We start from the raw sequence: 55953 nt of genomic DNA, 5'->3' as shown, positions 1-55953 counted from the left end.
GAGCTCGTTCCGCTCGCGCGCTGCGCGGACGGCCGCGAGCGTCACGGCGAGAGCGGTCGGCGGAAGGGTCTCGAGCAGCTCCGCCGCCGCTCGCGCGTCCGGCTCGGCCCGATCCCGCAACCGTCCGATGATCTCGGCGACCGAATCGGCGGCGAAGGCGTCGTCGATCCAGGGCCGGGCGGCCTCGAGGCGAGCGGGCCCGGCGGTCTCGTCGAACAGGAGGACGAGCTCGGTCGCGGTCTGCGGATCGGCGCGGCTGACGAGAGCGTCGCGCAGATCGTCGAGCCGCTCGGAGGGAACGAGGTGGTCGGCGAAACCGGCGTAGATCGCGTCGGCGGCGTCCATCGACTCGCCGGTCAGGGCGAGGAACTCCCCCACACGACCCGGCGCGCGGGCGAGCAGCAGGCTCCCGCCGACGTCGGGGGTGAACCCGATGCGGACTTCGGGCATCGCGAGGCGCGACCGTTCGGTCACCACGCGCACCGCCGCATGGCCGGCGAGCCCGATGCCGCCTCCCATCGTCACGCCGTCGGCGAAGACGACAACGGGCTTCGGATACGCGGCGATGCGCGCGTTGAGCGCATACTCGGCACGGAAGAAGTGGGCCGTCTCGGCCACATCGCCCGCGACGATCTGGTCGTACAGGCCGCGGACGTCGCCGCCTGCGCACAGCCCGCGCTCCCCTGCACCGTCGAGCAGCACGGCATCCACACTCGGGTCGTGCTCCCACGCGTCGAGCGCGGCGGCGAGGTTCTCGATCATGCCGAGATCGAGGGCGTTGATGGCTCGCGGGCGGTCGAGCGTGAGGTGTCCCAGCGCACGATCGACACGGGCCCGGACACGCGAATCGGATGCTGCGGCGTCGGTCACCCTCGCCACGCTACCGCCCGGAGTTCGCGGTGAACGCGGCGTGTCGGGCAGGATGGGAGCCGAACCACCCGGCGAGAGGGGGCGCGATGGCGGACGGACAGGTGCTGGAGTTCACCGACGTGGCCAAACGTTTCGGCCCCGTCGCGGCGGTCGACGGTCTGACGGCGCGGGTCGAACCCGGCGCGGTCACCGGCTTCCTCGGGCCCAACGGCGCCGGCAAGACCACGACGCTGCGTATGCTCCTGGGCCTCATCGCCCCGACGTCGGGCTCGGCGACGATCGGCGGGCAGCGCTACCGCGATCTGAAGCACCCGCTGCAGACCGTCGGCGCCGTTCTCGAGTCGTCGAGCTTCCACCCCGGCCGATCGGCGGCGGCGCACCTGCGGGTCTACGCGCACGCCGCCGGGATCCCCGCGTCCCGCGTCGATGACGCCCTCGGCATCGTCGGTCTCGGCGACGTCGCCGGGCGGAAGGTCGGCGGGTTCTCGCTCGGGATGCGGCAGCGCCTCGGCCTCGCCTACGCACTGCTGGGCGACCCCGGCGTCCTGGTCCTCGACGAGCCGACGAACGGACTCGACCCCGAGGGCATCCGCTGGATCCGCCGCTTCCTCCGAGACCTCGCCGCCGAGGGACGCACCGTTCTGGTCTCGTCGCACCTGCTCGCGGAGGTGCAGCAGTCGGTCGACTCGCTCATGATCATCACGCGCGGCCGCCTCGTCTACCAGGGCGGCATCGAGCACGTCGTGCCGCAGGACGAGATCGCGACCGTCGTCGACGCCGAAGACCGCGAGGCGCTCCGCCGCGCCATCTCGGCCGCCGGCTTCGAAAGCGACGAGCGTCGCACCGGCCTCGCCGTGCGCGGAGCCGACGCCCCGACGGTCGGACGCATCGCCGCCGACGCCGGCATCGCCCTGACCGCGCTGCAACGGAAGGGCCCGGCGTTCGAAGAGGTCTTCCTCGAACTGGTGAGCGGCGCGCGCGTGCACCCGTCGGCCGCCACCGGGGAGGAGACGCGATGAACCTCGTGAACGCGACCCGATCGGAACTGACGAAGCAGTTCTCCACCTCGGTCTGGTGGGTGCTCCTGATCGTGCTCATCCTGTACATCGGCGGAACGGCCGGGGGCATGGCCGCCGTCTTCGCGGCCGGCGAGAACGGTTCCCTCCCCGGCACCACGTCGTTGCCGACCGGGCTCGGCGACCGACTGCCGAGCCTCATCTACGGGCTCGCGACCGCCATGGGATACGTCTTCCCGCTCGTCGTGGGCTCGCTGCTGGTGACCGGCGAGTACCGCCACAAGACCCTGACACCGACCTTCCTGGCCACGCCCCGGCGCGGCGTCGCGCTGGCCGCCAAGATGATCGCCGGCGTCGTGATGGGTCTCGTGTTCGGCGTCGCCGCCGTCGGGTCGACGGTCGCCGCGGGCGGGGGGATGCTGGCGCTGTTCGGCGTCGACCCGCAGCTCGGACGCCCTGAGACCTGGGCGTTTCTCGGACGGATGCTGCTCGCCCTCGTGCTCTGGGTGCTCGTGGGCATCGCGCTCGGCACCCTCATCCGCAACCAGATCGCCGCCGTCGTCGGCATCCTCGCCTTCACCCAGTTCGTCGAGCCGATCGCCCGCGTGGGAGCGAGCATGGTCGACGGGCTGGCCGACGTCGTGCGCTTCCTTCCGGGCGCCGCCTCGGATGCGCTCGCGGGCGACAGCATCTACGCGGCCATGGGCGGCAGCGCCGGTCAGCCGCTGGAGTGGTGGGCGGGCGGGCTCGTGCTCGCGGCCTACGCGGTCGTGTTCGCTGTGATCGGCTACGCCGTGTCGTGGCGGCGCGACGTCGCCTGATCGACCAGGTCCGCGACGTCTGCGGGCTCGTTCTCAACCTCGAGGCGCAGGGCTCGCACGAGCGCGACCCCGTGCCGGGTCGTCAGGATCAGCCGCTGGAACTCGTCGTCGCCCTCGAGATCGACCACGACCGACGGCCGGCGACGCCGGACGAGCACGAAGTCGGTGCCGCCGGCCGACTCGAAGGAACCTGCCGCGATGACCGCGGGCACCAGAAGCCCCGGGCGCGGCACGCCGCGCAGCCACGACCACGCGTCATCCGTCAGCTGGACGCGCGCGATGTTCTCCCGTGACACCAGGACATTCCGCTGACGGAATGCCGCGGCACGCTCGGTCGCCGACAGCACCACTTCGAGCTGAGCGGAGTCGAGCAGAAGCGTCACCATGCATCTCAGTCTGCCAGTCGGACGCTCACGAAATGCTCACAGACCGGCAACGATCGCCGCCACGATCACGTCACGACGCGGGAGCGTCGGATGCCGGCGATGGCTGGCGTGCGATCGCATCGATGAGCGACGAGATCGTCGTCTCGGCCGCGACCACGTCGACGGCGAGACCGAGCTTGCGCGCGTCTCGCGCGGTTCGGGGACCGATCGCCGCGATCAGGGTCGAGGCGGGAAGGTCGGGGAACTGCTCGCTGACCTGCTCGGCGACGGAGCCGCTGGTCACGAGCACGGCGTTGATGCGCCCGCTCGCGACATCGGCGGCAATGCGCTCGGTCACCGGGACGCCGACGGTCCGGTAGGCCACGACGCTGCGGACATCGTGACCAGCTTCGACGAGCATCCGGGTGAGGACGGGTTTGGCCACCTCGCTGCGCAGCGCGAGGACGCGCGTGGGCTCGGCCTCGATGGCAAGGATCTGCTCGGCCAGCCCCGCCGCCGAATCGTCTTCGTCCGGCACGAGATCGACGCGGTACCCGACGGCGGTCAGCGCGGCGGCCGTGGTCTCGCCCACGGCGGCGACGCGGGTGTGCGCCGGGATCTCCGCCCGGTAGGCGTAGAGCACGTCGACGGTCGTCGCGCTGGTCAGAGTGATCCAGTCGAAGGCTCCCGCCGCGAGCTCGGCGAGTGCCCCCTCGAGGTCGGCGACATCGGTCGTGGGCGCGAAATTGACGAGCGGCGCGATGACCGGCGTAGCGCCCTGCGAACGCAGGAGAGCCGCGACCTGGTCTCCCCACGGGCCTCCGCGCGGCACGAGCACGCGCCACCCCCGAAGGGGCTTCTGCGGCTCGGGGCCGGGCTCGACATGCATATGGTGGCTCTCGTGAGGCGCCACCGCCCCCGGAAGAGCGGCCGACGCACGTTCCTTCTCCGGGCGGTGCAGGCCCGGATGCGCAACATCGGCAGCATTCGCTCCATCGCCGCTGCCTCGTTGTCCGAGCATACTCCGCTGCGGACGCGAGGCGGCGGCGGGAGGTATCGATCCGGACTCGGTTGGCCGAGAACGGCTCGCCTCCCGCCCGCTGGGCGGACCCGACGGGGTCAGCGCGCGATCAGTCGGGCGATGCCCCAGACCACGGCGCCCACCGCGACGGCGACGCCGACCGCTGCCGCGGTGGCCCCGGCGGGGTTGCGCTGCGCGTATGCGCGCGCCTCGCGGCTGGCGCGGTCGGTGGCGATGACGGCGCGCTTGGGGAGGTTCGCCTTGTGCTCGATCGCGGCGAGTGCGGCCTTCAGCTCGGCGCGCGCCTTCTCGACCGGATCGGTGATGCCCAGCGGTACGGCGGTGTCGGGGAGCTCAGAACTCATCGGCCACTTCCTTCACGATCTTGGCGTCGGTGGAGATCGCCTGGGCGGGGTTCTGGCGCGAGCTCAGGCGCTTGAAGCGCAGGAGGCCCAGCACCGCGAACACGGCGGCGATCACGAGCAGGATCCCGATCACGATGAGCGACGCCGCCCAGGCGGGCAGCCACGACGACAGTCCGATGATCGCGAAGGCGCCGATGGCCGGGATCGTCCAGAAGAGGAAGAAGAGCGCGACGATGAACCAGACGCCGCCGAGGCCGGCATCCTTTCCCGTCTTCTTGGCCCAGGCCTTCGCCGAGTCGATCTCGGCGACGACGAGGTTGCGGACCAGCTCGGGGATCTCGCCGATCAGGGTGAACAGGCTGTCGTCGGCGCGGTCGCGGAATCCGCGGGGCGTGCTCATCTCAGCTGTCCGCCACGGCGCTCGCGTCGGCGACCTTGCGTGCGTCGCGTTCAGCGGCCTTGCGCACGTCACCGGCGGCCTTCTCGCCCTCGGAGACGGCCGCGTCGAGCTTCTCGCCGGGAGTGCCGCTCTTGCTCGCGGCCTTCACGACCTTCTTCGCGCTGTCCCAGACGACGCTGGGCACGGCGAGGGCGGCTGACTTGCCGAGCTCGGTGACCTTGCCCACCTGCTTCTGCACGGGATCGAGCTCCCAGACCTGCTGGGCCTTCTCTTTGATCTGCTCGTAGCGCTGACGCCCGGCGCGTGCCCCGAGCACGTAGCCCGCGGCGAGTCCGACGGCGATGCCAATCTTGCCCCTCATGGGGTCTCCTCACGTTCGACGTTGCTGCGTGGTCCCAGGCTATCGCCGTATGCCGCCTCAGGTATCCACTCCCGTAACCGGGCGGAGCCGACTATCATGCCGGATCGACCCCGCGCCACAGCACCGCGTGGCGCGCCGCGTCGGCCTCGGCGATCGCGTCGGCGGCGACCCGCTCGAGACTGTTCCCCGACAGCCACCCGCCCACGAGCGCGAGCCCCGGAACCGAGCGCGCGCGGGACCGGATGCTCTGGACCGCCTCGTCATGACCGAGCAACGACGCCGGTGCCGCGCGGGAGTAGGTGATGCGCGCCGAGGCGCGGACGGCATCCGCCGGGATCGCTGCTCCGCTCAGCTCGGATGCCGCGATGCGCGCGGTCTCGACGACATCCGCATCGGGCGCGTCGGTGTAGGGAACGGTCACCCGGAGGATGTGCTCGCCCTCGGGCAGCGCCGCGCCGATCCAGGGCCACGTCCGCGAGATCGGACGCACGGTGACCGGCTCTGCCCCGGGGCCGATGACGAGTGACCCGCGACCGGGCAGGTCGACTCCGGCGATGCGCAGCAGCACGACATCCAACGGCTGCGGGCGCGGCTCGGCGCTCTCGGGAAGCTCGACGTGCGGGGCGAGCAGCCGTCGAGCGGTGTCTTCGTCTGCCGCGACGATCAGCAGGTCGGCAGGCACGGGCTCTTCGACGCCTTCGGCACGCACGAGCCAGGTGGCGCGCTCGCGACGGATCTCCGTCACGGCCGCGCCGGTGCGGATGTCGACGTCGAAGTCCCGCAGGCGAGCGTCGAGGGCATCGATCAGGCGGAATAGCCCGCCGCGCGGAGCCTGACGACGGGGTGAACCGGCGCGCAGGGTCTGCGCGACCGCGCCGCTGAGCGAGCCGGTCCGGGTGAGCGCGGGGTTGAGCGACGGTGCGGCGGCGTCGACGTCGATGAACTCGGGTGCGACGCCGTGTACGGCGAGCACGTAGGGCGCCACGAGGCGGTCGCGCACGCGCTCGCCCATGCGCGACGACACGAGCTCGCCCAGGCTGCGGCGACGCCCGACGGTCAGGGGCGGGCGAACGCGGTCGAGATAGGCCCGCCAGGCACCCTGGGTCTCGATGTGCCGCCGCACGTCCTCCGCCCACGGATTGGCGGGGATGCCGAGCACGGTCTCGGCAGGTGCCGGCGCGGGCCCGTTCGGGCCGGCACCGAGCCAGAGCTCGTCGTCGCGGGCGGTCTCGAGGTCGCCGGTCAGCCCGACCTCGTCGATCAGGGTCGCGAGGGTCTTCGCCGACGCCGGCAGGCCGTCGGCCGCGGCATCCACCGTCAGGTCGCCCAGCGCCGCGCGGTCGAGCGAGCCGCCGAGATGCGGCCCGGCCTCGATCAGCGTGACCCGCAGGCCGAGTCGCGCGCACTCCAGAGCCGCAACGACACCCGCCATTCCGCCGCCGACCACGACGACCCGGGTGTCGTGGGCGTGCGTCACGAGATCCGTCATCCCCCCATCCTGCCGTCTCGCCGATGAGAACATGGGGAGCATGAGCCTGCACATCACCGACGACGACGCCGCCGATCAGCTGCTGACCGAGAACCCGCTCGCGCTGCTGATCGGGATGCTGCTCGACCAGCAGATCGCCATGGAGACGGCGTTCACGGGCCCGCTGAAGATCCGCGAGCGCGCGGGGTCGGTCGACGCGGCGACGATCGCGGGATACGGCCCCGAGGAGTTCGTCGAGGTCTTCCGCCAGACGCCCGCCGTGCACCGGTTCCCCGGGTCGATGGCAGGCCGCGTGCAGACGCTCTGCCAGACGATCGTGGACGACTGGGGTGGCGACGCCTCGGCGATCTGGACCTCCGGCGACCCGGATGGACCCACCGTCCTGAAGCGGCTCAAGGCGCTTCCCGGCTTCGGCGAGCAGAAGGCGAAGATCTTCCTCGCGCTCCTGGGCAAGCAGTACGGCTTCGCGGGCAGCGGATGGCGCGAGGCGGCGGGCTCCTACGGCGACGAGGGCTCCTTCCGCTCGGTGGCCGACATCGTCTCGCCCGAGTCGCTGACGAAGGTGCGCGAGTACAAGCGCGCGGCGAAAGCCGCTGCGAAGGAGGCTGCGAGCTCCTGATCATCAGGGGTTTTCGAAAAGGCTGGCGGAACGCGGCGGATATGTTTGAGTAGTCGACAATCCGTTCCCCCGGTCTGCGCAAAGGAGCGCTCGAACCATGCGAATTCGTCGACCCCGAATACTGGCAGTCGCGGCGACCGCGGCCCTCGCCGCACCGCTGCTCGCCGCAACGGGAGCCGCCGCGGCCCCCACGGCCGCCGCCCCCGTCATCGCCAACGATTTCTCGACCCCCTCACTCGGCGACGGGCTGACGCAGAGCGGCGGCGACGGCTCGACCCTCGGCTACGCCGACGGAGCCCTCGTCGTACGGGACCGCGACGCCGACTACGTCGGCATCCAGACCGCGGCGGGCGTCCTCGAGCCCGAGACCGAATACACCGTCAGCGCGCGCCTGCGTCTCGCCGCCGGCACGCCCGACACGCAGGCGCGCTGGGTCGGCGTCCCCGGATACGCCTGGATCGGCAACACGACCATCACGGCCGACGACTGGACGACCGTCACGGGGACCTGGACGTCGCCGGCCACCACCGACGACGTGCGGCTGTACCTCGGCACGGGCGACATCGCCGGAACGGCCGCGTACACCTACCTCGTCGACGACGTCACCGTCACGGCGACGTCCGGCGATCCGGGCACGGATCCCGGAACCGGCCCGCAGACCCCCGGCACCGTTCTGATCGAGAGCGCGTTCGACGACGGCGCCCTCGGCGCCTGGCAGCCCCGGGTCGGGTCGAGCGGTGCGGGCCCGACCGTCCAGGTCGTGCCGGGCGGAGCCGACGAGTCGTCGCACGCGGCACTCGTCAGCGACCGGACGCACGAGGGCGACGGCATCCTGCTGGACGTCACCGACACCCTCCTCGCGGGGCAGACCTACGCATTCTCGGCGGCCCTCCGCTTCGCGCCCGGCGCGGACCCCGGGCAGGGTCTCACCGTCTCGATGCGCACCGACGACGGCGGCACGGTCACCTACACCAACCTCCTGCAGGCCGAGAGCGTCTCGGCGACCGGATGGACGACCGTCGCCGGCGACATCACCGTCCCCGGTTACGACGCGGCCGCCGAGCTCTACATCGAGGCCCGGTACAACTCCGGCAACACCTCGCCGTTCCTCGTCGATCAGGTCCGGGTCACGGTGCCCGAGGCCGGCGAGGGCGACCTCGATCTCACGCCGCTGAAGAACACGACCGACTTCCCCGTCGGCGTCGCGATCGATCAGCGCGAGACCGGCGGTGCGGCATCCGACCTGCTCCGGCACCACTTCGACCAGATCACGCCCGAGAACCACATGAAGGTCGAGGCCTGGTACGACGACCAGCAGCGGTTCCAGCGCCACCCGCAGGCCACCGCGCTGCTCGACTACGCGGCCGCGAACGACCTGCGCCTCTACGGACACGTCCTGCTGTGGCACGCGCAGACCCCCGACTGGTTCTTCCAGGATGCGTCGGGGCGCGAGCTCGCCGACTCGGAAGCCGACAAGCAGCTGCTGCGCGACCGGCTCGCGACCCACATCGACGACGTCGCCCGATCGATCGCCGACGACTACGGCCTCTTCGGATCCGAGACCAATCCCCTCGTCGCGTGGGACGTCGTCAACGAGGTCATCTCCGATCAGGCGACGCCCGACGGCCTGCGGACCAGCCGGTGGCACGACGTCCTCGGCGAGGAGTTCATCCACCTCGCCTTCCGGCTCGCCGACCAGGCGTTCAACGTCGACTACGCCACCCCGGGCTCGGACCGCCCCGTGAAGCTGTTCATCAACGACTACAACACCGAGCAGGACGCCAAGGGCACGCAGTACGAGGCCCTCGTCCGGCGGATGCTGGATGCCGGGACGCCGCTCGACGGGGTGGGCCACCAGTTCCACGTCTCGATCAACACCCCCGTCAGCGCTCTCGAGAGCACGCTCGACCGGTTCGCCGGTCTCGGCCTCATGCAGGCCGTCACCGAGCTCGACGTCACGGTCAACCCCGCCACCGCCGCGAACCTCGCGCGCCAGGGGTACTACTACCGCGACGCGTTCGACGTGTTCCGCGACTACCACGCCGGGGCACCGGCATCCGAGGGGCTCTACTCGGTCACCGTCTGGGGTCTCACCGACGCGCGTTCGTGGCGCTCGGAGCAGGCGCCGCTGCTGTTCGCGGGCGACCTGAGCGCGAAGTCGGCGTTCTACGGCGCGATCGGCCAGGACGACGGCCTGCCGCCGCTCGTGACGACCGCGGATGTGTTCCGCGGCGACGTCGACCTCGACGGGGCGATCGTCGACTCCCCCGCGTGGCGCAACCTGCCCGAGCATCCGCTCACCGGCGACGCCGGCGGCTTCCAGACGCGCTGGAGCGACGACCATCTCACAGTGCTGGTCCGCTCGAACGCGCGGCCCGAGCGGATCGAGTTCACCTACGGCGACGACCAGGCCGTCTTCGCCGCCGGCGGCACGCTCGCTGGCCGGACCGTCGAGGCCGAGGGCGCGTTCTACTCCGTCGTCCGGCTGCCGCACGAGGCGCCCACCGCGGGCGCGACAGCCGCGTTCGATGTGCGCGTCTTCAGTGCGGACGGCCTCGCCGGATCATGGAACTCCGCGGGCGCGACGGGTCAGCTGACCTTCTACGAGGAGCTGTCGTACCTCGAGATCCCCCGCGCCGAGGCGATCACGGTCGACGCGGTCGTGGACGACGCGTGGGCTGCCGCGCCGCGGATCGAGACCGCCAAGCGCGTCGAGGGCGACGCCGCCGGGGCGAGAGCGACGGTCCGCACGCTCTGGCGCGACAACGTGCTCTACGCGCTGTTCGAGGTCGTCGACCCCGAGATCGACACCGCGAACAGCGACCCCTGGAACCGCGACGGCGTCGAGATCTTCCTCGACCTCGGAAACACGAAGAACGGCGCGTACGGTCCCAACGACACGCAGATCCGCATCACCGTCGACGGCGACGTCACCTTCGGCACCGGCAACGAGGCGCTCCAGCGGTCACGACTGCTCGAGAGCGCGACCGCCCGCACCGCCGACGGGTACATCGTCGAGGCGGCGATCGACCTCGTCGGCCAGTCCGGCGGGCAGAGCGACGTTCCGCTCGGCGGCGCCGGCACCTTCCAGGGCTTCGACGCGCAGGTGAACGACGCCCGCGGCGGGTCGCGCTTCGCCGTGCACACGTGGGCCGAGCCGACCGGAACGGGCTACCAGACCACCTCGCGGTGGGGCGTCCTGCACCTCGTCGAGTCGGTGACCACGCCCGGCGAACCGGGCGAACCCGCCGCGTGGGCGACGATCGACGTCGGCGACGGCCGTGTCGCCCAGGGCGGATCGCTGCCCGTGCGGGTCTCGGGCCTCGAGCCGCAGCAGCAGATCGGCGCCACGCTCTACAGCGATCCGATCGTCGTCAGCGGCATCCCCGCGGCCGACGCGTCGGGCGAGGTGCGCTTCGCCGTCGCCATCCCCCGCGACCTCGAGCTCGGCGAGCACACGCTCGTGATCACCTCACCCGGGTTGGACGACATCCGTGTGGCCGTGACGGTCGTGAGCGCGGTCGGCGGCGCGGGCGGCAGCGGCGGCGCGGGCGGCACGGCCAGTGCGGGCAGCAGCCTCAGCGCGACCGGCGGCGAACTGCCGTGGGGCGCAGCACTCGCGGCCGCGGTCCTCCTGACCGCCGGCGGCCTGTTCCTCGCGCTCCGTCGTCGCCGGACCCCCTGACCCGCGGTTTCGACCTCGGGCACGAACGTCGGAGAAAAGCGCGAACCTCGGAGTCCATCACAGGATGGCTCCGAGGTTCGCGACGTTCTCCGCCCGCAGGTGCGTCAGGCGCCGCGCAGGCGCTCGGCGAGGTAGCCCTCGAGCGCGTCGAGGGCGATGCGCTCCTGGGCCATCGAGTCGCGGTCGCGCACCGTGACGGCGCGGTCATCGAGCGAGTCGAAGTCGACGGTGACGCAGAACGGCGTGCCGACCTCGTCCTGACGCCGGTAGCGGCGCCCGATCGCGCCGGCGTCGTCGAAGTCGATGTTCCAGCCGCGGCCCCGGAGGGTGTCGGCGACCTCGCGCGCCAGCGGCGACAGGCGCTCGTTGCGGCTGAGCGGCAGCACCGCCACCTTCACGGGAGCCAGGCGCGGGTCGAGGCGCAGCACGGTGCGGGTGTCGACGCCGCCCTTCGCGTTCGGCACCTCTTCCTCGTCGTAGGCGTCGACGAGGAAGGCCATCATCGCGCGCGTCAGACCGAACGACGGCTCGATGACGTACGGCGTGTACTTCTCGCCGGAGGCCTGGTCGAAGTAGGTCAGCGACTGACCGGATGCCTCGGAGTGGCTGCCCAGGTCGTAGTCGGTGCGGTTCGCGACGCCCATGAGCTCGCCCCACTCCTTGCCCGGGAATCCGAAGCGGTACTCGACGTCGATCGTGCCGGCGGAGTAGTGGGCGCGGTCGTCCTCGGGAACGTCGAAGCGCCGCATGTTGTCGGCGTCGATGCCGAGCTCGATGAACCAGTTCCAGCACGCCTCGACCCAGTGCTCGAACCACTGCTGCGCCTCGGCGGGCGGCGTGAAGAACTCGATCTCCATCTGCTCGAACTCGCGCGTGCGGAAGATGAAGTTGCCCGGCGTGATCTCGTTGCGGAACGCCTTGCCGACCTGGCCGATGCCGAACGGCGGCTTCTTGCGGCTCGCGGTCAGAACGTTCGAGAAGTTCACGAAGATGCCCTGAGCGGTCTCGGGGCGCAGGAAGTACAGGCCGGTCTCGTCGTCGACGACGCCGAGGTAGGTCTTCACCAGGCCCGAGAACGACTTGGGCTCGGTGTACTGACCCTTCGTGCCGCAGTTCGGGCACGGGACATCGGCCAGACCGTTCTCGGCCGTGCGGCCCTTGCGCGCCTCGAAGTCCTCGATGAGGGTGTCCTCGCGGAAGCGCTTGTGGCACTGCAGGCACTCGACCAGGGGGTCGGTGAAGGTCGCGACGTGGCCGGAGGCCTCCCAGACGCGCTTGGGCAGGATGATCGATGAGTCGAGGCCGACCATGTCGCCGCGACCGCGGACGAACGTCTGCCACCACTGACGGCGGATGTTCTCCTTGAGTTCGGTGCCGAGGGGGCCGTAGTCCCACGCGGAGCGCGAACCGCCGTAGATCTCCCCCGCCTGGAAGACGAACCCGCGGTGACGGGCGAGGGCGATGACTTTGTCGAGGCGGGACTGCTCGGCCACAGGTGGCTCCTCATGGTCGTTTTCGGGATGCGCCAGCGGCGCGGATGCCGCAGACAACGGCATCCTCGATTCTAGTCGCGCCGCGCAGGCCGACCCCGATACGGTCGAAGCACACATCGTTACGCACGGGAAAGGTCAGCATGGAAGCTCTATTCGCCGGAGGCGCGCTCGTGATCGGCGGCATCGCCGTGATCGCCGTCATCATCCTTCTCATCTTCCTGCTGGTCATGGTGCGGGCCTGGTACAAGGTCGCCAAGGCCGACCAGGCGCTCGTCGTCGTCGGTCGCAACCAGAAGAACGCGGCGGGAGACTCCTCGCGCATCTCGGTCATCACTGGAGGCGGCGCCCTCGTCAACCCGCTGACCCAGCGCGCCGAGATGATCTCGCTGCGTGCACGTCAAATCAAGATGGAGCCCACGGCTCAGGCATCCAACGGCGTCACCGTCATGGTCGCGGGCGTCGCGCTCGTGAAGATCGGCTCGGACCCGGAGTTCGTCCGTCGCGCCGCCGAGCGCTTCCTGTCGCAGGACGGCGCGATCGAGCAGTTCACGACCGAGCAGCTCGAGGGCGCGCTCCGCGGCGTCGTCGCGACGCTGACCGTCGAGCAGCTGATGAAGGACCGCCAGAAGCTGTCGGACCAGATCGCCGAGGGCATCAAGAGCGACCTGCTGGCCCAGGGCCTCATCCTCGACTCGTTCCAGATCCAGGGCATCACCGACAAGAACGGCTACATCGACGCCCTCGGCGCGACCGAGGTCGAGCGCGTGCGCCGCGAGGCCGAGGTCGCCCGCATCAACGCGGCCCGCGAGGTCAAGGCGCGTCAGCTCGCCACCGACGAGGCGAACCTGATCGAGCAGACCGCGTACGACAAGAACTCCGCCGCCGCCTCCGCCGAGGTCGGTCGCGCCCGTGCCGAGGCGGAGCAGGCCGAGGCCCTCGCCCGGGCACAGCGCGAGCAGGACGTGCTGCTGCAGGCCGCCGAGAACCGGCAGGCCCAGCTCGACGCCGACATCAAGAAGGTCGCCGACGCCTCGCTCTACGAGCGCCAGCGCAAGGCCGACGCCGACGCGTACGCCGAGGTCAAGGCCGCTGAGGCCCGCGCCCAGATCGCCGCCCAGGAGGCCGAGGCCACGCGTCTGCGGGCTCAGGCCGAGGCCGACGCCGTGCGCCTGGCGGGTGAGGCCCGCGCCGAGGCGATCGAGGCCGAGGCCGCCGCCATCGCCCAGAACCAGGAGGCCCTGCTCGCGCAGCGTGCGATCGAGGCCCTCGTGCCGCTGATGACCGAGTTCGCCCGCGGCTTCGACAAGGTCGGTTCCATCACGGTGCTCGGCGGCGACGGCGCGTCGAGCCACATCGCCTCCGAGAGCGCGTCGAGCATGCGCGCCACCTTCGACGCGGTGCAGGCGACGACCGGCATCGACCTGCGTCAGATCATCCAGGGCCAGGCAACCGGCCGCGGTGTCGCCCAGGGTCTGCGGGAGGACGACGCCGCCGCGGCTGCTCCGGCTGCGGCCCCGGCGGAGTGACCCTGCGCTGACTCCTCAGATCCGACGACGCCCCGTCTCACCTCCCGTGTGACGACGGGGCGCCGTCGGTTTCGGGCGCCCGGGTCCGAGGAGTTACCGCGCGCCCTTGTCAACCGGGTGCGCCGCCACGCCGTCCGTTCGTAGCGTCAGGGCATGACCTTCACTCCTCGCCGTGCCATCGTGACCGCTTCCGACTCGGGGATCGGCCGCGCGACCGCCCTCGCCCTCGCCGACGCCGGAATGGACGTCGGGGTCACCTGGCACTCCGATGAGGAGGGCGCGAACGAGACCGCCGAGGGTGTCCGGGCCCGGGGCCGCAAGGCCGTCGTCGCGCAGTTCGACGCGACCGAGTTCGAGAAGGTCCCCGGTGTCATCGAGCAGCTCGCCGCAGACCTCGGCGGCCTCGACGTCTTCGTCAACAACGCCGGCGGGGGCACCGGGGGGCCCGTGCTCGACCTCGACCTCGACGGCTGGCGCACGGTCGTCGCGCTCAACCTCGACGGCGCGTTCCTCGGGATGCAGACCGCCGCGAAGCTCATGGCGGATGCCGGCGACGGCGGCCGCATCATCGCGGTGACGAGCGTCCACGGCTCGCAGCCGCGCGTGGGCTCGGCCGCCTACGTCGCCTCGAAGCACGGGCTCGAGGGCCTCGTGAAGACGATGGCGCAGGAGCTCGGCCCCCGTGACATCACCGTCAACTCCGTCGCCCCGGGCGAGATCGCGACGCCCATCAACGACATGGAGGGCGACGAGGCCGAGAAGACCCACCGTCCCGGCATCCCGATCCCGCGCCCCGGCAAGCCCGAGGAGATCGCAGCCGTGGTGGCCTTCCTCGCCTCGCCGGCCTCGTCGTACGTCACCGGCGCAACGTGGGTCGTCGACGGCGGGATGCTGCAGATGGGCCCGCAGGCCGGCTCGCACATGGAGTCCGACGACTGGCGCGACGCCGGCGCCGAGTAGCCCGCGCCACCCCGACGCACACCCCGAGGTCCCACTTGGGCCGGTTACTCAGAGCTGATACCCGGCCGGAGTGGGACCTCGCTCGGTTGCGGCTGCGATTGCGGGTGCAGGCGCAGGTCAGGTCAGTCAGGGCCGGACGAGGAGGTAGCCGCGCTGGTCGTCGAAGCCGCCGACGGAGAGCCCGGCCGCGAAGTGCTCGAGGAACTGCGCGCGCACGCGGTCGCGCCAGGCGTCGGCTTCGGCCGGGGACGCGGCGCGGATGGCATGGATGTCGTCGGGCACCTCGATCGTCGCGACGATCCGGTCGTCGGACGGACGCTCCTGCGGCGGCGCGGCGAGCGGCCACGTCACCATGAGGCGGTCGGTGACCTCGCCGCGGTTGATGCCGTCGTCCATGAGGCCGTACTGGTCGACGAGGTAGTCGCTGATGCGGGCTCCGAGCACCTGCAGGTTGAAGTGCGCGTTGCGCGCGAACAGCGGGTCGAAGGTCCACGTGATCGTGCCGACCTCGCGGGCGAAGGCCCACGCCCGCTGATGCTGCTTGAGCACGCGTCCGAGCCCCTGCTGCTGGTACTCCGGCAGCACACCGGTCACGTGCGAGTGCATCGACCGCGCTCCGGGCTCGGCGAAGAACGCCACCGACGCGCCGACGACCCGGTCGCCGTCGAAGAGGCCGACCACGTAGTTGCCCGAGTAGGCCAGCGCGCGCATGAGGTTCGTGGGCACCGAATCGCGGTCGCCGCCCCACACCTCGCGCAGCACCGCGGCGCCGGCGAAGATGTCGGCGACGGTCTCGAGGGGGCGGATGTCGATCCCCGCGGGCACGTCGGCTGGGATCGGGGGAACGCTCTCGCTCATGAGCCCACCCTACGCCGCCGCGGATAGCCTGAAGGGATGGCATCGGGCGACGACCAACGACGAAGACTCACCCGGATGCCGCGGCAGGGCGCGATCGTCGCCGTGCTGGCCATCGCGGGACTGGCCTCCTCGTTCATGTTCACGCTCGTCGTCCCGATCCAGTCGAAGCTGCCGGAGCTGCTCGACGCGAGCCGCGAGGACACGGCGTGGGTCGTCACCGCCACGCTGCTCGCCGCGGCGGTCTTCACCCCGATCGCGGGGCGGCTCGGCGACATGTACGGCAAGCGCCGCATCGTGCTCGTGCTGCTCGTCCTGCTCATCGTCGGGTCGATCATCGCGGCGCTGTCGACCGACATCGTCGGCGTCATCGTCGGGCGTGCCCTGCAGGGCGCGGTGACGGGCGTCGTGCCGCTCGGGATCTCGATCATGCGCGACGTGCTGCACGAGAACCGCGTCGACGCGGCGATCGCGCTGATGTCGGCGACCCTCGGCGTCGGCGGTGCCGTCGGCATGCCCGTGAGCGCGCTCATCACCGAGACGAGCGACTGGCACGTGCTGTTCTGGATGTCGGCGGGCCTGGGCGCGGTCGTCCTCGTGCTTGTCGTGCTCATCGTTCCGCCGAGCGTGCTGCGAACCCCCGGCCGATTCGACCTCATCGGGGCGATCGGCCTCGCGATCGGCCTGACCGGCGTGCTCCTCGCCGTCTCGCGCGGGAACACGTGGGGCTGGGCGTCGGCGGCGACCCTCGCCTGCGGCCTCGGCGGCATCCTCGTGCTGCTGGTGTGGGGGTGGTTCGAGCTGCGCATCGCCGACCCGCTGCTCGACCTGCGCGTCGCCGCCCGGCCCGCGGTGCTGCTGACGAACCTCGCCTCGATCGCCATCGGCTTCTCGCTCTTCGCCTCGAACGTGTCGTATCCGCAGATGCTCGAGCTTCCCGAAGCGGTCGGCGGCTTCGGGCTGACGCTGCTGCAGGCGAGCCTCATCGTCATGCCGGCGGGCCTGGTGATGATGGTGCTCTCGCCGTTCTCGGGGCGCCTGGCGCGCACCGTCGGTCCCCGCCTGCTGCTCGTCCTCGGCTCGATCGCCCTGATCCTCGCCTACGGCTTCTCCCTCGTGTGGGCCTCCGAGGTCTGGCATCTGCTCGCGGCGAATCTCCTCATCGGCGTGGGCATCGGCTTCGGCTACGCCGGCATGCCGATGCTCATCATGCGCTCGGTGCCCCCGACCGAGACCGGCGCATCGAACGGGCTCAACGCCCTGTTCCGCTCGCTCGGGACGAGCACCGCCGCGGCACTGATCGGCGCCGTGCTCGCCGCGTTCTCCCTCGAGCGCGACGGCGTGGCCGTGCCGGCACCTGCGGCATTCCAGGTGTCGTTCGCCCTCGGCCTGGGCGCCGCCGTGATCGCCCTCGCCGTCGCGCTGTGCATACCGCAACGCCGTGATCCGCACGAGGCGCACCCCTCCTTGCCCTGAGCGGCGTATCGTCGGCATCCATGAGCCACGAGGACGCAGCCACCACCGCATCCCGCGATCATTCCTCCGACGACAGCAGGAACGACCGCCGCTTCTTCGGGCAGCCGTGGGCGCTCACGCACATCTTCGGCGTCGAGCTGTGGGAGCGGTTCAGCTTCTACGGCATGCAGATCGTCCTGGTCTACTACCTCTACTTCTCGGTCTCGGACGGCGGGGCGGGATTGCCCGAGGCCACGGCCGTCGGCATCGTCGGCGCCTACGGCGGAGCGGTCTATCTCTCGACGATCCTCGGAGCATGGATCGCCGATCGCCTGCTGGGCTCCGAGCGCGTGCTCTTCTTCAGCGCGATCATCATCGTCGCGGGCCACGTCGCGCTCGCGGTGCTCCCGGGGCTGCTCTCGGTCGCGGTCGGGCTCGTGCTCGTAGCCCTCGGCTCGGGCGGGTTGAAGGCGAACGCCACGGCGGTCGTCGGATCCCTCTACTCCGAGCACGACCCCCGCCGCGACGCCGGATTCTCGCTGTTCTACCTCGGCATCAACCTCGGCGCCTTCGCGGGGCCGCTCCTGACGGGCTTCCTGCGCACGAGCCTCGGGTTCCACTGGGCGTTCGGCGCCGCGGCGGTCGGCATGACCATCGGCCTGATCCAGTACGCCATCGGACGCCGGTCGCTGCCCGAGGCCGCGCGTCGCGTTCCCAACCCGCTCCCCCGGTCGCGTTACCCGCTGGTCATCGGCATCGCCGTGGCGGCGATCGCGGCCATCGCGCTCCTGATCGCCCTCGGAGTCATCCGGGCCGACAACCTGTCGCTCGTCGTCGTCATCGTCGTCATCGCCGCGACGATCGCCTACTTCACCGTGATCATCTCGAGCTCGCGGATCACCTCGACCGAGCGGTCGCGCGTGTACGGCTTCATCCCGCTGTTCATCGTCAGCGTCGCCTTCTGGTCGCTGTACCAGCAGCAGTTCACCGTCATCCCGATCTACGCCGAGAAGCGGCTGGACCGCAACATCTTCGGGTGGGAGATGCCGCCGGACTGGGTCAACTCCATCAACCCCGTTTTCATCATCATCCTCTCGGGGGTCTTCGCGGCTCTGTGGACGAAGCTCGGAAGGCGTCAGCCCTCGACACCGATCAAGTTCGGCGCGGGCGTCATCGTCATGGGACTGGCGTTCCTGCTCTTCCTGCCGTTCGCCTCGGACGGCCCCTCGGCGACACCGCTGCTCGCCATCGTCGGCATCCTGTTCGTGTTCACCGTCGCCGAGCTGCTGATCTCGCCCGTCGGTCTGTCGGCTGCGACAAAGCTCGCACCGGCGAGGTTCCAGACGCAGATGGTCGCGCTGTTCTTCCTCTCGGTCTCGCTGGGAACGGCGATCTCGGGACTGCTCGCGCCTTTCTACGACCCCGAGAACGAGGTGCCCTACTTCTCGATCCTCGCCGCCATCGCGATCGTCCTCGGCCTCGCCCTCGCCGCGGCCCGAAAGCCCGTGCTCGCACTCATGCGCGACGTGCGCTGACACACGCGGGAGAATGGAGGCATGTCCTCCTCCGCAGTGCGCCGCTCGAACCCCACCGCCTGGGCCGCCTTCTGGGTCGGCCTCCTCGGGCTCATCCTCATGCCGATCCCGCTGTTCATCGGCTTCGTCCTCGGCGGGGGCCTCTCGCTCGTGGCCGCTGTGCTCGTCGTGATCGCGCTTCTGAAGGGCCTCGCCCGCAGCGGGTCGGGCATCGCCCCGGTCGTCTTCGCCGGCATCTTCGTGCTGCTGACGTGGGGCGGGATCTCGGTCGGCGGCGGCATCGTCTGGTGAACGCCCGCGCGGGCGGCATCGTCACACGATGACGGCCGGATGCCGGGCCATCGCGGACCCGGCGCTAGAGTCGCGGCGCACCCGATGAGAAAGCGACGCTCATGACCGAGATCACCACGACCACCGCCGGCAGCCTCCCCCGCACGCAGGCCCTCATCGACGCGAACCGCGCGCGCACCTTCGCCGACGACGGTTTCACCCTGCAGTCCAGCCCCGAGTTCACCGAGCTGACCGCGCAGGCGGTGGCCGACGTGGTCGCACGCCAGCGCGAGGCGGGCGTGACCCAGGTCGGCGACGGCGAGTTCGGCAAGGCGATGTCGAACGCGGTCGACTACGGCGCGTGGTGGTCGTACTCGTTCCAGCGGGCGAGCGGCCTGTCGCTGACCGAGGTCAACGCGTTCAACGAGCCGCCCGTGCGCTCCGAGCCGGGCCGCATCCGCCTCACCTCGTTCCTCGATCGCCGCGACCGGCAGCTCTTCCCCGCCGTCTACGCCGACGCCGTCGAAGCGGGAGCGACCGCGACGGCGTTCCCCACGACGACCGGGCCGATCGCCTACCGCGGGCACGCGGCCGTGGCATCCGACATCGCCAATCTGAAGGCGACGCTGCGCGACGGCGAGCAGGGCTTCCTCACCGCGATCGCCCCCGGCTCGGCCTCACGCGTGCGCAACGAGTACTACGCCACCGACGAGGAGCACATCTTCGCGTGGGCCGACGCCCTGCGCGAGGAGTACAAGGCGATCACCGACGCGGGTCTCATCGTCCAGCTCGACGACCCCTCGCTCGCCGAGAACTTCGACCAGATCAACCCGGAGCCCGCGATCGCCGACTACCAGGCGTTCACCCGCATCCGCGTCGAGGCCATCAACCACGCGATCGCCGGGCTGCCGAAGGAGCTCGTGCGGCTGCACGTCTGCTGGGGCTCGTGGCACGGTCCGCACACGACCGACGTCGCTCTCGCCGACATCCTGCCCGTCGTCCTCGAGGCGAACGTCGGATCGATCTCGTTCGAGGCCGGCAACGTCCGCCACGAGCACGAGTCGGGCGTGTGGGCGCAGACGTCGGTGCCCGACGACCTCGTGCTCGTGCCCGGCGTCGTCAGCCACGCGACCAACGTCGTCGAGCACCCCGAGCTCGTCGCGCAGCGCATCGAGCGCTTCGCGAGCATCGTCGGGCCCGACCGCGTGATCGCCTCGACCGACTGCGGCCTCGGCGGCCGCATCCATCCCGACATCGCGTGGGCCAAGCTCGCCTCCCTCGGCGAGGGCGCCCGGATCGCCGCATCGCGCGTCTGACTCTTCCTCGCCGCGGGCGGCCGTTCCGCGATGCAAGGGATCATCGACGACATCCCGGGGAGCGGCATCCGCCAGCGGGGTGTCGACCACGATCCATTGCATCCGCGACCGCGGGTGCTCAGCCGATTCGACTACCGTGAAAGATCGCAGGACACCGCGAGAGGGAGCCATGACCGACACACAGCCGCAGATCTTCGAGCCCGAGGGCCGCGCCATCCCCTACGTCGAGGATGCCGGCAGCGAGCCGGTCCTGGTGCTGATCCCCGGGTACAGCAACGTCGCCGCCCTCGGCACCCTCGCGCACGTGCTGGCCGAGGAGGACTTCCGCATCCTGCGCGTGGGCTACCGCACGGCGCAGACCGAGGGCGTCACGCTGCACGACCTGGCACAGGATGTCGTCGACGTCATGGACCACGTCGGACTCGGCGATGCCTGGGTCGGCGGCCACGCCTTCGGCGGCGCCGTCGCACGCACCGTGTCGACCGACCACACCGACCGCGTCGACGGCGTGCTGCTGCTCGGCGCGGAGGGCGACGAACCCCGCACCGACCTCGAGCCCCTGCAGGCGGCAGCCGCGGCGGCCGTGTCGCTCGACGAATGGCGCGCGCTCGCCCCGACGGTCCCCGTCATGCTCATCCAGGGTGCCGACGACGACGTGCTGCCGCCCGCGAACGGCGAGCGCCTCCAGGCCGCCGCTCCCGGCCTCGTCAGCCTCGTGACCCTCGAAGGCGGCGGGCACCTCTTCCCGGCGACCCACGCCGGCGAGGCCGCGTTCGTCATCGAGGACTACCTCGACGTCGACTGACCCTCCTTTCCCCGTCTCCCCCGTCGACTCGCCAAGAAACGCGGATGCCGCACCCCGCGGACCCGCAGAATCCGGCGAGTCGACGGGAGTGACGTGCCGAGAGGGCCCGTCGGACAGGGCAGAATCGAAGGATGATCGACTCTGCGCTCCACCCCGCCCACGCCTGCCTCATCGTGCACGGGCAGGACCAGCCGGGCATCATCGCCGCCCTGTCGGCGATGGTCACCCGCGTGGGTGGCAACATCGTCGCGTTCGACCAGTACTCCGATGACCCGACCGGCGGCGCCTACTTCTGCCGCGTCGTGTTCCACCGGCCGAACTTCGCGGTCGACCGTCCGTCGATCGAAGCCGAGATCGGCGAGACGCTCGCCGGGTTCGATCTGCAGTGGTCGCTGACCGACCAGTCGGTGCCCAAGCGCATGGCGATCCTGTCGTCGAAGCAGGACCACTGCCTGCTCGACCTGCTGTGGCGCCACCGCCGCGGCGATCTCCCCGTGACGGTGCCGATGGTCGTGTCCAACCACACCACGTCGGCCGAGGACGTCCGCTCGTTCAACGTCCCCTTCTTCCACGTCCCCTCGACGCCCGGCCCCGACAAGTCGGCGTCCGAAGCCGAGATCCTGAAGCTGCTCGTCGGCAACGTCGACTTCGTCGTCCTCGCCCGCTACATGCAGATCCTGTCGTCGGACTTCCTCGAGAAGCTAGGCGTGCCCGTCATCAACATCCACCACTCGTTCCTCCCCGCCTTCATCGGCGCCGAGCCCTACAAGAAGGCCAAGGAACGCGGCGTCAAGCTCATCGGGGCGACGAGCCACTACGTCACCACCGACCTCGACGAGGGGCCAATCATCGAGCAGGACACGATCCGCGTGACCCACGCCGACACTGCGGCCGAGCTCGCCCGCCGCGGCGCTGACGTCGAGCGCCAGGTGCTCTCGCGCGCGGTGCTGTGGCACGCGCAGGACCGCGTCATCCGACACGGCAACCACACGATCGTCTTCTGACCGCGGGCGGGGTCTCAACCCGCGGGCGGGGTCTCGGCTCCCGGACGGAGCCTCAGCTCGCGGGCTGCACCGGCTCGAAGTCGTCGACGCCCGTCTTTCCCGTCGGCGACAGGAAGATGCGCGTCGTGTCACCGGGGTCGGCGGGGTCGAACACCAGCGGACGCGTGTCGCCGACCGCCGGCACCTCGCGCGGCGCGATGAGCACCATGGTCGTGACCCAGCGATCCGTGCCGACGGCGTCGGTGAACTTCGCCACCAGCGATGCGGCCATCCGCGACGCGTCGTGCGCGGGCAGGGGCGCCTCGACGATCTCCGCCTCGACGCGCGAGCCCGAGCCCAGAAGACGCGAGATGACCGCGTTGTTGCGGCGACGCGTCGCGAGGGCGCGCACCCGCGCGATGTAGCTGAGCACCGCGAGAAGCGCGAGAAGACCGGGGAGCCACCACTGTCCGGCGTACAGAATCCACTCGCCGACACCCCACGGCTCGTTCTGTCCGAACGTCGGGTCGACGGCGACGCCGATCGCGTCGGGCGCGATCCACATCGTCGTCGCCACCCACGTGCCGATGGCCAGCCCGGCCAGGATGATCGTGAGCGGGCCGATCGCCGCATAGCCCTTCTCGCGTGCGCTGAACCGGTGGTTCCACTTGCCGTACTGTCCGATGCAGACGAGAAGCAGAAGGATGCCGACGGGCAGGCCCCATCCGCGGACGGCAACCGGGATGCCGGTGTCCCACGTGCCGAAGACGCTGTTGATGTTCACGGTCCGGAGCTGGTCGAAGATGCCGCCGATCGCGAACCCGATGACACCCGCGGCGGCGACGGACAGGATTCCCCAGATCAGGCTCGCGACCAGCGCGGAGGTGGCCCCCCGATACTTGGCTTGCTCACGACGTGCAGCTTCTCGGGGGTCCAGCAAACTCACTCCCCCAGGCTAACGCTCCCCGCGCCGGGGCTCAGGACACGGGCTGCTGCAGGTCGATGACCCATCGGTCGCCGTCATAGGGCGTCTGCAGATACACCTCGCGGCACGCGCCGTCGGATCGCAGCCCGCGCCGCTCCGCCTCGGCGACCAGCGCCTGCCACGCGCTCTGGATGCCGGCCAGATCGGGCGCCTCGTAGCGAAGGGTGAGCGCCCGCGGTTCGGCCGCGACGACCGCGCGCTCGAGGCCGTCGGGCACCGGCGCCTCGCCGATCTGCTCGGCCGCGGCGACGACCATGCCGTCGCCTGTCGTCGTGTAGACGGCGACGCCGGGTCCGACCCGCTGCGCACCGGCGGACTCGATACGGTCGTTCACGCGCTGGAACATGACGCTGATCTCGTCTTCGATCTGCGCCATCTCGTCGATGCGGACCGACAGCTGGGTCAGAGTCAGCTCGGGCAGTGCGGTCTCGATGAATGTGGACACGGGTATCTCCTTCTCGATCGATCGGAGCCTCGCCTCGACCTCGTGCAGCCGCTGTACGTCCGCTGCGATCTGGCCGCTCAGCTCAGCCCTCCGCTCCCGCAGGAGCGCGGCCACCGATGCCGACGACATACCGTCGTCGAGCAGCCGGCCGACCTGTTCGAGGGTGAAGCCGAGGTCCTTCAGCGCGATCAGCCGGTTGGCCCGATCGAGCTGCGACGCGGAGTACGAGCGGTAGCTCGAGGCCGGATCGACGCGATGCGGACGCAACAGGCCGAGCTGGTCGTAATGGCGCAGCATCCGCACCGATACGCCGGCCAGCCGGGCGAACTCTCCGATACTCAACATGGTGATCCCACTCGACAGCCTGACACGGTGTGAGAGTCAAGCGCACGGCCGGATCACATCAGAAGACGTACTCCATGAGGTCGAACCCGAACGCGCGGAACGCCTCGTGAGCGCGCAGACGATCGCTCATCGACAGGTCGTCGAACCCGACCAGCAACGCGTACGCCACCCCGGCGCGGGGGCCGGCGAGCACGCCGGCCTCGGCGCGGATGCCGTCGGCCCGACCGGTCTTGTTGACGAACAGCAGCTCGTGCTTGTCGTCGTCGTGCGCGAAGGGATCGAGTCCTGTCACCGAGCCGACGAGCGACAGGTCGTGGTTCAGACTCAGCCACTCGGACACCTGGGCGCTCACCCCGGGCGAGACGACGTCGGTGTTGACCAGTGCCGCGAACATGGCGGCGAGCTCGCGCGCCGTGCCGAGAGCGTAGTGCGGCGCATCGTCGGGCCCGCGGGTGTCGCGGAACCGGTCGAGCAGCGCCGTGCGCGGCATCCCGAGGCTTCCGATCCGCGCCCGCACGGCATCGAGGCCGACCCGCTCGAGCAGGGCGTTGGCGGCGAGCGCGTCGCCGGTCGAGGCGGCCAGCACCGCGAGATCGCCGAGCGGCAGGGCGGGCGCCGCGAGATGGCGCCAGAGCCCCGCGACCGCGACGTCGCCGACGGTCGACCGATCGACGATCTCGAGCGGATCGAGGGTCCCGGCCTCGAAGCGCGTCGCCACCTCGATCAGCAACGGGACGATGCCCAGGCCCGCGACCGGCAGCGTGACGAAGTCGTCGCCCGCGAGCACGGGCGTACCGCGGTCGAGGTCGCTGACCCGCACCGACACCCGCGCCCCGGATGCCGCCAGGGCGTCGAGCGCCTTCTCGGTCGACGCGAACCCTCGCCGCGGCACGCCGGAGCGACGGCGCGGGCGCGCGCCGGTGCGTCGCTCCGCGCGCGAGCGGGCGGTCCCGGGGGAGGATTCGGATCCATCCACCGTCATGTTCTCGTCTCCGTCGGAGTCAGTTCGAGCGATTCGGTTCGAGTGATCACCAGATCGTGACGCGGCGCTCGGGCGCGAGCCACAGCTCGTCTCCCTCGGTCACGCCGAATGCGTCGTAGAACGCATCGATGTTACGGACGATCTGGTTGCATCGGAATTCGTTCGGGGCGTGCGGGTCGATCGTGAGCAGCCGGATCGTCTCGGCGTCGCGCCCCTTCTGCTGCCAGATCTGTCCCCAGCTGAGCAGCAGCCGCTGCACACCCGTGAAGCCGTCGATCACGGGACCGTCGGGCGCCTCGGCCAGCTCTTCCGGCGACATCGTGGCGGCGAGGTGCAGCCGGTACGCCTTCAGCGCGATGCCGAGGCCGCCCAGGTCGCCGATGTTCTCGCCGATGGTGAGCGCGCCGTTGACGGCGTGCTCCTCGCCGAGTCCCCGCGGCACGAGCGCGTTGTACTGGTCGATCAGTGCCCCCGTGCGCTCCTCGAAGGCGGCGCGGTCGGCGTCGGTCCACCAGTCGTTGAGCGCGCCGGTGCCGTCGTAGGCGCTGCCCTGGTCGTCGAATCCGTGCCCGATCTCGTGGCCGATGACCGCGCCGATGCCGCCGTAGTTCGCCGCGGCGTCGCGCTCGGACGAGAAGAACGGCAGCTGCAGGATGGCCGCGGGGAAGACGATCTCGTTCATCAGCGGGTTGTAGTAGGCGTTGACCGTCTGCGGCGTCATGTGCCACTCGTCACGGTCGATCGGCTGGCCGAGCTTGGCGAGCTGACGCTCGTACTCCCACTCGGTCGAGCGCAGGACGTTGCCCAGGAGGTCGGTGGGATCGATCTCGAGCGCGGAGTAGTCCTTCCAGCGGTCGGGGTAGCCGATCTTCGGCGTGAAGGCCGCGAGCTTCTCGAGCGCACGCTCGCGTGTGGCCGGCGTCATCCACTCGAGGCCCGTGATCGACTGCCGGTAGGCCTCGATGAGGTTGTCGACCAGGGCGTCCATCTCGACCTTGGCCTGGGGCGGGAAATGCCGCTCGACGTAGATCTCGCCGACCGCTTCACCGAGAGCCGCCTGCACGATGCTGACCCCCCGCTTCCAGCGCTCGCGGTTCACGGGCACGCCGGTGAGCTGGGTGCCGTAGAAGGCGAAGTTGTCGGCGACGAACGCGTCGGGCAGGAACGGCGCCGACGCACGGACGACCTGCAGCCGCAGCCAGGCCTTCCAATCGTCGAGGTGCTCGTCGGTCAGCAGCGTGCCCAGACCGGAGAGGAAGCTCGGCTGGTTGACGTTGATCTCGGCGAAGCCGTCGCGGTGCCGGGGCGCGAGACCCTCGAGCCACGGGTCGAGGTCGACGCCCGCGAGGGTTCGCACCTCGTCCCACGTGTGCAGGTTGTAGGTCGCCACCGCGTCGCGGTTGCGGACGTTGTCCCAGTGGTGCGTGGCGAGCTCGGTCTCGAGCCGCACGATGCGGTCGGCCTGGTCCGCGGCATCGCCGACGCCGGCGAGCTCGAGCATGCGCTCGGCGTAGCCGCGGAACGCGGTGCGCGTGGCGTCGAAGCCGTCGAGGCGGTAGTAGCTCTCGTCGGGAAGCGACAGCCCGCCCTGGACGAAGAAGACGACATAGCGCTCGGGGTTGCCCGGGTCGGGCTCGATGAACGTGCCGATCATGCCGCCGATGCCCTCGCGCTCGAGCTCACCGACGGTGCTCAGCAGCGCCGTGATCGAGTCGACCGCGTCGACCCGCGCCAGCTGCGGGCGCAGCGGCTCGGCGCCGAGCTCGTCGATACGGGCCGTGTCCATGAAGCTCGTGAACAGGTCGCCGATCTTGCGCTGCACCGTGCCCGGCTCGGCCGACGTCGCGTCGTCGATGATCGCGCGGACGTCGCTCTCGGCCTGTTCGGCGATGACGTGGAACGAGCCCCACCGCGCCTTGTCGTCGGGGATCTCGGTGCGCTCGAGCCAGCTGCCGTTGACGTGCCGGAACAGATCGTCCTGCGGTCGGATCTCGGGGCTCAGCTCGGCGATGTCGATTCCGGAGGGGAGGACGGGGTCGGTCATGGCACCCATGCTAGGCCGACCGGACGACACGAACTTCCGAGGGCGTTCAGCGTTCTGTGGTGGTACATCCCTCGGCAACCGGGATGCCGGCGAAACGGTCCCTGGTCCAGTCGAACAGCTCGTCGATGAGGGGCGACGGGCGCTCGACGACGCCCGCATGCTCGAATCCCGCGTACGTGCGGAAATCGACGTCCTGGCCCGCCGCGCACATCCGGTCGACGAAGGCGGCCTGGGTCTGCACGGGGATGACGCTGTCGGCTCCGCCGTGCGCCAGCAGCACGGGCGCGGTGGAACGAAGCGGAGCCGTGTTCTCGCGCAGATGGCGACCGAGCACCCCGGATGCCGGCGACCGCGAGAACAGCGCGGGATCCCGGCTCATCCCGAGCGCCGCGGCCACCGACAGCACGATCGTCGGGTCGGACAGGCACCGCTCCGACATCTGCCGCAGCACCGTCTCGGCGCCGGGACGCACATAGTCGCGATACTCGATCTCGGGGTAGATCGCCGAGAACGAGGCGAAGGCGTAAGAGGCGAAGATGCTCCCGCCGGTGACGCTGGAGATGCCCTGCACGAGAGCCGCCGGGTCGCTCGCCGGGGCGAGGGCGGCGACGCCCCGCACCCAGACCTCGGGGGCGTACTCCCGGGCGACGGCGCCCGTCCACAGCGCGGCAGCACCGCCCTGCGAGTGCCCCCAGACGACGGTCCGCGCACCGAGATCGGCCTCCTCGAGCTCGCGAGCCGCGCGCACGGCGTCGAGCGAGGCGTGCGCGCTCGGCAGGCCGACGAGGTACGGGTGCGGACCCTCGGTCCCGAGCCCGATGTAGTCGGTGCCGACGACGGCCCATCCCTCTTTGATGGCTCGCGGCAGCATGTAGAACGCCCCCGCCCACAGTCCGCGCGGCTGCAGCGACGGGGCGCAGTGCTGAGCGAACCCGGTGGTGCCGTGATTCCAGTCGATCACCGGCCACTGCCCGTCTCCCTCGCGCGGCACCGCCACGATGGCGCTCGCGACGCGGACCTCCCCCTCGACTCCCGTCGTGGTGTAGAGGATGCGCCATCCCTGGGCGCTCGCCGGGATGCCCGCCTCGAACGGCTCGGCGCGTACGAGTCGTCCAGGCTCGTCGGGCAGGTCGCGCGGTGCCGCGTAGAAGTCGTCGACGACGGTCGAACCGTCGCGCAGCGGCGCGGTCACGATCGTCGTGGTGACGGCGAGCGCGACGGAGGCGATCGCAACCACGGTGCGACCCCATCGCCGGCGCGGGCGCCCGTCGGCCCCCAGCCGTTCGGCCGCCCGGTCGTCGCGGCGACGGCGCAACCGCGTCCAGAGGTCGACGACGCCGCTCATGATCAACCGTGCTCCGAAGACGACGGCGGTCACGAGCAGGGTGATGTCGGGCCAGAACAGTGCGAGCGCGCCGAAGATGACCCCCGATGCGCCGAATGCCGCATCGGCGATGCGCGCGTCCCACGTGCGCCCGCGTCCGAACGCGGCGATGACGCCGAGGACGCCGCCGCCGAGAAGAAGGATGCCGACGACGATCGCGACCACGCGGACCGTCAGTCCCGGCGCGAGGAGGACGATCGCGCCGCCGACCAGCCAGGCGACGCCGGTCGCCGTGCGCCAGCGCGGCCGATGCGCCTCCCCCTCACGTCCGGTGAGCTCGAGCAGTCCCGTCAGGGCCATGCCGCCGCCGATCAGCCAGGCGAGGACGTCGAGAGCGGTCGTGGGCCGGATGACGATGACGACGCCGAGCACGACGGCCGCCGCGGCGACGACGACGCGGACCCACGTCGGCAGCCGCGCGTGCAGGCGCGCGATCGCCAGGCGTTTGAGCAGCCGCATCCCCGTCCTTCCCCTCCGGTCGATGATCAACGCTAGTCGGGGATGCGGTGCTGCTCCGCGCGCTCGACAGCGACCGGGCCCGCGTGCAAGGCCGGCCCGGCGGCGGTCCGCCCCTAGGCTCGTCTCATGGCGCCCACGCTCAACCGCGAGATCCTGCGGCTGGCCGTTCCCGCGCTCGGGGCCCTCATCGCGGAGCCGATGTTCCTCATCGTCGACGCCGCCCTCATCGGCCACCTCGGCGTCGTGCCGCTCGCGGCCCTGGGCATCGCGGGTGCGGTGCTGCAGACGATCGTGGGCCTGATGGTGTTCCTCGCGTATGCGACGACGCCGGCGGTGGCGCGCCGCTTCGGGGCGGGCGACTCCACGAGCGCCGTGAGCGCGGGGATCGACGGTCTGTGGCTCGCGCTCGGCCTCGGCGCCGTGCTCGCGGCGGCCGGCTCGCTCGCGACCCCGCTGCTGGTGGGTCTGTTCGGCGCCGGGGAGGCCGTCTCGACGGATGCCGAGACCTACCTGCGGCTGTCGATGTGGGGGCTTCCGGCGATGCTCGTCGTCTTCGCGGCGACCGGGCTGCTGCGCGGGATGCAGGACACCGTCACCCCGCTGTGGATCGCCGGCCTCGGGTTCGGCGCGAACGCTCTGCTGAACGTCCTGTTCATCTACGGCTTCGGATGGGGAATCGCCGGATCGGCCATGGGCACCGTCATCGCCCAGTGGGGCATGGTCGGTGCCTACGCCGTCGTGATCGGCCGTCTCGCCCGCCGGCATTCGGCGTCGCTCCGGCCCCGCGCCGACGGCATGCGCGGGTCGGCGCGTCTGGGCGGCTGGCTGTTCCTGCGCACGGTGTCGCTGCGGGCCGCGCTGCTCGCGACCGTCGCGGTCGCGACGGGACTGGGAACGAACGAACTCGCCGGCTGGCAGGTCGCCTTCACGATCTTCTCGACCGCGGCCTTCGCGCTCGACGCCCTCGCGATCGCCGCGCAGGCCCTGATCGGACGCGGGCTCGGTGCCGGCGACGAGACGTTCGTCAAGCGCGTGCTCGGGCGGACCGTCGCCTTGGGCGCGTGGTTCGGAGTGCTCGTGGGCGGGCTGATCGCGGCGACGTCGGGCGTCATCGGGCTGCTGTTCACCGGCGATCCCGCGGTCGCCGCGCTCGTGCAGCCGGCTCTGCTCGTCCTCGCGATCGCCCAGCCCGTGTGCGGCGTCGTCTTCGTCCTCGACGGCGTTCTGATGGGCGCCGGAGATGCGCGCTACCTCGCCATCGCCGGCGGGCTCAACCTCGTGCCCTTCATCCCCGCTCTCCTGATCATCGGTGCGCTGCATCCGGACGGCGCGGCGGGCCTCGCGTGGCTCGCGGCGGCGTTCTTCGGTGTGTACATGATCGCTCGGCTGCTCACCCTCGGCTGGCGCGTGCGCCGGGGCGCATGGTTGCGCATCGCCGTCTGAACGGCGGCCCGGGCGAAACTGTGATCGGGTCGAAACCTCGCTCACGTGCGAACCTCAGCCTCGGCCCGTACCGTGGCCCCATGCCGAAGCTCACCTCTGTTTCCGCCGCCGGCATCGCCGTGCTCGCGGTCGGGATGCTCGCTTGCGGCTGCGCGGAACGGACTCCGCCGGTCGAGGTCGCGACCCCGTCCGATGACGCGCGCACGCTTCCCCGACCCACCGCGGATGACGCCCAGCGCTGGGCCGACACCGTCATCCCCGAGAACGCGCTCGGCGGAGCCTCGTGGACTCAGCGCGAGGCGGGTGTCCTCGATCCGGGCGGAGAGCCGATCATCGCGGTCACGGCGGGCGAGGCTCCCGCCATCGTGACGATCGCCTGCGTCACCGGCTCCGGCAGTCAGCTGACCTACACCGTGACGGCGAACGGCGAGACGCTCGACAGCGGTGAGGCGACCTGTGCGGCGGTCGACGAGAACGCCCAGGCGCACAGCATCCGCGACGTGCCCGCCGACGCCACGGTCGAGCTCAGCGCCTCGGCGACGGGGCTGTTCGTCTACGCCGTCACGCCCGACCGTCACCCCGAGCGGTGATCTCCGGTCGATGCGGGCTCACCGAGCCCAGCGCCGGCACCACTCGTACATGACGACGGCACCCGCCGCCGAGGCGTTGATCGATCGCGTCGAGCCGTACTGCGTGATCTCGACGACGACGGATGCCGCGGCCACGGCCTCGGCCGAAAGCCCCGGGCCTTCCTGGCCGAACATCAGCACGGCACGCTCGGGCAGGTCGACCCGGTCGACCGGAACCGACCCCGGGACGTTGTCCACCGCGACGATCGGGAGGTCGTTCTCGCGCGCCCACGTGGCGAAGGAGGCGACATCCTCGTGGTGGCGGACGTGCTGGTAGCGGTCGGTGACCATCGCGCCGCGGCGGTTCCAGCGCCGGCGTCCGACGATATGCACCTCCGCCGCACCGAACGCGTTGGCGCTGCGAACGATCGAGCCGATGTTCATGTCGTGCTGCCAGTTCTCGATCGCGACGTGGAAAGGATGCCGATGCTCGTCGAGATCGGCCACGATCGCCTCGAGCCGCCAGTAGCGGTACCGGTCCACGACGTTGCGCCGGTCGCCGTCGGCGAGCAGCTGCGGGTCGTAGCGGGGGTCGTCGGGCCATGCGTCCGGGCCGCCCGGCCACGGTCCCACGCCCACCGGCAGCTGCGGTTCCGCGTCGGCGGGGTCGGGGCGGGTCACCGGGACAGGCTATCCCGCCCCCGCGGATAATCTGGAGTGTGCCCTCCCCCGCCGTCGACGACTACCTGAAGACGATCTACCACCACACCGAGTGGCAGTCGGCGCCGATCACCCCGTCGCAGCTCGCGGCCATGCTCGGGCTCGCACCGTCGACGGTCACCGAGATGGTGCGCAAGCTCGCCGCACAGGACCTCGTGTCGCATCGCCCCTACGGACCGGTGACGCTGACCGAGACGGGCCGCCGGCGGGCGGCATCCATCATCCGGCGTCACCGGCTCATCGAGACGTGGCTCGTGCGCGAGTTCGGGTACGCCTGGGACGAGGTGCACGACGAGGCCGAGGTGCTCGAGCACACCATCAGCGACCGTCTGCTCGCGGGCATCGCGGAGCGGCTGGGCGATCCGCGATTCGATCCGCACGGCGACGCGATCCCCGACGCCGACGGCGAGGTCCATCGCGAGCCGTTCGTGCTGCTCGCCGAAGCCGCGATCGGCCACGAGGGCCGCATCCTCCGCGTGAGCGACCGCGACCCGGCGCTCCTGCGGGCGCTCGAGGAACGCGGCATCGACGTCGGTCACACCCTGATCGTCAGCGGACGAGACAGCGTTCAGCTCGACGGCGGCGGTTCCGCCGTGCTGCCGCCCGGCGCCGCCGCGGCCATCTGGATCACCGCCTGAGCGCGATCAGCTCTTCGCGCGCGTCCGGCTCGCCTTCAGATACGGCCACGGCGTGCGGGTCGTGTGCTCGCAGTACGACCACAGGCGCGCGGCGATCTCGGGATCGCGCGTGATCGCCGCGGGCGTCGCGACGCGCGGCTCGCCCCGCACCACGCCGGAGGGTCCGTAGAACTCGCCGCCCGCGGCATCCGGATCGACGAGCGCGCGCACGAGCGGCCAGGCCCCGCGCTCCTTCGACTGGGTCACGGCGACCTGGAGGTTGTCGGTGAAGCGCGTCATGCGCGTGGGCTCGTTGATCCCCGCGATGCCGCGGGTGCGCCCGCTCGTGGAGTACCCGGGGTGGGCGACCAGGCTCGAGACGGGCACGCTCGCCGCCCGCAGCCGCTGGTCGGCCTCGAGGCCGAGCGAGGTCGTGGCGACCTTCGACTGGACGTACGCGCGCCAGGGCGAGTAGTCGCTCTCGAGCTCGATGTCGGTCGGGTCGTACTTCCAGATCGAGGTCGACACCGAGCCGACCCACACCATGCGCCCGCGGCCCGCGGCGAGCGCGATGAGCAGCTCACCGGCGAGCGCGTAGTGGCCGAGGACGTTGGTGGCGAACACCAGCTCATGGCCGTCGGGGGTCGTGCGGCGCTGCCGAGGCGGGTGCACGATCCCGGCGTTCAGAAGCAGGCCGTGCAGGGGCTTGCGCCCGCGCGCGGTCGCCGCCGCCGCACGGACCGAACCGAGGTTGCTGGTGTCGAGCAGCAGCGTCTCGATCGAGCCCACCCCCTCGGGAAGGGCCCTCGTGACCGATGCGCGCGCGGTCGCGAGGCGCTGCGGGCTGCGGCCGGTCATGATGACGTGGGCCCCGGCGGAGGCGAGCTGGAGCGTCGCGAAGTAGCCGAGTCCCGCGTTGGAACCCGTGACGAGGTACCGCTTGCCCGACAGGTCGGGCAGCTTGCGGGGATTCCAGTCGTCGTGGGCCACGAGTGAAGACTACGGCCGGATCGCCACGGCTAGGCTGGGGCCATGCGGACACGCGCCGATATCGAGTGCTGGCTCACGGACATGGACGGCGTCCTCGTCCACGAGAACCACCCCATCCCGGGTGCGGCGGAACTGCTCGCGCAGTGGCGCGAGACGGGCACGCCGTTCCTCGTGCTGACCAACAACCCCTTCTTCACGCCGCGCGACCTCAGCGCGCGTCTCGCGCGGTCGGGGCTCGAGGTCCCGGAGGACCGCATCTGGACGTCGGCGCTCGCGACGGCCGACTTCCTGCGGTCGCAGCATCCCGGCGGCTCGGCGTTCGTCATCGGCGAGGCCGGCCTCACCACGGCCCTGCACGAGGCGGGCTACATCATGACCGAGACCGACCCCGACTACGTCGTCGTGGGTGAGACCCGCAACTACTCGTTCGATGCCATCACGAAGGCGATCCGGTTCATCAACGCCGGCGCACGCTTCATCATCACGAACCCGGATGCCACGGGCCCGACCCCCGAGGGCGTGGTCCCCGCCACCGGCTCGTTCGCGGCGCTCATCTCGCACGCGACCGGCAAGAGCCCGTACGTCGTCGGCAAGCCGAACCCGATGATGTTCCGCTCCGCGATGAACCGCATCGGAGCGCACTCCGAGAACACCGGCATGATCGGCGACCGCATGGACACCGACGTCGTGGCGGGCATCGAGGCGGGCCTGCACACCGTGCTCGTGCGCACCGGCATCTCGGACGACGCCGAGATCGAGCGCTACCCCTTCCGCCCCGACGAGATCCTCGACTCGGTCGCCGACCTGCTCGAGGCCGAGCCGTACGAGACCGAGGATCCGGGCATCCTGTGAACGAGTTCGAGCAGAACCTGCTGCTGATCAGCGTCGCCCTCATGCTCACGACCACCCTCGTGGTCGTCGTCGTGCAGATGGTGCGGCGGCGTCGGGACGGTGACGACGACTGATGTCGATCGTCCTGGCGCTCACCGGACTGGCGGTGCTGCTGGTCGCCCTCATCATCTTCGTGCGCAACCAGCAGATCGGCACCGACGGCACCAATCGCGGGTCGACGCGGCGCGGCATCATCCTGCTCATGTTCTTCGGCCTGCTGCTCGGCCTCGCCTCGCAGCTGCCCGTCTTCCGGGGCTGAGGTTCCGGGGGCCCGCCGCGGGGCGTCAGTCGAGGATCGCGGTCGCCTCGACCTCGACGAGGACATCGGGCTCGAAGAGGTAGTCGACCCCGATGAGCGATGCCGGCGGCATCGGCGTGGGCAGCCCGATCTCCTCGGCCACCTCCTGGACACCCGCCATGAAGTCGGCGATGCGGTCGGGGGACCACCCCGTGACGTAGAACGTCAAGCGGACGACATCGCCGAGCCCCGCCCCCGCGCTGGCCAGCCCGGCGTGGGTGTTGCGAAGGGCGTGAGCGACCTGACCGGCGAGATCGCCCGGGGCGACGGGCCTGCCGTCGGCGGTGCGGGCGATCTGGCCGGCGACGGTGACGTGGCGGGTTCCCGTGGCCACGGCGACATGGTGGTACGGGACGGGCTGCATCAGCGAGGCGGGTGACGACAGGTGGACGGTCATGTATAGCTCCTTGCATCGACGTGGGTATCCCATGGATACCTGGTGCGCGGAGGTCACTTCAACGAGACTGGGTAGCGTGACCGATACCGCCGCCACTGCCACAGACCGATTCGAGATCACCGCCCCGCATCGCGAGCTGCTCGACCAGGTGCTCGACCGGTGGTCGCTCGCGGTGCTGAACGAGCTGTGCGACGCACCCGCCCGGTTCAGCACCCTCAGGCGGGCGATCCCCGCCGTGACGCAGAAGTCGCTCACCGCGACCCTCCGGCGCCTCGAGCGCAACGGGATCGTCGAGCGCGTGGTCCTCAGCACCCGGCCCGTCGCCGTGGAGTACCGGATCACGCCGCTCGGCAAGACGCTGCGTCCGCCCGTCGACGTCATCCTCGCCTGGGCGCACGAGCACATGCCCCGCATCGAGGACGCACGTCGGCGCTTCGACGATGAGATGGACGGAACGCCCGGGATCGGGGCCTAGGTCGATCAGACCGTGCCGGCGCGCACCTCGGCGAGGAAGGGATAGTCGATGTATCCTTCGGCGGTCGAGCCGTAGAAGAGCTCGGGGCGCGCCTCGTTGAGCTCAGCGCGCTGCTGCCACCGCACCGCCAGGTCGGGGTTGGCGATGACAGGACGGCCGACGGCGACGGCATCCGCCCAGTCCGACGTCACAAGGGTCTCGGCCTCTTCGCGGGTCGTGGGCGAGCCGAAGCCCGAGTTGAGGATGAACGGCGCGCCGGCCACGCGGCGGATGTGCTGCACGAGGTCTCCCGTGGGGTCGGCGCTCAGCACGTCGACGAACGCGAGCCCGAGCGGGGCGAGCCCTTCGGCGACAGCCGTGTAGGTGGCGAGGGCGTCGGCGTCGTCGTGCTCGAGCACACCCTGGATGTTGTGCTGCGGCGACAGGCGGATGCCGGTGCGGTCGGCTCCCACGGCTGCGGCGACGGCCCGCGTGACCTCGACCGCGAAGCGGGCACGGTTCTCGGGCGACGCGCCGTACTCGTCATCGCGCACGTTCGACACCGGCGAGAGGAACTCGTGCACGAGGTACCCGTTGGCGCCGTGGACCTCGACGCCGTCGAGCCCGGCCGCGAGGGCGTTGCGCGCCGCCTGTGCGAACTGTTCCACGACGAGCGGGATCTCCGCCGCGGTGAGCGCGTGGGCGATCGGCATGTCGGCCTTGCCCTTCGGAGTCCGGGTCTGCCCGGGCGCAGCCAGGGCGCTCGGCGCGACGACCCGATCGGCACCGGTGATGTCGGGGTGCGACACGCGTCCGCCGTGCATCAGCTGCATGACGATGGTGCCGCCGGCCTCATGGACGGCGTCGGCGATGCGCCGCCAGCCCGCGATCTGCTCGTCGGTCCGGATGCCGGGCTGCCCGGGGTACGACTTGCCCTCGACGACCGGCCACGTACCCTCGGTGACGATGAGCCCCTGCCCCGCACGCTGGCGGTAGTATTCGACCATCACGTCGGTGGGGACGCCGTCCTCGCCCGCGCGGGTGCGGGTCAGCGGCGCCATGACGACGCGGTTCGACAGGTTCAGGGCGCCGAAGACGGCGGGCTCGTACAGGCTCATACCCGAGCGCAACCACCCCCACCCTGCGCGCTATTCCTCCGCAGGGCGGTTCGCTTGGCAGTTCACGCCCCCTCATGCGGCCGGAAGCGGCGGATGCTGCCAGGTGAAGCGCCTTACTGCGGCGCGAGGCCCAGGTCGTCGAGGTCGATCGCGGCGAGCCACTGCAGCCCGGCCTCCTCGACCGCCGCCTGCGCGCCGGTCTTGCGGTCGACGATGACGGCCACCGCGACGGGCTCAGCGCCCTCGCGCCGCAGCGCCTCGACGGCCTTGAGCGCGGACTGGCCGGTGGTCGAGGTGTCCTCGACGACGACGACGCGCTTGCCCGCGACATCCGCGCCCTCGATCTGGCGACCGCGGCCGTGGTCCTTGGGCTCCTTGCGCACGACGAACGCGTCGAGGGGGCGACCGGCACGCACCGACTCGTGCATGACGGCGTTCGCGATCGGGTCGGCGCCGAGAGTGAGACCGCCGACGGCGACGACGCCGTCGATGTCCGAGATGAGGTCGAGCATGATGCGGCCGATCGCGGGCGCGGCCCGGTGGTCGAGGGTCAGGCGCCGCATGTCGACGTAGTACGTCGCCTTCTTGCCGCTCGAGAGGGTGAAGTCGCCGTGGAACACCGCCTCGTCCTGAATCAGCCGGATGAGGTCCTGGCGGTCGGCTTCGAGCTCGGGCGTGCCTGCGACGGTCATGACCCCGATTCTACGAGCGGAGCGCGCGCGCCTCGCGCCGCTCAGACCACGACGAGCTCGACATCACGGAGCTCGCCCGCCTCGACCGTGAGCGTGAGAAAGGTCTTGTGCGGCTGGCGGCGCCGGTCGGTGGGCGAGCCCGGATTGAGCAGCCGGAGCCCGCGCGGGGTCGTCGTGTCCCAGGGGATGTGGCTGTGCCCGAACACGAGCACGTCGTCGTCGGGGTACGCGACATCCATCCGTCGCTCGCGCCCCGTCGCCGCCCCCGTCTCGTGCACGACCGCGAACCGGACTCCCTCGATCGTGCGACGCGCGACCTCGGGCAGCCGAGCGCGCAGGTCGGCTCCGTCGTTGTTGCCCCACACGCCCAGCACCTCGCCGTGCTCCTCGAGCTCGTCGAGGACGGATGCCGCGACCCAGTCGCCCGCGTGGACGATGAGGTCCGCCGCATCCGCTGCGGCGAGCACGGCATCCGGCAGCACCCGCGCCCGCCCGGGAACATGGGTGTCGGCGATGAGCAGCAGTCGCGTGACCATCCCCCGACGGTATCCGGATGCCGCGCAGCGGGCGACGTCCGAGGCTCCGAATAGGCTGGAGGCATGCGCATCGCCACCTGGAACGTCAACTCGATCCGCGCTCGCGTCGACCGCATCGTCGGCTTCGCCGTGAACGAAGACATCGACGTCCTGGCGATGCAGGAGATCAAGTGCAAGCCCGAGCAGTTCCCGATGGAGCAGTTCGAGGCCGCGGGCTACCACGTCGAGCTGCACGGCCTGAACCAGTGGAACGGCGTCGCGATCGCCAGCCGCGAGCCGATGACCGACGTGCAGATCGGTTTTCCCGGGATGCCGGGCTTCCTCAAGGGGCACGAGGGACCCGACGCGCCGCAGGAGGCGCGGGCCATCGCCGCGACGGTCGGCGGCGTCCGGGTGTGGAGCCTGTACGTCCCGAACGGCCGGTCGCTCGACGACCCGCACTACGTCTACAAGCTGCACTGGCTGCAGGCGCTCGAGCAGTACACGCGCGACACCCTCGCAGCATCGCCCGACCTCGCCCTGGCGCTCACCGGCGACTTCAACATCTGCCCCACGCCCGAGGATGTCGGCGACCCCACCCTCATCGAGGGCGTCACGACCCACGTGTCCCCGCCCGAGCGCGCCGCCTTTCAGGCGCTGCTCGACGCCGGGCTCGCCGACACGGTGCGGCCGCTGGTCCCGACCGGGTTCACCTATTGGGACTACAAGCAGCTGCGCTTCCCCCGCAACGAGGGCCTGCGCATCGACTTCATCCTCGGCTCGCCGGCCTTCGCCGACGCCGTCACGGGCGCCGCCATCCACCGTGACCAGCGCAAGGGCGAGGCGCCCAGCGATCACGTCCCCGTCGTCGTCGACCTCGACCTCGACGGTGACGACGACGACGATCGCCCGATGATCTTCTGACCGTCGTGCCGACCGTCCGGCTCCCCCGCACGGGGGATGCCGCGCCCCGGCGCGCCCCGTAGCGTGGAAGGCATGTCCGTGGCCACCCCCGTTCCCGACGAGCGCCTCGCCCCGACCCCCGAGCAACTGCGCAACGATCTGTGGCTCGCCGCCGCGCTGCTCGTGAGTGCGATCCTCAGCACCTGGCTCGGAAGCGTCGCCCAGGTCTGGGGAGACGATTCCCCGCACCTCGGCTGGGGCCTGCTCTACTGCGTCGCACTGACGGCGCCGCTCGCGTTGCGTCGCCGCATCCCGGAGATGTCGCTCATCGCCGTCGCGGTCGTCTACTTCGTCGGCATGTCGGTGCACGTCCCCGAGATGTACGTCGGCAGCATCGCCCTGTTCATCGCGATGTACTCGGTCGGCGCCTGGGTCGTCGACCGGCGCCGGGCGATGATCGTCCGCGTCGTGGTCATCATCGGCATGTTCTTCTGGCTGCTGGCGGCGATGTTCCAGGCGGCGAGCGAGCAGGGCAGCGACAGCACCGCGGAGTTCTCGCTGTTCTCCCCCGTCGCAGCGATGATGATGCTGCAGTTCCTCTTCAACGTCGTCTTCTTCGCGGGTGCCTTCGCCTTCGGCGAGCGGGCCTACGCGGGCGCGCTCAGCCGAGAGGAGCTCGAACAGCGCACCCGCGAGCTCGAGCACGAGCGCGAGATCACTGCGGCCCAAGCGGTCGCGCTCGACCGCGTCCGCATCGCCCGCGAGCTGCACGACGTCGTCGCGCACCACGTCTCGGCGATGGGCGTGCAGGCCGGCGCCGCACGCACGGTGCTCGACCGCGACCCCGACGCGGCGCGGCGCGCGCTCACCGTGGTCGAGGAGTCGGCACGGGCGTCGCTGACGGAGCTGCGGCAGCTGCTCGAGACGCTGCGGACCCCGGATGCCACGGCCCCGCATGACTCGACGCTGCGGCTCGACGCGATCGAGGAGCTCGTACGGTACTCCGAGGAGAACGGTATGCCGACCACCTTCGCTGTCGTGGGCGAGCCGGTCGCGGCATCCGAGGTCGCGCAGGTGAACCTCTACCGCATCGCGCAGGAGGCGCTGACGAACGCCCGCCGCCACGGCGGGCCCGACGCGCGCGCCGACGTGCGCCTGCGGTTCGACGGCGACGAGATCGAGCTCGAGGTCGCCAACGACGGGCGCGTGCGGTTCGGATCGACACCGGGCCTCGGCCTCGTGGGCATGCGCGAGCGCGCGGCTGCGTCGGGCGGATGGCTCGAGGCGGCACCGCGTCCGCGTGGGGGATTCCTCGTCCGGGCCCGTGTTCCCGCGAGTGCGCGGTCGTCCCAGCCGAGCGCCGAGGAGGTTCTCGCGTGAGCTCCACCGCCACGCCCACGTCGGTAGTGCTCGTCGACGACCATGCCGTCATGCGGGCCGGATTCCGCATGATCCTCGAGGCGAGCGGCGACATCGCCGTCGTGGGCGAGGCCGGCGACGGCGCCGAGGCCGTCGAGACGGTCGCGCGCCTGCAGCCGGACGTCGTCTTCATGGACGTTCAGATGCCCGTCCTCGACGGGCTCGAAGCGACCCGCCGCATCGTCGCCGACCCGCGCAACTCCAGCGCAGTCGTCGTCGTGACGACCTTCGACCGCGACGACTACCTCTTTCAGGCGTTGCAGGCCGGGGCCAGCGGCTTCCTGCTGAAGAACGCCGGGCCCGAGGAGCTCGCCGCCGCCGTGCGGGTGGCCGCCGCCGGTGACGCCCTCCTCGCTCCGGAGGTCACGCGGCGGGTCATCGAGCGCTTCGCGGGCGGCCCGCCCGACGCGACCGCCTCGGCCGTCGAAGCACCCGCCGCGCCGCCGACGTCGACTCCTGCCGATCACGGCCTCACCGAGCGCGAGGCGGAGGTGCTGCGCCTCCTCGCGCGGGCGCTCAGCAACGCCGAGATCGCGCGCGAGCTCTTCATCGGCGACGCCACGGTGAAGACGCACGTGTCGAACATCCTCATCAAGCTCGGCGCCCGCGACCGCGTGGCCGCCGTCGTCCTGGCTCACCGCAACGGCTGGGCCTGACGGTTCAGGCCGGGTCTGAGACGGGCGAGCGCGAGGGGCGCGGCAACGGCATCGAGAGGGGCCGGACCGCGCGCGGCATCGCGACGCGCCAGAGCGCCTGGATGCTCCAGATGAACAGTCCGACCAGCAGCACGTTCCGGGCGAGAAGCAGGCTCGCCGCGAAGGGATCGGCTCGGACGAGAGGCATGTAGAAGATCGGGAAGACGAGGGTCGTGAGGAAGCTCGTCACCGCCATCCACTTCGCCGGTGCCCGCCACCGGTCGGGATCGACGAGGAGACCGACCACGACGATCGGGGCGAGCCACAGCATGTACTGCGGCGAGCCGACCTTGTTGAAGACGATGAGCGCCGCGGTGAGAGCGAAGGCCCCGAGCACGACGAGGCGTCCCTCCGCGAGCTCGGTGCGCGGCGCGCCGGCGACCCAGGTCATCCGCGCACGCACCAGGAGCACGGCGATCCCCGCGAATGCGACGATCATGAGCCACCCCACGATCTCTCCGGCGGCCATCGCCCCGTATCCGACCACCTCGCGGGTCGCGAGCTCGTCGTTCTGCTGGATCCGCGCTCCGGGCATCTCCCAGATCGTCGCCCAGACCCAGGGGGTCGCAACGGGCGCTTCGAGCTGCGGCGCACGCGTTCCCTGAATCGTCAGGAAGCTGAAGAGGTTCGAGGCACCACCCGCGAGGACGATGGCGACCATGATGACGACGCTCGCCGCGATGCCGCCCAGGGCGACCCACCAGCGGCTGCGGCACACAGCGACCACGGCGGCCGCGATGGCGGCGGGCCAGACCTTGATCCAGGTCGCCAGGGCGATGAGCGCTCCGGCCACAACGGGCCGCCGCGAGACCCAGACGAGCCCGGCGATGGCGAGCGGCGCGGCGACCCCCTCCAGGCGCAGCATCGACACGGGAGCGAGAAGCAGAATGCTGAGCAGCCAGTACCAGGCGGCCGGGTAAGCCGAGCGCCGCTGCAGCCGCGCGCCGGCGATCGCGGCGAGTGCGAGCCAGTTGGCACCGGCGAGCATGAGCAGCCAGACGAGCTGATACAGGTAGGGGCCGAGCGCGATCGGCGCGACGATCGGCAGCAGCGCGCCCGCCGGGTACACCCACTCGAAGTCGATGATGGGCCAGGTCCCCTGCACGGCATCCTGCGCCCACTGCCGGTACAGCGGCAGATCGCCCTCCGTGCCGCCCGCGATGATGAGGGGCAGGAGGGCGAGGATGTAGGCGGCGTGGAAGGCCACGAATCCGGTGACGAGACCTCGACGGGTTCGGCCGAACGCCGCCAATCGATGGCGGCGCGTCGAGCGGCGGGGGGATGCCGGAAGAGACGTCACCCGGGCATCATAGGCCCCGCGCATATCTGCACGATGAACGCCCGGGCGGCGCCGGCCGGCGGCCCGGATCGGCTCATCGGCGGTGCGCCGCGCGTCCGCCGTGGCCCGCCAGCGCATCGGCCGCGCCCACGAGCGCGAGATGAGACAGCGCCTGAGGGGTGTTACCCGCCTGTCTTCCTCCAGTGACGTCGTACTCCTCCGACAGCAGTCCGACGTCGTTCGCGAGCCCGCACAAGCGGTCCATGAGCGCGGTGGCGTCGTCGATGCGTCCAGTCGCCGCGTACTGCTCGACGAGCCAGAACGAGCAGGCGAGGAAGGGATGCTCCGTGCCGGCCAGCCCGTCGACGCCGGCCTCGGTGCGGTAGCGCATCACGAGGCCCTCGCGCAGCAGCGTGCTCTCGATGCGGGCGACGGTCGCGAGCATGCGCGGATCGTCGGGGGCGCAGAACCCGACGGCCGGGAGCAGCAGCAGCGATGCGTCGACCTCGTCGGTGCGGAAGTGCTGCGTGAAGTGGCCGCCGGCGGCATCCACACCGTGCGCGTCGATCTCGGCGCGCACGCGGTCCCGCAGACCCCGCCACCTGGCGGGATCGCCGTCGAGCCCGTGCTCCTCCACGGCCCGGACGCCTCGATCGAGCGCGGCCCAGATCATCGCGCGCGAATGGGTGAACATCTGCGGTTCGCCGCGGATCTCCCAGATGCCGTGATCGGGTCGGTCGAGCCAGGCGACGGCCTGATCGAGCAGCGCGCGCTGCAGCGCCCACGAGAACGACGTCTCGGTGACGCCGGCGATCCGGGCGGCTTCGAGAGCGACCATCACCTCGCCGATGACGTCGGCCTGGTACTGGTCGACCGCGCCGTTGCCGACGCGCACCGGCGACGACCCTGCATAGCCGGGAAGGCTCTCCAGCTCGCGCTCGGGCAGGTCGCGCTCCCCCGCGATGCCGTACATGATCTGCACGTCGGCCGGGTCGCCGGCCACCGCCCGCAGCAGCCAGTCGCGCCAGCGCGCCGCGGCCTCGAGATAGCCGTGCGAGATGTAGGCCTCGAGGGTGAGAGCGGCGTCACGCAGCCACACGTACCGGTAGTCCCAGTTGCGCGAACCACCGAAGTCCTCCGGCAGCGAGGTCGTCGCGGCGGCGACGATGCCGCCCGTCTCGGCGTGGGTGAGCGCCCGCAGCACGAGCATGGAGCGCAGCACCCGGTCGCCCCACCGCCCGCCGTCACGGATGCGCCGCGCCCAGGTCGTCCACCACCCGCGTGTGCGGTCGAGGGCGTCGTCGACGTCGAACGGCTGCGGAACGTCACGGTACGAGGCCTCCCAGCGCAGCACCGAGTCGACGGTGCGGCCCGCCTCGACACGGAACTCGCCGCGGTGCATCGTGTCCTGGGCGACGAGCCGCGGGCCGCGCAGCGTGACGGCATCGGGCCCCGCCACCGCGAGCAGGACGCCCATCGGCAGCGCATCGGAGGTGTCCCCCGCGCCGATCTGCCGCACCCAGGGAACGGCCCGCGCGTAATCGAACCGCAACCGCACCTCGCTCACGAAGTCGACCTGGCCCGCGACGCCGACGACGCGCCGGACGACCGCATCGACCCCGTCGAGGACCGGCATGAACTCGTGCACCTCGGCGACGCCGCCGGCGCACTCCCACCGGGTCACGAGCACGAACGTGTCACCGTCGTAGCGCCGCGTCGCGGTCGCGTCCGGGTCGCGGGGCCGCACGCTCCAGCATCCGTGCGAGTGGTCGCCGAGCAGCGCCCCGAAGATCGATCCCGAGTCGTAGCGGGGAAGGCACAGCCAGTCGAGGTCGCCCCGGTCGGACACGAGCGCCGCGCTGCGGCAGTTGCTGAGGAGGGCGTAGCGCTCGATCGGTGCGGGCATCCTCGCATCATCGCGCCCGCGGGCCGGATCCGCCAACACGACGATTCGCGGACGCTTATTAGGCGAGGCTATCCTTCTCCGGTGCGTCTTCGTCACCTGGTCAGCCTCACCATCGTTCCGCTCGTCGCTCTCGCTCTCACGGGGTGCGGCGCATCGGAGGTCGTCCCGGCCGGCGCGGCCACCCCGGCCGGCAACGGCGAGACGTCCTACCCCCTGACGATCGAGAACTGCGGCCGCACCGTCACGGTGGATGCCGCACCCCAGCGCATCGTCTCGCTCGATCAGAACTCGACCGAGATTCTGCTCTCGCTCGGGCTCGAGGACCGGATCGTGGGCACGGCTTCGTGGACCGACCCGATCCTGCCCGCCCTCGCCGAGGCGAACGAGAAGGTGCCCCGCCTGGCCGACAACGCGCCCACCTACGAGGTCGTGCTCGGTGCCGACCCGGACTTCGTCACCGCCTCGTTCGGACGGCACTTCACGCAGGGCGGCGTCGCGACGCGCGACCGGTTCGACGAGACCGGGATCGGCAGCTACCTCTCGCCGACCGACTGCGACAACGGCGTCAGCATCAACGGCGGCGGCACCCGCACCACAGCCCTCACCGTCGACGCGCTCTACCAGGAGATCACCGAGCTGGGTCGGATCTTCGACGTGTCCGACCGCGCTGACAAGCTCGTCGACGACCTGCGCTCGCGCGCTGCGGCGGCGACGGCGGGCATCGATGCCTCCGGCGCCACCGTCGCCTTCTGGTTCGCCGACACCAAGACGCCGTACGTCGCCGGCGGTCTCGGATCGGCGGCGCTGCTCGCTTCGACGACCGGGTTCACCAACGTCTACGCCGACCTCGACGACGACTGGCCAGCCACGACCTGGGAGGACCTCGTCGACCGCGACCCGCAGGTGCTCGTCCTCGGAGACCTGCAGCGCGACCGGTTCCCCGGCGACCGGCTCGACGACAAGGTCGCCTTCCTCGAGTCGGATCCGCTCACACGCACGATCGATGCGGTGCGCAATCAGCGGTACATCGCGCTGCACGGCGCCGAGCTGAACCCCTCGATCCGCTTCGTCGACGGGCTCGAGAAGATCGAGAGCTGGATGGCCGAGCACCGGGACGAGCTCTGAGCGCCCGCACCCGCGGCCCCCTCGCCACAGCCGCGCTGCTCGGCGGCGGCATCCTGCTGCTCGTCGTCTCGGTCGGCGTCGCGATCACCCTCGGCCCGGCGGACATCCTGCTCGTCAACGTGCGCGACATCATCACCAACCACCTCGGTCTGACCGACATCCCCGTCCGGGCCGCGAAGGACGCGATCGTCTGGGAGGAGCGGCTGCCGCGCGCCCTCGTCGCCGCGACGTGCGGTGCCGGGCTCGGGCTCTGCGGCGTCATCATGCAGTCGCTCCTGCGAAACCCCCTGGCGGAACCCTTCATCCTCGGCATCTCGTCCGGCGCCTCGACCGGCGCCGTCGCGATCGGCGTGCTCGGCCTCGGCGGCGCCGCACTCGGCCTGTCCGGGGGCGCGTTCATCGGCGCGCTCGTCGCCTTCGCGGTGGTGCTGCTGCTCTCACGCCTCGCCGGCGGCGGCAACGACCGCGTCGTCCTGGCCGGTGTCGCGAGCACGCAGCTGTTCTCGGCGCTCACCTCGCTCGTGATCTTCGCGTTCGCCGACGCCGACGAGACCCGCGGCGTGATGTTCTGGCTTCTCGGCTCGCTCGAGGGCATCCGCTGGGACGACGTGGTGCTGTGCGCCGTCGTCGTCGGGCTGGGCTCCCTGCTGTGCCTGCGCTACGCCTCGGCCCTCGACGCCTTCGTCTTCGGTGACGAGGTCGCGGCTTCCCTCGGCATCCACATCGCACGCACGCGCGGCATCCTGCTGGTGACGACGGCGCTGATCACCGCCACCCTCGTGAGCGTCGCCGGCGCGATCGGGTTCGTCGGCCTCGTCCTTCCGCACATGGCGCGCCTGCTCGTCGGGTCGCGCCACGGCCGACTCATCCCCACCACGGTCGTCGCCGGAGCGGTCTTCATGGTGTGGGTGGATGCCGGCTCGCGCGTCGCGTTCTCACCGACCCCCCTTCCCGTCGGCGTCGGCACCGCGCTGGTCGGCGTGCCCGTCTTCATCGCCCTGCTCGCCCGCCGGAGGAACCGCGCATGACCCTCGCCGCACGCGACCTGTCGTGGACGCGCTCGGGAACGCTCGTCGTCGACGGCGTGAGCGTGCACCCCGAGCCGGGGCGGACGCTCGGCCTGCTCGGCCCCAACGGATCGGGCAAGTCGTCGCTGCTGCGCCTGCTGCACGGGCTCGTCCGGCCGGATGCCGGTCTCGTGACCCTCGACGACGAGGACCTCGCCTCCCTCGGCCGGCGGCGCGTCGCGCGTGCCGTCGCCGCGGTGACGCAGCACGCCGACACCGAGGTCGACATCACCGTGCGTGAGGTCGTGCGCCTCGGCCGCATCCCGCACCGCACCGCGTTCGGCGGCGACCCCGCGGCGGACGAGGCCGCGATCGACCGTGCTCTGGAGCACGTCGCCCTCACCGATCGAGCCGATCGGCTCTGGCACACCCTCTCGGGCGGCGAGCGCCAGCGCGCGCAGATCGCCCGCGCTCTCGCTCAGGAGCCGCGCGAGCTGCTGCTCGACGAGCCCACGAACCACCTCGACATCCGGCATCAGCTCGACCTCCTCGAGCTCGTCTGCGACCTGCCCGTCACGTGCATCGTCGCGATCCACGACCTGAACCTCGCCACGATGTACTGCGATGCCGTGATGGTGCTGCGGTCGGGCCGGGTGGTCGCCGCCGGAGCCCCCGCCGATGTGCTGACCGCCGAGCTCATCGCCGACGTCTACGGGGTGGCCGCCGAGGTCACCGCTGACCCACGGGACGGGCATCCCGTCATCACCTTCCTGCGCCGCTGACCCGGTCGTCGCCTGCCCCACTCCACCGTGCGGCTCCCCCGCCGGGCGGGGCCGCACGGCCCACGATCCGCCGTACGGGGGATCCGCCCGCCCCCGCTCGCTCCCTAGCGTGGAGTCATCGGCTAAGGAGGCGGAATGCTCGAACTGAGCGGCATCACCAAGAACTACGGCACGCACCGCGTGCTCGACGACGTGGGGTTCCGAGTGCCCGACGGACGGCTGACCGGCTTCGTCGGCGGCAACGGAGCGGGCAAGACCACGACGATGCGCATCATGCTCGGCGTGCTCTCCCGCGACCGGGGCGAGGTCACCCTCGACGGGTCGCCGGTGACCGCTGCCGACCGCCGCCGCTTCGGGTACATGCCCGAAGAGCGGGGCCTGTACCCCAAGATGAAGGTTCTCGAGCAGATCGTGTACCTGGCCCGGCTGCACGGCTTCTCCAAGCCGGAGGCCACGTCGCGTGCCCGGGCCCTGCTCGAGGAGCTCGGCCTCGGCGAGCGCCTGAACGACAACATCGAGACGCTGTCGCTCGGCAACCAGCAGCGCGCGCAGATCGCCGCCGCTCTCGTGCACGACCCCGAGGTCCTGATCCTCGACGAGCCGTTCTCGGGTCTCGACCCCCTCGCCGTCGATGTCGTGGCCGGTGTCCTGCAGACCCGGGCCGCCCAGGGCGTCGGCGTGCTGTTCTCGTCGCACCAGCTCGACGTCGTCGAGCGTCTCTGCGACGACCTCGTCATCATCGCCGGCGGCACCATCCGCGCCGCCGGCACCCGTGAGGGGCTCCGCCGCGAGCACCAGGGGCACCGCTACGAGCTCGTCTCGACGGGGGACGCCGGCTGGATCCGCACCGAGCCGGGCGTCGAGGTCGTCGAGTTCGACGGCGGCTACGCCCTGTTCGACGTCGATGCCGACGAGACGGCTCAGCGCGTGCTGCGCCGCGCCGTCGAGCACGGCGACGTCGCGAGCTTCACGCCGCGGCATCCCTCCCTCGCCCAGATCTTCACCGAAGTCATCCAGGAGGTCGCCCCGTGAGCGCCGCATCCCCCTCATTCGCCCAGAGCACCTGGCTCGTCGCCGAGCGCGAGATCGGCTCGAAGCTGCGCAGCAAGTCTTTCGTCATCTCGTTCGCCATCCTCTTCCTCGGCGCGCTCGCGCTCGTGATCTGGGGCGGTTTCTCGGCGGGGGACGACAGCGGCTCACCCGTCGCGGTGACCCCGGACGCCGCCTCGTACGTCCAGAACGCCCCCGGCCTCGACGTGAAGGACGTCGCCGACCGGGCGGCCGCCGAGAGCGCCGTGCGCGACGGCGACGTCGACGCCGCGGTCGTCGCCGACGCGTCCGCCCCCAGCGGATACGTCGTCATCGGCGACACGTCGGTGTCGAACACCATCCTCATGTCGCTCGCGCAGCTGCCGAAGGTCGAGCTGCTCGACCCCTCCGGCGACGCCGGATTCCTCGGCTACATCGTGGCGATCGGGTTCGGCGCGATCTTCTTCATCTCGGCGCAGACCTTCGGTGCGACGATCGCGCAGTCGGTCGTCGAGGAGAAGCAGACCCGCGTCGTCGAGCTGCTGATCTCGGCCGTGCCCGTCCGGGCACTGCTGGCGGGCAAGGTGATCGGCAACACGGTACTGGCGATGGGGCAGATCCTCATCCTCGCCGCCGTGGCGGTGATCGGGCTGACGGTCACGGATCAGACCGCGCTGCTCACGGGCATCGGCGCGCCCATCGCCTGGTTCGCGGTGTTCTTCCTGTTCGGCTTCGTGCTGCTGGCCGCCCTGTTCGCCGCGGCCGCCGCGATGGTCTCCCGCCAGGAGGACATCGGGGCGACCACGACACCGCTCATCCTGCTCGTCATGGCGCCGTACTTCCTCGTCATCTTCGCCTGGAACAACCCCCTGATCCTCGGGATCATGTCGTACGTGCCCTTCTCGGCACCGGTCGGCATGCCGATGCGCCTGTTCCTCGGCGACGCGCTGTGGTGGGAGCCGCTGCTCTCGCTCGCGATCCTGCTCCTGACCTGCGTCGGCGCGATCCTCGTGGGAGCGAAGATCTACGAGAACTCGCTCCTGCGCATGGGCGCCCGCGTCAAGCTCAGCGAGGCCCTGCGCCGCTGAGCCGCACACCGGCGGGCCACCCGCCCTCCCCCCTCATCGCCGTCCTCCCGGTTCACGCCTGGAGGACGGCGATGACGTTTCCGGCGGGGTCGCGGAACCAGGCGATGTCGGGCCCGCCGCCACCGCCGCGCACGATGCCCCGCTCATCGGAGGGGAACACCTCGTCGGGGTAGATCTTCGTGTCGACGCCGCGTTCGCGGAGCTCGTCGACGGCGGCGTCGATGTCGTCGACCGGGAAGTTCAGGATCGTGAAGCTCGCGGGCGTGTGGTCGGGTTTGGCGTAGACGAGGATGCTGCCGCCCGACGCCAGCCGGATCTCGAGGAAGCCCATGGCGTTGGTCTCGACATCGAGACCGAGGGTGTCGGTGTAGAACGATCGGGCCGCGTCGATGTCGTCGACGCTGAACCCGCTGAAGGCACCGTCGGGGGTGAATGCGCTCATGCCGACAGATTCGCCCCGACCGGATGCCGGCGCAAGAGGTTTCTCGTGACGGGGAATGTCGAGGGACGCGCCGCGGTTCGCACGTGACGGGACGATGGAGTCCGACGCTGTCCGCACGAACCCGGGAGAATCCCATGTCCCTCATCGAAGAGCGCGTCGCCGAGACCGACGCCCCCGTCCTCGACATCCTCGCCGCCCGCTGGAGCACGCGCCTGTACGACGAGATCTCCCCCGTCGACGAGGACGCCCTCGCGAGCGCCCTGGAGGCGGCACGCTGGGCCCCGTCGGCCTTCAACGCGCAGCCCTGGCGCTTCGTCGTCGCACGACGCGGCACCCAGACCCACGAGAAGGTCGTCTCGACGCTCGTCGAGTTCAACCAGGCCTGGGCCGGCCCCGCGGGCGCGCTCATCGTCTTCATCGCGCAGACCGAGAACAACGGCAAGCCCGTGCCCACCGCGCTCTACGACCTCGGCCAGGCCGCCGCGCACTTCACCGTGCAGGCCCACGCCGACGGCCTCTACACCCACCAGATGACCGGTTTCGACGCCGACGCACTCGCGGTGGAGCTCGGCATCGAGGCCCCGTTCATCCCCGTCACCGTCATGGCCGTCGGTGAGCTCGGCGACGTCGACGCTGCCCCCGCCGCCGTCCGCGAGCGCGAGCTCTCGCCCCGCACCCGCCGGCCCGTGGCCGAATCGGTCGTCATCGACGACTGAGCTGCCCGCAGGCATCGCGCGGGGGGGCGCTCGCACCATAGACGAGGGCTGTGAGGTGCGACACCCCCGCGCCCCCGGGGCCGTCGGCCGGTTATCGTCAAGCATGACCGCCCGCATCCTGTCGATCGGCACCGCCGTGCCGCCGGCCGTGCTCCACCAGAACGCCGTGCGCGACCTCTTCGCCGCGCAGCCCGGCATCGGCCGACTGTCGCAGCGTCTGGTCCGTGCGGCGTTCGACGCCTCGGCCATCGAGACCCGGCACACCGTGCTGACCGATCTCGCCGACGCGCTCGAGCCCGAAGGCGCGCGATCGGATGCCGCAGCCCCGGCTCCCGGCGACCCGGCATCCCTTCCCGTGATCTCCGGCGACGGAGCGCTGCTCTCACCCTCGACGGGCACGCGCAACGACACCTACATCGCCCTCGCCCCCGAGCTCTCGGCGCGCGCGGCGCGAGAGGCCCTGTCTGCGGCATCCGTCGCGCCGTCCGAGATCACGCACGTGGTCACCGTCTCGTGCACCGGCATGTACGCCCCCGGTCCCGACTACCGGCTGGTGCGCGACCTCGGCCTTCCCACGACCGTCGAGCGCTACCACCTGGGGTTCATCGGCTGCGCGGCCGCCGTCCCCGCGCTGCGAGCCGCGGCACGGATGTGCGCAGCCCAGCCCGACGCCGTCGTGCTCGTGGTCTGCGCCGAGCTGTGCACGCTGCACTTCCGCATCGCCGACGACCCCGATCAGATCCTCGCGGCCTCGCTGTTCGCCGACGGTGCCGCAGCGGCCGTCGTCAGCGCCGACCCGGCGCGACGCGGAGAGCGATGGCTCGACCTCGACCGGTTCGCGACCGCGGTGACCGACGACGGCGAGCGCGACATGACCTGGACGATCGGCGACGCCGGCTTCGACATGGTGCTGACGGCCGAGGTGCCGCGCATCATCGGTCGCGAGATCCGCGCCGCGGTGGCCGACGTCATCGGCGACGCCCGGGTCGACACGTGGGCCGTGCACCCCGGTGGCCGAGCCGTCCTCGACCGCGTCGAGTCGGGGTTGGAGCTGCCGCCCGAGGCCCTCGCCGCGTCGCGGGCGGTGCTGCGCGACTACGGCAACATGTCGAGCGCAACGATCCTGTTCATCCTCCGCGCGCTGCTCGCGGGCGATGGTCTGCGCGACGGCGAGACGATCGCGACCCTCGCCTTCGGCCCCGGGCTCACGATGGAGGCCGCACTCCTCACGGCGGGGGTCGCCGCCGGAGCCGACACCGAGGACGCCGAGACCGTTCCGACGGATGCCGTGCGGGCGGAACCCGTCGCGTCATGGACCTGAGGCGCCGCGACGTCGACCTGCGCGAGCTCATGGACGACCCGGACTGCGATCCGGTCGCCCTCGCGCAGACCCTGCGCCGTTTCGACGTCGTCAACCGAGCCGTGAGCGGCTGGGGAACCGTGTGGCGCCGGCATCTGCGCCCCGCCCTCGCTCGCCTGGATCGTCCCGCACGGGTCCTCGACATCGGATCGGGCGGTGGCGACGTCACCGCCCGGCTGGCGCGGCTGGCGGAACGCGACGGCCTCGACGTCGGCTGGGTCGGCATCGACCCGGACCCGCGCGCCCTCGCCGTCGCACGTGAGCGCGGCCGGCCCGATCTCGAGTTCCGCAGCACCGACTCGACCGCACTGCGCGCAAGCGGCGAGCGCTTCGACGCCGTCATCTCGAATCACGTGCTGCACCACCTCGGCGAACCCGAGCTCGAGGCGTTCATCGCCGACTCGCTCGCTCTGTCGCGGGGTATCGTCCTGCACGCCGACATCGAGCGGGGGCGCGCGGCGTACGCGCTCTACGCAGCCGGGATCCTGCCGCTCCAGCACGGGACGTTCCTGCGCACCGACGGCCTGCGGTCGATCCGGCGCAGCTACCGTGCTCGGGAGCTCCGGACGACGCTGGCCGGTCGCGGCGAGTGGCACGTCGTCCGACCGGCACCGTTCCGCGTGCTCGCTGTGGGAGCGGGGCGTGCCTGACGTCGTCGTCGTCGGCGCCGGTCCCGTCGGGATGCTGCTCGCCGCCGAGCTCACGCGGCGGGGCGTCGACGTCACCGTGCTCGAACGACGCGACCGCACCGGCGACGGCTCACGCGCGATCGGGCTCCATGCGCCCGTCCTCGCCGCGCTCGAGGAGGGCGGTGCGACCGACCGGATCCTCGCAGACGCGGTCCGCGTCTCGCGCGGAGAGGCCCGCAGTGACGGCGCGCTGCTCGGCGTCGTCCGCTTCGACCGCCTGTCGGTCCGGCATCCGTATGTCGCCACCCTCCCGCAGGCCCTCACCGAGCGCGCTCTCGCGTTCGGCGCACCGTCGGCCGTGCGCGGGGTCACCGTGACGCGGGTGACGCCCGGACCCGCCGACGTGCGGCTCGAGACGTCCGGCGCTCACGGGGGCGGCGAGCTGTCGGCGCCGCTGGTGGTGGTCGCCGGTGGCGTCGGCGCACGCGACCTCGTGTTCCGGCCGAGCGCCGTGCGACGCACCAGCTATCCGGATCGGTACCTCATGAGCGACGCGCACGTGCCCGGACGACCCGACGCCGACGTCGCCGTCGTGCACCTCGCGGCATCCGGCGTGCTCGAGTCCTTCCCGCTGCCCGAGGACCGCCGTCGCTTCGTGGCGTGGGACGCACCGCCCGGGCGGGATGACACCGCGTTCGACGAGCCCGAGGCGCGCCTGCAGCGCCTGCGCGCAGCGATGCGCGATCGCGGCGAATCGGATGCCGCCGATGCGCTCACCGGCGCCACCGGCTTCCGCGTGCGGCGCGTGCTCGTGTCTGCTCTGCGCCGCGGCCGGGTCACGGTCATCGGCGACACCGCGCACGAGATCAGCCCGATCGGCGGACAGGGCATGAACCTCGGCCTGCTCGACGCCGCGACCCTGGCTCCCCTGCTCGCCGATTGGATCCGCACCGGAACCGAGCCCGTCGCCGCCCTCGCGGCGTGGGAGCGCGACCGCCTGCGCTCGGCCCGGACCGCGGGCCGACTGGCCGCGGTGAACATGCGGCTCGGCCGGCCCGTCAACGCCGCTACGCACGCGGTGCGCACCCGCATGCTGCGGCACGCGATCACCGCGACGGGCTCGCTCGTGCCGAACGCCTACGCGATGGGTCTCGACGCCGCCGCCCGCTGATGCGCGGGTCAGCGCAGCGAGCCGGCGGCCACGACCAGTTGGGCCGCGAGCACGAGAGCCGCGGCCATGACGAGGCGGAACCCGGTGCGGTCGGGACCCCGCAACCGCATCCGCACGACGACGGCGACCGCGAGCGCGAGCACCGCGCCGAAGAACAGCCAGGCGAGCACGCCCTGACTGCCTCCTCCGATCAGGACCGCGATCGCGGCGACGACGATTCCGGCCACCGCGACGAACACCGAGGCGGGCGCTCCGAGACGATGCGGCAGCCCGCGAACGCCGGTGTCGCGGTCGTCGTCGAGATCGGGCAGGACGTTCGTCAGGTGCACCGCTGCGCCGAGGGCCGCCCCCGCCACGGCGGCGAACGGGGCCGTGAGCGCGGGGTCGGGCGACGAGAGCGTCGCGAGCGAGGGGAAGAGCCCGAAGCTCACGAGGAACGGAACGACCGACACCGACGTCGACTTCAGCCCCAGGTTGTACGACCAGGCCGACGCGATCGTCACGGCGTGGGCGAGCAGCATCCCCCATCCGAGCACCGCCGAGAGGCCGAGCGCGATGACGACGGACGCTCCGGCCGCGATCCACGCCGCACGATTCGAGACCTCGCCGCGGACGAGCGGCTTGTCGGTACGCCCGACGGCGCGGTCGCGCTCGCGGTCGATCGCGTCGTTGGAGATGCCGATCGAGAGCTGACCGAACAGCACGGATGCCACGAGCACCACCAGCCGCCAGGTCTCCAGCCCTGCCGCGAGGCCGAGGGCGAGGGAGAGGGCCGTCACCACGACGGAGGGCCCGGGATGTGAGGCGCCCCACAGGGCCCGGACCGTGCGCATTCCCCCACACTCTCACGCCCGTGGGAGCCGCGAACAGGCGAGGGGCTCAGGCCACGGGCTCAGAGGGTGTCGACGAGCCGGACGATCGGGCGCACCGAGAGGTTCAGGTAGCGCACCTCCCGCACGCTCAGGCGCGCGGATTCCGTGACGGCGGTGCCCGCGCTGTTGGTGAAGACCGCCCGGTAGAGCGTGCCGTCCATTGCCAGTCGCGCGTCGTCGATGGTGAACTCCGCGCCGGTCGCGCCGTCGATGTCGGCCCACGACGCCCCGGCATCCGTGGACGCCTGCCACTGCACGGCCGGCGCAGGATGCCCCGTCGCAGCAGCACTCAGCACCGCGCCCTGCCCCTCGACGACGCTCACGGCCTGCGGATGCTGCGTGATCTCGGGAGCGGCGATCACTTCCACCGCGATCGACATCACCATGTTGGGCACGCCGGCACTGCTCATGGCCCGGGCCTGCCCGCCGTCGAGGATCGCCCCGGCGGGCGCATCGGGATCGACCTGCAGCGTCACCCACGCGCTCGGGAAGGAGCCACCCCACGGGTTCACCAGCCGAGAGCTCACCGCCGTCCGACCGTCCTCGGAGATCAGGAATGTGATGTTGACACCGTTGGACCGGGCACTCGTGATACGAGTGCCTTCCGGAGCAGTGACCTCCATGACGCCGGTACGAGGCTCGTCGATGCTGTGGATCTGCACCTCGACCTCGCCGCCGGCAACCGCCTGACCGACCACATCCGGCCACACCGCCGCCACCGTCAACCGCGCCGCGTCCGACCACGCCGACCCCGCAGCGTTCGTGAACCGCGCCCGATACAGCCAGCCATCCATCTCCGGCGTCACCGGGTCGACGATCAGCGGGATCGACTGAGCCCCGTTCGGCCCCACCCCCGCAGGCACATAGCTGAACGTCGCCCCACCATCCGTCGAGAACTGCCACTGCACCGTCGTCTCAGCATCCGTCCCACCGAACGCCGCCGAGAACTCCGCCGCAGACCCCGCCGGCACCCCCGCCGGCCCTGGATGCTCCGTCACCACCGGACGCACCGGATTCACCGTCAGCGTCGCCGCCTCAGTTACCGTCGTCCCCACACCGTTCGTGAACACAGCCCGATACAACGTCCCGTTCACCGACAGCCGCACATCGTCGATCGCGAGGTCGACACCGGTCGCGCCGTCGACATCGACCCACGTCGCCCCAGCATCCGCGGACGTCTGCCACTGCACGGCCGGCGCAGGATGCCCCGACGCAGCGGCACTCAGCACGGCGCCCTGCCCCTCGACGACATCCACGTCCCGCGGATGCTGCGTCACCTCGGGAGCCCCCAGCACCTCGACCGCGATCCGCGTCACCATATTGACAGTTCCGCTAACACCGACGACGCGAGCCTGCCCCCCGCTGAGGACCGAGCCGGGAACCGCGTCGGGGTCCACCCGCAGCGTTAGCCATACGCTCGGCCCCGATCCGCTCCAGGTGCCGATGACCCGATCGCTCACCGCCGAACCTCCGTCTTCGGAGATGGTGAAGCTGATGGCAGAGGATGCGTTCGTGCGCACGCTCGTGATACGAGTCCCCGCGGGAGCGGTGACCTCCATCGTCCCGCCGACGGACTCGTTGATGTTGTAAATCCGTACCTCGACCTCGCCGCCGGCAACCGCCTGACCGACCACATCCGGCCACACCGCCGCCACCGTCAACCGCGCCGCGTCCGACCACGCCGACCCCGCAGCGTTCGTGAACCGCGCCCGATACAGCCAGCCATCCATCTCCGGCGTCACCGGGTCGACGATCAGCGGGATCGACTGAGCCCCGTTCGGCCCCACCCCCGCAGGCACATAGCTGAACGTCGCCCCACCATCCGTCGAGAACTGCCACTGCACCGTCGTCTCAGCATCCGTCCCACCGAACGCCGCCGAGAACTCCGCCGCAGACCCCGCCGGCACCCCCGCCGGCCCTGGATGCTCCGTCACCACCGGACGCACCGGATTCACCGTCAGCGTCGCCGCGT

General features: G+C 71.3%; 54 protein-coding genes and 1 pseudogene (1 of these 55 cut by a window edge). 30 read left to right on the top strand and 25 right to left on the bottom strand.

Going from position 1 to position 55953, the window contains the following annotated elements; all coding sequences use genetic code 11:
• Window positions 1-870, bottom strand: partial view of an enoyl-CoA hydratase/isomerase family protein gene (locus CBF90_RS11665; protein WP_088380666.1) — the 5' portion only. The gene continues 201 nt to the left of window position 1, outside the view; the window shows 870 of its 1071 coding nt (coding positions 1-870); the start codon lies at window positions 868-870; the stop codon falls past the left edge of the window.
• 86 nt (window positions 871-956) lie between these two features.
• On the opposite strand from CBF90_RS11665, the gene CBF90_RS11660 reads away from it, so the two are divergent.
• Together CBF90_RS11660 and CBF90_RS11655 are read left to right on the top strand one after the other, a co-directional pair.
• Entirely contained in the window at window positions 957-1889 is a 933-nt protein-coding gene (locus CBF90_RS11660) for an ATP-binding cassette domain-containing protein (RefSeq protein WP_064956339.1), read from the top strand.
• A complete protein-coding gene (locus tag CBF90_RS11655; RefSeq protein WP_023952738.1) occupies window positions 1886-2707 on the top strand; it encodes an ABC transporter permease subunit in 822 nt (273 codons plus the stop codon). The genes CBF90_RS11660 and CBF90_RS11655 overlap by 4 nt, the downstream gene beginning before the upstream one ends.
• On the opposite strand, the gene CBF90_RS11650 is transcribed toward CBF90_RS11655, so the two are convergent.
• The 6 genes from CBF90_RS11650 to CBF90_RS11625 form a co-directional block, all read right to left on the bottom strand.
• A complete protein-coding gene (locus CBF90_RS11650; RefSeq protein WP_023952739.1) occupies window positions 2674-3093 on the bottom strand; it encodes a hypothetical protein in 420 nt (139 codons plus the stop codon). The two genes, CBF90_RS11655 and CBF90_RS11650, sit on opposite strands and share 34 nt — an antisense overlap.
• Before the next feature lie 70 nt (window positions 3094-3163).
• Complete coding sequence (locus CBF90_RS11645) at window positions 3164-3961, bottom strand: uroporphyrinogen-III synthase (RefSeq protein WP_023952740.1); 798 nt, start codon at window positions 3959-3961, stop codon at window positions 3164-3166.
• A 230-nt stretch (window positions 3962-4191) separates the two neighbouring features.
• On the bottom strand, window positions 4192-4458 hold the full coding sequence (locus tag CBF90_RS11640; RefSeq protein ID WP_023952742.1) for a hypothetical protein: 267 nt from the start codon (window positions 4456-4458) through the stop codon (window positions 4192-4194).
• Window positions 4448-4858 carry a phage holin family protein gene (locus CBF90_RS11635; RefSeq protein WP_023952744.1) on the bottom strand — a complete coding sequence of 137 codons (411 nt, stop codon included), beginning with the start codon at window positions 4856-4858 and terminating at the stop codon, window positions 4448-4450. The genes CBF90_RS11640 and CBF90_RS11635 overlap by 11 nt, the downstream gene beginning before the upstream one ends.
• Window position 4859: 1 nt before the next feature.
• Window positions 4860-5219: a hypothetical protein gene (locus CBF90_RS11630; protein WP_023952746.1), complete on the bottom strand. Its 360-nt coding sequence runs from the start codon at window positions 5217-5219 to the stop codon at window positions 4860-4862.
• Between the two features lie 94 nt (window positions 5220-5313).
• Window positions 5314-6708: an NAD(P)/FAD-dependent oxidoreductase gene (locus CBF90_RS11625; protein ID WP_172407831.1), complete on the bottom strand. Its 1395-nt coding sequence runs from the start codon at window positions 6706-6708 to the stop codon at window positions 5314-5316.
• A 40-nt stretch (window positions 6709-6748) separates the two neighbouring features.
• On the opposite strand from CBF90_RS11625, the gene CBF90_RS11620 reads away from it, so the two are divergent.
• Window positions 6749-7327 carry an HhH-GPD-type base excision DNA repair protein gene (locus CBF90_RS11620; protein WP_088380664.1) on the top strand — a complete coding sequence of 193 codons (579 nt, stop codon included), beginning with the start codon at window positions 6749-6751 and terminating at the stop codon, window positions 7325-7327.
• 97 nt (window positions 7328-7424) lie between these two features.
• The gene (locus CBF90_RS11615) at window positions 7425-11012 is read left to right on the top strand and encodes an endo-1,4-beta-xylanase (RefSeq protein WP_088380663.1); all 3588 of its coding nucleotides are present in this window, start codon (window positions 7425-7427) and stop codon (window positions 11010-11012) included.
• A 104-nt stretch (window positions 11013-11116) separates the two neighbouring features.
• Here CBF90_RS11615 and CBF90_RS11610 read toward each other — a convergent pair whose 3' ends face one another.
• Window positions 11117-12505: a glycine--tRNA ligase gene (locus CBF90_RS11610; RefSeq protein ID WP_023952754.1), complete on the bottom strand. Its 1389-nt coding sequence runs from the start codon at window positions 12503-12505 to the stop codon at window positions 11117-11119.
• Window positions 12506-12645: 140 nt separating this feature from the next.
• Here CBF90_RS11610 and CBF90_RS11605 point away from each other — a divergent pair, with 140 nt between their 5' ends.
• Window positions 12646-14031, top strand: coding sequence for a flotillin family protein (locus CBF90_RS11605; protein WP_071918611.1), 1386 nt, complete (start codon window positions 12646-12648; stop codon window positions 14029-14031).
• 153 nt (window positions 14032-14184) lie between these two features.
• Window positions 14185-14991: an SDR family oxidoreductase gene (locus CBF90_RS11600; RefSeq protein ID WP_023952758.1), complete on the top strand. Its 807-nt coding sequence runs from the start codon at window positions 14185-14187 to the stop codon at window positions 14989-14991.
• Between the two features lie 126 nt (window positions 14992-15117).
• Here CBF90_RS11600 and CBF90_RS11595 read toward each other — a convergent pair whose 3' ends face one another.
• A complete protein-coding gene (locus CBF90_RS11595; protein ID WP_064956344.1) occupies window positions 15118-15849 on the bottom strand; it encodes a GNAT family N-acetyltransferase in 732 nt (243 codons plus the stop codon).
• 75 nt (window positions 15850-15924) lie between these two features.
• Here CBF90_RS11595 and CBF90_RS11590 point away from each other — a divergent pair, with 75 nt between their 5' ends.
• The 6 genes from CBF90_RS11590 to purU all read left to right on the top strand — a co-directional run bounded on the left by CBF90_RS11590 (window position 15925) and on the right by purU (window position 22231).
• Entirely contained in the window at window positions 15925-17322 is a 1398-nt protein-coding gene (locus tag CBF90_RS11590; protein ID WP_064956345.1) for an MFS transporter, read from the top strand.
• Window positions 17323-17342: 20 nt separating this feature from the next.
• A complete protein-coding gene (locus CBF90_RS11585; RefSeq protein ID WP_088380662.1) occupies window positions 17343-18836 on the top strand; it encodes a peptide MFS transporter in 1494 nt (497 codons plus the stop codon).
• 21 nt (window positions 18837-18857) lie between these two features.
• Window positions 18858-19127 carry a hypothetical protein gene (locus CBF90_RS11580; RefSeq protein ID WP_023952761.1) on the top strand — a complete coding sequence of 90 codons (270 nt, stop codon included), beginning with the start codon at window positions 18858-18860 and terminating at the stop codon, window positions 19125-19127.
• Between the two features lie 101 nt (window positions 19128-19228).
• Window positions 19229-20422 carry a cobalamin-independent methionine synthase II family protein gene (locus CBF90_RS11575; protein ID WP_088380661.1) on the top strand — a complete coding sequence of 398 codons (1194 nt, stop codon included), beginning with the start codon at window positions 19229-19231 and terminating at the stop codon, window positions 20420-20422.
• 169 nt (window positions 20423-20591) lie between these two features.
• Complete coding sequence (locus CBF90_RS11570; protein WP_023952763.1) at window positions 20592-21227, top strand: alpha/beta fold hydrolase; 636 nt, start codon at window positions 20592-20594, stop codon at window positions 21225-21227.
• A 131-nt stretch (window positions 21228-21358) separates the two neighbouring features.
• Window positions 21359-22231: a formyltetrahydrofolate deformylase gene (gene purU / locus CBF90_RS11565; protein WP_064956348.1), complete on the top strand. Its 873-nt coding sequence runs from the start codon at window positions 21359-21361 to the stop codon at window positions 22229-22231.
• Window positions 22232-22283: 52 nt separating this feature from the next.
• Here purU and CBF90_RS11560 read toward each other — a convergent pair whose 3' ends face one another.
• From CBF90_RS11560 to CBF90_RS11540, 5 genes are read right to left on the bottom strand one after another with little or no spacing between them, the layout of a single operon-like run.
• On the bottom strand, window positions 22284-23156 hold the full coding sequence (locus CBF90_RS11560; protein ID WP_088380660.1) for a hypothetical protein: 873 nt from the start codon (window positions 23154-23156) through the stop codon (window positions 22284-22286).
• A 31-nt stretch (window positions 23157-23187) separates the two neighbouring features.
• Window positions 23188-23985 (bottom strand): MerR family transcriptional regulator, encoded by a 798-nt coding sequence (locus tag CBF90_RS11555; RefSeq protein WP_071918617.1) that lies wholly within the window; start codon window positions 23983-23985, stop codon window positions 23188-23190.
• Between the two features lie 58 nt (window positions 23986-24043).
• Entirely contained in the window at window positions 24044-24961 is a 918-nt protein-coding gene (locus CBF90_RS11550; RefSeq protein WP_233494906.1) for a serine hydrolase, read from the bottom strand.
• Between the two features lie 52 nt (window positions 24962-25013).
• Window positions 25014-27011, bottom strand: a complete 1998-nt coding sequence (locus tag CBF90_RS11545; RefSeq protein WP_172407830.1) for a M13 family metallopeptidase — start codon at window positions 27009-27011, stop codon at window positions 25014-25016.
• A gap of 46 nt (window positions 27012-27057) precedes the next feature.
• Entirely contained in the window at window positions 27058-28854 is a 1797-nt protein-coding gene (locus CBF90_RS11540) for an alpha/beta fold hydrolase (protein WP_071918619.1), read from the bottom strand.
• A gap of 126 nt (window positions 28855-28980) precedes the next feature.
• Between CBF90_RS11540 and CBF90_RS11535 the strand changes: the two genes are divergently transcribed.
• Window positions 28981-30297, top strand: coding sequence for an MATE family efflux transporter (locus CBF90_RS11535; RefSeq protein ID WP_088380658.1), 1317 nt, complete (start codon window positions 28981-28983; stop codon window positions 30295-30297).
• A gap of 80 nt (window positions 30298-30377) precedes the next feature.
• Window positions 30378-30887 (top strand): hypothetical protein, encoded by a 510-nt coding sequence (locus CBF90_RS11530; RefSeq protein WP_088380657.1) that lies wholly within the window; start codon window positions 30378-30380, stop codon window positions 30885-30887.
• 18 nt (window positions 30888-30905) lie between these two features.
• On the opposite strand, the gene CBF90_RS11525 is transcribed toward CBF90_RS11530, so the two are convergent.
• Entirely contained in the window at window positions 30906-31547 is a 642-nt protein-coding gene (locus CBF90_RS11525; RefSeq protein WP_088380656.1) for a TrmH family RNA methyltransferase, read from the bottom strand.
• A 38-nt stretch (window positions 31548-31585) separates the two neighbouring features.
• Here CBF90_RS11525 and CBF90_RS11520 point away from each other — a divergent pair, with 38 nt between their 5' ends.
• Complete coding sequence (locus CBF90_RS11520) at window positions 31586-32224, top strand: metal-dependent transcriptional regulator (protein WP_023952772.1); 639 nt, start codon at window positions 31586-31588, stop codon at window positions 32222-32224.
• Between the two features lie 6 nt (window positions 32225-32230).
• On the opposite strand, the gene CBF90_RS11515 is transcribed toward CBF90_RS11520, so the two are convergent.
• Window positions 32231-33193, bottom strand: a complete 963-nt coding sequence (locus CBF90_RS11515; protein WP_023952773.1) for an SDR family NAD(P)-dependent oxidoreductase — start codon at window positions 33191-33193, stop codon at window positions 32231-32233.
• Window positions 33194-33235: 42 nt separating this feature from the next.
• On the opposite strand from CBF90_RS11515, the gene CBF90_RS11510 reads away from it, so the two are divergent.
• Together CBF90_RS11510 and CBF90_RS11505 are read left to right on the top strand one after the other, a co-directional pair.
• Entirely contained in the window at window positions 33236-34045 is an 810-nt protein-coding gene (locus CBF90_RS11510) for an HAD-IIA family hydrolase (protein ID WP_023952774.1), read from the top strand.
• 112 nt (window positions 34046-34157) lie between these two features.
• Window positions 34158-34343 (top strand): hypothetical protein, encoded by a 186-nt coding sequence (locus CBF90_RS11505; protein ID WP_023952775.1) that lies wholly within the window; start codon window positions 34158-34160, stop codon window positions 34341-34343.
• A 25-nt stretch (window positions 34344-34368) separates the two neighbouring features.
• Here the strand turns inward: CBF90_RS11505 and CBF90_RS11500 are convergent, their stop codons facing one another.
• The gene (locus CBF90_RS11500; RefSeq protein ID WP_088380655.1) at window positions 34369-34779 is read right to left on the bottom strand and encodes a RidA family protein; all 411 of its coding nucleotides are present in this window, start codon (window positions 34777-34779) and stop codon (window positions 34369-34371) included.
• A gap of 76 nt (window positions 34780-34855) precedes the next feature.
• Between CBF90_RS11500 and CBF90_RS11495 the strand changes: the two genes are divergently transcribed.
• The gene (locus CBF90_RS11495; RefSeq protein ID WP_242435665.1) at window positions 34856-35254 is read left to right on the top strand and encodes a helix-turn-helix domain-containing protein; all 399 of its coding nucleotides are present in this window, start codon (window positions 34856-34858) and stop codon (window positions 35252-35254) included.
• Between the two features lie 5 nt (window positions 35255-35259).
• Here the strand turns inward: CBF90_RS11495 and CBF90_RS11490 are convergent, their stop codons facing one another.
• From CBF90_RS11490 to CBF90_RS11480, 3 genes are all read right to left on the bottom strand, one after another.
• Window positions 35260-36351, bottom strand: coding sequence for an alkene reductase (locus CBF90_RS11490; protein WP_064956356.1), 1092 nt, complete (start codon window positions 36349-36351; stop codon window positions 35260-35262).
• Window positions 36352-36464: 113 nt separating this feature from the next.
• Window positions 36465-37043 carry an orotate phosphoribosyltransferase gene (gene pyrE / locus CBF90_RS11485; RefSeq protein WP_023952782.1) on the bottom strand — a complete coding sequence of 193 codons (579 nt, stop codon included), beginning with the start codon at window positions 37041-37043 and terminating at the stop codon, window positions 36465-36467.
• 41 nt (window positions 37044-37084) lie between these two features.
• Complete coding sequence (locus CBF90_RS11480; RefSeq protein ID WP_064956357.1) at window positions 37085-37579, bottom strand: metallophosphoesterase family protein; 495 nt, start codon at window positions 37577-37579, stop codon at window positions 37085-37087.
• A 63-nt stretch (window positions 37580-37642) separates the two neighbouring features.
• On the opposite strand from CBF90_RS11480, the gene CBF90_RS11475 reads away from it, so the two are divergent.
• From CBF90_RS11475 to CBF90_RS11465, 3 genes are all read left to right on the top strand, one after another.
• Window positions 37643-38482, top strand: a complete 840-nt coding sequence (locus tag CBF90_RS11475; RefSeq protein WP_088380653.1) for an exodeoxyribonuclease III — start codon at window positions 37643-37645, stop codon at window positions 38480-38482.
• A gap of 72 nt (window positions 38483-38554) precedes the next feature.
• Window positions 38555-39841, top strand: a complete 1287-nt coding sequence (locus CBF90_RS11470) for a sensor histidine kinase (protein WP_088380652.1) — start codon at window positions 38555-38557, stop codon at window positions 39839-39841.
• Entirely contained in the window at window positions 39838-40536 is a 699-nt protein-coding gene (locus CBF90_RS11465) for a response regulator transcription factor (RefSeq protein ID WP_258039050.1), read from the top strand. The genes CBF90_RS11470 and CBF90_RS11465 overlap by 4 nt, the downstream gene beginning before the upstream one ends.
• Before the next feature lie 4 nt (window positions 40537-40540).
• Here the strand turns inward: CBF90_RS11465 and CBF90_RS11460 are convergent, their stop codons facing one another.
• A complete protein-coding gene (locus CBF90_RS11460; protein ID WP_237049116.1) occupies window positions 40541-41875 on the bottom strand; it encodes a DUF2029 domain-containing protein in 1335 nt (444 codons plus the stop codon).
• A 73-nt stretch (window positions 41876-41948) separates the two neighbouring features.
• Entirely contained in the window at window positions 41949-43760 is a 1812-nt protein-coding gene (locus CBF90_RS11455) for a glycoside hydrolase family 15 protein (protein WP_088380650.1), read from the bottom strand.
• Window positions 43761-43841: 81 nt separating this feature from the next.
• On the opposite strand from CBF90_RS11455, the gene CBF90_RS11450 reads away from it, so the two are divergent.
• The 5 genes from CBF90_RS11450 (at window position 43842) to CBF90_RS11430 (ending at window position 48791) form a co-directional block, all read left to right on the top strand.
• Window positions 43842-44885, top strand: a complete 1044-nt coding sequence (locus CBF90_RS11450; RefSeq protein ID WP_242435664.1) for an ABC transporter substrate-binding protein — start codon at window positions 43842-43844, stop codon at window positions 44883-44885.
• Window positions 44855-45913: an iron ABC transporter permease gene (locus CBF90_RS11445; protein ID WP_064956363.1), complete on the top strand. Its 1059-nt coding sequence runs from the start codon at window positions 44855-44857 to the stop codon at window positions 45911-45913. Before CBF90_RS11450 ends, CBF90_RS11445 begins: the two co-directional genes overlap by 31 nt.
• Entirely contained in the window at window positions 45910-46674 is a 765-nt protein-coding gene (locus CBF90_RS11440; protein WP_088380649.1) for an ABC transporter ATP-binding protein, read from the top strand. Before CBF90_RS11445 ends, CBF90_RS11440 begins: the two co-directional genes overlap by 4 nt.
• 135 nt (window positions 46675-46809) lie before the next feature.
• Window positions 46810-47706, top strand: coding sequence for an ABC transporter ATP-binding protein (locus CBF90_RS11435; RefSeq protein WP_023952797.1), 897 nt, complete (start codon window positions 46810-46812; stop codon window positions 47704-47706).
• Window positions 47703-48791: an ABC transporter permease gene (locus CBF90_RS11430; protein ID WP_064956365.1), complete on the top strand. Its 1089-nt coding sequence runs from the start codon at window positions 47703-47705 to the stop codon at window positions 48789-48791. The genes CBF90_RS11435 and CBF90_RS11430 overlap by 4 nt, the downstream gene beginning before the upstream one ends.
• 52 nt (window positions 48792-48843) lie before the next feature.
• On the opposite strand, the gene CBF90_RS11425 is transcribed toward CBF90_RS11430, so the two are convergent.
• Entirely contained in the window at window positions 48844-49233 is a 390-nt protein-coding gene (locus CBF90_RS11425) for a VOC family protein (protein WP_023952800.1), read from the bottom strand.
• 134 nt (window positions 49234-49367) lie between these two features.
• Here CBF90_RS11425 and CBF90_RS11420 point away from each other — a divergent pair, with 134 nt between their 5' ends.
• From CBF90_RS11420 to CBF90_RS11405, 4 genes are all read left to right on the top strand, one after another.
• Window positions 49368-49949, top strand: a complete 582-nt coding sequence (locus tag CBF90_RS11420; RefSeq protein WP_088380648.1) for a nitroreductase family protein — start codon at window positions 49368-49370, stop codon at window positions 49947-49949.
• Between the two features lie 103 nt (window positions 49950-50052).
• Entirely contained in the window at window positions 50053-51270 is a 1218-nt protein-coding gene (locus CBF90_RS11415) for a type III polyketide synthase (protein WP_088380647.1), read from the top strand.
• A complete protein-coding gene (locus tag CBF90_RS11410; RefSeq protein WP_088380646.1) occupies window positions 51261-51959 on the top strand; it encodes a methyltransferase domain-containing protein in 699 nt (232 codons plus the stop codon). Before CBF90_RS11415 ends, CBF90_RS11410 begins: the two co-directional genes overlap by 10 nt.
• On the top strand, window positions 51952-53109 hold the full coding sequence (locus CBF90_RS11405; protein ID WP_088380645.1) for an NAD(P)/FAD-dependent oxidoreductase: 1158 nt from the start codon (window positions 51952-51954) through the stop codon (window positions 53107-53109). The genes CBF90_RS11410 and CBF90_RS11405 overlap by 8 nt, the downstream gene beginning before the upstream one ends.
• A gap of 8 nt (window positions 53110-53117) precedes the next feature.
• On the opposite strand, the gene CBF90_RS11400 is transcribed toward CBF90_RS11405, so the two are convergent.
• Both CBF90_RS11400 and CBF90_RS11395 read right to left on the bottom strand, forming a co-directional pair.
• Window positions 53118-53942, bottom strand: a complete 825-nt coding sequence (locus tag CBF90_RS11400) for a UbiA family prenyltransferase (protein WP_064956370.1) — start codon at window positions 53940-53942, stop codon at window positions 53118-53120.
• Between the two features lie 59 nt (window positions 53943-54001).
• Window positions 54002-55953, bottom strand: a pseudogene (locus CBF90_RS11395) (immunoglobulin domain-containing protein); the annotation flags it as partial.

The sequence above is a fragment of the Microbacterium sp. AISO3 genome (assembly GCF_002204305.1).
In the GTDB taxonomy this organism is placed as follows: Bacteria; Actinomycetota; Actinomycetes; order Actinomycetales; family Microbacteriaceae; genus Microbacterium; species Microbacterium arborescens.
The sequence above is the reverse complement of the archived record's forward strand: the minus strand, read 5'-3'. Positions and strand labels throughout refer to the sequence as shown.

Bases quoted from the DNA above. Each gene is read 5' to 3' on its own strand.
- CBF90_RS11615 (WP_088380663.1), top strand. From the start codon at position 7,425: ATGCGAATTCGTCGACCCCGAATACTGGCAGTCGCGGCGACCGCGGCC.
- CBF90_RS11660 (WP_064956339.1), top strand. From the start codon at position 957: ATGGCGGACGGACAGGTGCTGGAGTTCACCGACGTGGCCAAACGTTTC.
- CBF90_RS11595 (WP_064956344.1), bottom strand. From the start codon at position 15,849: ATGAGCGAGAGCGTTCCCCCGATCCCAGCCGACGTGCCCGCGGGGATC.
- CBF90_RS11600 (WP_023952758.1), top strand. From the start codon at position 14,185: ATGACCTTCACTCCTCGCCGTGCCATCGTGACCGCTTCCGACTCGGGG.
- CBF90_RS11425 (WP_023952800.1), bottom strand. From the start codon at position 49,233: ATGAGCGCATTCACCCCCGACGGTGCCTTCAGCGGGTTCAGCGTCGAC.
- CBF90_RS11540 (WP_071918619.1), bottom strand. From the start codon at position 28,854: ATGCGGCTGCTCAAACGCCTGGCGATCGCGCGCCTGCACGCGCGGCTG.
- CBF90_RS11440 (WP_088380649.1), top strand. From the start codon at position 45,910: ATGACCCTCGCCGCACGCGACCTGTCGTGGACGCGCTCGGGAACGCTC.
- CBF90_RS11570 (WP_023952763.1), top strand. From the start codon at position 20,592: ATGACCGACACACAGCCGCAGATCTTCGAGCCCGAGGGCCGCGCCATC.
- pyrE (WP_023952782.1), bottom strand. From the start codon at position 37,043: ATGACCGTCGCAGGCACGCCCGAGCTCGAAGCCGACCGCCAGGACCTC.
- CBF90_RS11530 (WP_088380657.1), top strand. From the start codon at position 30,378: ATGCCGAAGCTCACCTCTGTTTCCGCCGCCGGCATCGCCGTGCTCGCG.
- CBF90_RS11490 (WP_064956356.1), bottom strand. From the start codon at position 36,351: ATGAGCCTGTACGAGCCCGCCGTCTTCGGCGCCCTGAACCTGTCGAAC.
- CBF90_RS11545 (WP_172407830.1), bottom strand. From the start codon at position 27,011: ATGACCGACCCCGTCCTCCCCTCCGGAATCGACATCGCCGAGCTGAGC.
- CBF90_RS11620 (WP_088380664.1), top strand. From the start codon at position 6,749: ATGAGCCTGCACATCACCGACGACGACGCCGCCGATCAGCTGCTGACC.
- CBF90_RS11535 (WP_088380658.1), top strand. From the start codon at position 28,981: ATGGCGCCCACGCTCAACCGCGAGATCCTGCGGCTGGCCGTTCCCGCG.
- CBF90_RS11510 (WP_023952774.1), top strand. From the start codon at position 33,236: ATGCGGACACGCGCCGATATCGAGTGCTGGCTCACGGACATGGACGGC.
- CBF90_RS11630 (WP_023952746.1), bottom strand. From the start codon at position 5,219: ATGAGGGGCAAGATTGGCATCGCCGTCGGACTCGCCGCGGGCTACGTG.
- CBF90_RS11555 (WP_071918617.1), bottom strand. From the start codon at position 23,985: ATGTTGAGTATCGGAGAGTTCGCCCGGCTGGCCGGCGTATCGGTGCGG.
- CBF90_RS11505 (WP_023952775.1), top strand. From the start codon at position 34,158: ATGTCGATCGTCCTGGCGCTCACCGGACTGGCGGTGCTGCTGGTCGCC.
- CBF90_RS11400 (WP_064956370.1), bottom strand. From the start codon at position 53,942: ATGCGCACGGTCCGGGCCCTGTGGGGCGCCTCACATCCCGGGCCCTCC.
- CBF90_RS11580 (WP_023952761.1), top strand. From the start codon at position 18,858: ATGTCCTCCTCCGCAGTGCGCCGCTCGAACCCCACCGCCTGGGCCGCC.
- CBF90_RS11435 (WP_023952797.1), top strand. From the start codon at position 46,810: ATGCTCGAACTGAGCGGCATCACCAAGAACTACGGCACGCACCGCGTG.
- CBF90_RS11655 (WP_023952738.1), top strand. From the start codon at position 1,886: ATGAACCTCGTGAACGCGACCCGATCGGAACTGACGAAGCAGTTCTCC.
- CBF90_RS11500 (WP_088380655.1), bottom strand. From the start codon at position 34,779: ATGACCGTCCACCTGTCGTCACCCGCCTCGCTGATGCAGCCCGTCCCG.
- CBF90_RS11590 (WP_064956345.1), top strand. From the start codon at position 15,925: ATGCCGCGGCAGGGCGCGATCGTCGCCGTGCTGGCCATCGCGGGACTG.
- CBF90_RS11645 (WP_023952740.1), bottom strand. From the start codon at position 3,961: ATGCATGTCGAGCCCGGCCCCGAGCCGCAGAAGCCCCTTCGGGGGTGG.
- CBF90_RS11650 (WP_023952739.1), bottom strand. From the start codon at position 3,093: ATGGTGACGCTTCTGCTCGACTCCGCTCAGCTCGAAGTGGTGCTGTCG.
- CBF90_RS11605 (WP_071918611.1), top strand. From the start codon at position 12,646: ATGGAAGCTCTATTCGCCGGAGGCGCGCTCGTGATCGGCGGCATCGCC.
- CBF90_RS11635 (WP_023952744.1), bottom strand. From the start codon at position 4,858: ATGAGCACGCCCCGCGGATTCCGCGACCGCGCCGACGACAGCCTGTTC.
- CBF90_RS11475 (WP_088380653.1), top strand. From the start codon at position 37,643: ATGCGCATCGCCACCTGGAACGTCAACTCGATCCGCGCTCGCGTCGAC.
- CBF90_RS11455 (WP_088380650.1), bottom strand. From the start codon at position 43,760: ATGCCCGCACCGATCGAGCGCTACGCCCTCCTCAGCAACTGCCGCAGC.
- CBF90_RS11415 (WP_088380647.1), top strand. From the start codon at position 50,053: ATGACCGCCCGCATCCTGTCGATCGGCACCGCCGTGCCGCCGGCCGTG.
- purU (WP_064956348.1), top strand. From the start codon at position 21,359: ATGATCGACTCTGCGCTCCACCCCGCCCACGCCTGCCTCATCGTGCAC.
- CBF90_RS11470 (WP_088380652.1), top strand. From the start codon at position 38,555: ATGTCCGTGGCCACCCCCGTTCCCGACGAGCGCCTCGCCCCGACCCCC.
- CBF90_RS11585 (WP_088380662.1), top strand. From the start codon at position 17,343: ATGAGCCACGAGGACGCAGCCACCACCGCATCCCGCGATCATTCCTCC.
- CBF90_RS11410 (WP_088380646.1), top strand. From the start codon at position 51,261: ATGGACCTGAGGCGCCGCGACGTCGACCTGCGCGAGCTCATGGACGAC.
- CBF90_RS11480 (WP_064956357.1), bottom strand. From the start codon at position 37,579: ATGGTCACGCGACTGCTGCTCATCGCCGACACCCATGTTCCCGGGCGG.
- CBF90_RS11625 (WP_172407831.1), bottom strand. From the start codon at position 6,708: ATGACGGATCTCGTGACGCACGCCCACGACACCCGGGTCGTCGTGGTC.
- CBF90_RS11420 (WP_088380648.1), top strand. From the start codon at position 49,368: ATGTCCCTCATCGAAGAGCGCGTCGCCGAGACCGACGCCCCCGTCCTC.
- CBF90_RS11575 (WP_088380661.1), top strand. From the start codon at position 19,229: ATGACCGAGATCACCACGACCACCGCCGGCAGCCTCCCCCGCACGCAG.
- CBF90_RS11640 (WP_023952742.1), bottom strand. From the start codon at position 4,458: ATGAGTTCTGAGCTCCCCGACACCGCCGTACCGCTGGGCATCACCGAT.